Raw genomic sequence first — 41,144 nt, 5'->3', positions numbered from 1 at the left:
CCTGCCACGAGCGCATCGTGGCGGCTCTGCCCGGATTGCAGTCACGTTGAACATGGCTTGAGGCCCCCCCGGGTCCGAATTTGGGACGGTCGTCCCGTTTCCGCCTTGCTCGGCGGGCCCCCACGCTTGAAAAACTTCAACAAAAAATGGGCAGGGCCGCGATGTGTGCGGCGCGAAAAGCGAATCCTGCGCGCATCCCGCCCCCATTGAGGGAGGGATGGCACCTCCCTCAAAGCTAACCCCTGAACTTCAGGCCGAGATTTGCGGCCACCTGGAGCGCGGCCTCTTCCGTCGCGCAGTGGCAGGCCTCGTTGGCGTGAACGAGCACACGCTTTCGCGCTGGATTCATCGCGGTGCGGGAGAGGAACGGGGCCGCTTCCACGAGTTTTTCCTCGCGGTGAGCGCTGCGGAAGCGCGCTTCATGCAGTCCGCCACGGAAATGCTGATGGCGGCTGCCGCGCACAACCCGAAGCACGTGCAGTGGCTCCTGTCGCGGCGCTTCCCGGAGTTGTACGGGAGGCGGGACAACGTCTCGGAGGTGGCGCCCGAGGACAAGGCCGCCGACGAGCGCGCGCTGCGCGAGTTGCTGATGGACCGGCTGGGCCGCCTGCTGCCGGACGCTCCCGAAGCGACGGCGGGGGCCAGCAGCAGCGGGGGCGACGATGCGCCGTGAGCGCCTGCCCTTCGCGGGGATGCTGGAGCAACTCGCCCCAGACGAGTCCCCAGCAGCCTTCATGGTGCGCCAGGCCGGCACCCGCCAGGGCCTCGCGCGCCTCTTCGGGCGGATGACCCATCCCGAGGTGGAAACGCTCGTCCACGACCTGGACTTCTGGGCGCGGCGAGAACAGGTGCCCCCGGCGTCGTTCTCCACCTGCTTCATCATGGCTGGCAGGGGCTTCGGGAAGACGTGGAGCGGGGCCCGGTGGGTGATTCAGAAGGCCCGGGAAGCGAAGTCCATCGGTGCCCTCATCGGACCCACTGCGGCTGACGTGCGCGACACGATGATCCGTGGCACCAGCGGCATCCTGGCCTTGTCGCCGCCCTGGTTCATGCCCGTCTACGAGCCCAGCAAGCGCCGGGTGACGTGGCCCAACGGTGTCTATGCCATCTGCTACTCGGCGGATAAGCCAGACCGGCTGCGCGGCCCAAACTGCGGCTGGGCTTGGGGCGACGAGCCCGCCTCGTGGAAGCATGAGATGGCGGCCTTGGACCAGCTCCCCATGGTGCTGCGCATCGGCACCGTCGCGCACCCGCCTCAGTTGCTGCTTACCGGGACACCCAGGCCGTTGCGGAAGCTGGAGGAGCTGCTCTTCGCGGATGCGGAAGCGAAGACGCTGCGGCCGGGAGTGGTGCTGCGGACGGGCTCGTCGCTGGCCAACCGCGCCAACCTGGCGCCCAGCGCCGTCGCCACCATGCGCGCCCTCATGCACACGCGCTGGGGCCAGCAGGAGGTCCTGGGCCGGCTGCTGATGGACGTGCCAGGCGCCATCTTTGGCTCGGCGAAGTGGGGCAGGGTGGAAGCGGATGCCCACGAATACGCGCGCGGCCTGGACCGGCGCATCGTGTCCGTGGACCCAGCGCCCACCAGCGAGACGGGCTCGGACGAGACGGGCATTGTGGTCCAGGGCGTGAGAAGCAGTCCGCTTGTCGGGACGGATGGCGCGCCGCTCAAGCGCGTGTCGGTGCTCAAGGACGCAAGCTTCCGGGGCTCTCCGCGTGAGTGGGCCGCAGCCGCAATCCGAGAGTACCTGGCCTTCGGCTGTGACGCCCTGGTTGCGGAGGTGAACTCAGGCGGGGAGATGGTGGAGACGACCATCCAGACGGTGGCCTCGGAGATGGGCGTCCACGTCAACGTGAAGCCGGTGCGTGCTCGGGAGGCGAAGTCGAAGCGCGCCGAGCCGGTGAGCGCCCTGGCGGAGACCGGGCGCATCGAGCTGGTGGGCAGCTTCCCGAAGCTGGAGGCGCAGCTCGCCAAATTCAGCGGCATCAACGGCCGCCGCGATGACCGCGTCGATGCCCTTTTGTGGGGCACACATGAGCTGGTCTTCGCTGACTCTTTCTTCTGCCTGTGAGGCGTGTCTTGGGATTGTGGGACCGGATGAAGGCGGCGGTGGCGCGTCCTCCGCGACAGGGAACGGGGCTGGAGCTGGCGCGCTGGCAGCAGGCGCCGCCGCGCCGAGGCACCTCGCAACTACTGGCGGCGTACCGCGAAATGCCCTGGCTCCGGGCGATTGTGGACGTGGTCGCGGACTCTGTGGCCGGGGTGAACTGGCGTGTGTACCGGCGCGTCTCGCGGGAGGGCCAGCCGGTGAAGGACTACGCCCTTCGCAGCGCGACGCGCGAGGTCCGCGCCATGCGGTTGAAGTCCATGCTGGACGCGGGCGAAGTCCAGGAGGTGCCGGACCATCCAATTCTTCGGATGCTCGCGGACCCGAACGACTACCTGACGGGCCGCTCAGTCACAAAGCTGGTGCAGGTGTACTTGGACCTGGTCGGCGAGGCATTCTTGGTGCTGGAACGTGTGGCGGGCTTCCCGGTGGGATTCTGGCCGGTGCCTCCGAACCTCGTCACTCGGCTGCCTGCGATGGACGTCCCGCGTGAACTGCGGACCTTCACGGTCGCCGTGGGCGGCGTGATGCGGGAGATTCCAGCGGCGGATGTGCTCCATCTGCGAAACCTGGACCCGGAGGATCCGCTTGGGCGAGGAGTCGGTCCCGCCTTCGCGCTTGGGGACGAACTGGACACGGACGAGTTCGTGGCGCGGTTCCTCCGGGCGAGCTTCTGGAACAACATGCTTCCGCCAGCCATCGCATCCATCGAGGGGCTGACGGATGCGAACAGCGCAGGGGCGAAGGCCTTCAAGGAGTCGCTGGCCCGCGAGCATCAGGGGCCGGACAAGGCGGGCAAGCTGCTGCTCACCAGCGGCCGGGTCACGTTCGCGCGCCTGGACACCAGCTTCCGCGACATGCAGTTGGTGGAATTGCGGAAGTTCCTCATGGACTTCGTGAGGATGACGTTTCGAGTCCCGCCCGAAATCGTGGGCGACATCTCCAGCTCGAACAAGGCGACTGCCTTCGCGGCGCGGGAGAACCTCGCCGAGCAGGCGACGCTCCCGCGCATGGAGTTCCTCCGTACCGAGTACCAGATGCGGCTGATGCCTCTGTTCGGCGGCGCGGATGCCATTCTTGACTACGACAGCCCTGTGCCGGCGGACCGCGAGCACCAGTTACGCGTCATGAGCGCCATGCCGGAGGCCTTTAGCTATGACGAGTGGCGAGCATTGGCTGGATTCGAACCGGACTCTAACCGGCAGGGCTATCCGTTGCCCATGCCGGGACAAGTAGCTCCATAATCCCAAGCCAGCCCACACTAAAAATCGGATGGCATCTAATGGCTAGTTGGTCGGTAGGAATGAGGGCTGGTTTTCGACTTCGTAGGGTAGCTGAGTCTCTGCGATTCCGCAGCGATTCTTAACGCGTTTAGCTTTTTGTGTGCACTGGGCTGCGTTGTTGGCGTTGATATCTTTGCACGAGTTCGAGAGGTCGTCGACCTCCTGGTCGATTCGGTTTTTGTTGTCTGACATCTGCTTGACGCGATCGTCTGCTCCGCTGCCAACGATAAAGATAGAGACTACGCCTGTGATTGCTGTCGCGCCTGCTGAGCTTGCCCCGACAATGGTGGCCTTCTCTGAATTCCCGTCGCTGGCTGCCTTGGATCCAAGGAGGGCTGCGGTAACAATGCTGCCGGCGACGCCAACTATTGTTGTTGCAAGAAGTCCAAGGTTTTTCCTTCTTGTTGCAATCTTCGTGATCAGTAGTTGCTGGTATGCAGTGTTGAGGGTGACATTATCGCAATGGTTGAAGGCGTCCGAAACAAAAGCCTGTGCCTCGTCGACTGCCTTATTGCCTGTCGCGGGGGGAGCAGCAACCTCTTGTTTGGCGCGTGACGGTGGAGTTGTCTCTGTGGGAGGCATCGTCACTTGAGTGCCTTCAGGAGGAATATGCCCGAAGCATGCGCTGGTTAGCAGTGACGCAGTGAGGATCAGAGCGGTCGGTCTGGTCATTGCTCGATGAAATAAGAGCGACGTACGAAAGTCAATCAGGCCTAGTAATGGCGAGAAGCATGGATACATAATCTGCGTAAGTGATGTTTGCGGTGGGGTTGGATTGACCCTGTGTTGTGTTGGGGCGCCAATATACCAGTGGTATTGGCGAAGGGCTGCTTCCAGCGGGCTCGTTGTCTGGGGGGATTGGGCTTGCTCTTGGGGAGTTCTAATACTGCCCCCATTGAAAAGGTGAATGCCTGCACCTCTTTCAAGAACTCGTCGCCTTGTCGCTCAGCAGGATGCGCCGTCACCTGTTGAGGGCCAGCCAAAGGTCTTCACCTTCCGTGCGAACGACGCCGACTTCGACCGCTACAATGACCGGCTGTCCATCCAGGGCTGGCGGCTCGATGCATACGCCGCCAATCCCGTCGTCCTCTACATGCACGACGATAGCTCTGGCGGGCTGTTCGGCGCGGGCCGCACGGACGTCCTGCCCATCGGCAAGGGCCGCGCCTACGTGCAGGGCGACGCACTCTTGGTGGACATCGAGTTCGACCAAGACGATGAGTTTGCCCGACGCGTCGAGTCCAAGGTGGAGAAGGGCATCCTTAACGCGGTGAGCGTGCGCTACCGCATGCTGCGCTACCACGAGAATGAGCGCGGCGGTTACGACTGCGACGAGCAGGAGCTTCTCGAAATCTCCGTCGTCACGATTCCCGGCAACCAGCGCGCGGTGCGGCTGAAGAAGCACTCCGACGAGCGCGCCGCCCTCATTCGCGACATCGCGGACGCGGTGGTGAAGGCGCTGGGCCGCACGTCGCGGAAGAAGCGCAAGGCCACGCCGCCCGCCGCACCTCCCTCCCTTTCCGAGTCCGACACCCACGCCCTTGCCGCTCACACGGCGCGGGCCCTGTTTCAGCACCTCCAGGAGAAGGCATGACCCCCGAGCAGATGCAGGAGATGGCGAAGTCGCTGGGCCCGCTGGTGGCCGCGCAACTGGTGGAGCAGTCCAAGGGGCACCGCGACAGCTATGCGGCCCTGCTGGGCTCCAAGGCGGCCGAGACCGCGCCCGAGGAACCGCGCCGCTCGCCCATTACCGGCAAGCACATGACGGAGGGCACGGGCCTCAACCTCATCCGCTTCGTGAAGGCGAAGGCCGTCGCGCGCATGGAAGGGCGCAACGTGGTGGACGTGCTGAAGGGCTGGGGCGACGAGGTGGTGAGCAAGGCCCTCTCCCAGGGCAACTACTCGGGCATGGGCTCCCTGGTGCATCCCCAGTTCGCCTCCGAGTTCATCGAGCTGCTGCGCCACAAGGCCGTGGTGCGACAGGCCGGCGCCCGCGTCATCCCCATCGGGGCCTCGCTCACCTTCGACCGGCAGTCCAGCACGGGCACGGCCTTCTACGGCGGCGAGACGAGCACCATCCAGGAGTCGGAGCCGGGCACGGACACGGTGTCCCTGTCCGAGAAGAAGCTCACGGCGCTGACGGCAGTGCCCAACGACCTCATCCGCAACGCGTCCATCAACGCCGAGGAGTTCATCCGCAACGACCTGCTGAACGTCATGGCTCTGCGGGAGGACATGGCCTTCCTGCGAGGCAGCGGCACGCAGCTGGAGCCGCGCGGCATCCGCAACCAGGTGGACGCGGCCCACGTCTACGCGGAGACGGTGGCCACGGCGGGCGCGCCCACGTTGGGCGAGATGAAGAAGGAGCTGAACAAGGCGAAGAAGAAGCTGAAGAAGGCCAACGTGCCCATGGTGCAGCCGGTGTGGCTGATGTCCCCCAACGCGGAGACGGCCATTCTCGATGCTCCGGGTCCTGGCGGAGAGGGCACCAACGCCCTGGAGCGGGAGATGGTGGAGCGCGGCACGCTGCGCAACGTGCCCTTCTTCGTCACCAACCAGATTCCGGAGACGCTGGGCTCGGGCAAGAACTGCTCGGAGCTGTATCTCGTAGACATGGCCGAGGTTCTCATCGGCGAGTCCATGGCGCTGGAAATCGAAGTCTTCCCCAACGGAGCCTTCACGCGCGGCGGGCATCTGGTGTCCGGCATCTCCACGGACCAGACGGTGCTGCGTGCCATCACCAAGCATGACTTGGCCATGCGCCACCGGCAGTCCGGCGTCGTGGTGAAGGACCTGAGCTGGGGCAGCAACTGACGGGGCGACGCCCCACGAAAGGACACTATGAGCGCACCGCACATCAGTCAGATTGGCACCTTCATCGCCGCTCGCCTGGGCACGCCGCCCGCCGCGACGCCTGCCGGAACTCGCCAGGGGCAGGGCTATGATCGGCTCGTCCTGGGGGAGAGCTGCGTCCTCGTTGCGGCCACGGGAGCGGTAACGGGCAGCCCCACCGCGCAGGGCTACGAGGTGAAACTCCAGCACTCCAGCGACAATGGAGCGGATGACGCCTGGACGGACTTCGTGCCGGCCGGACCGGGTTCGGCCTCCGTGCAACTGGCTGCGGCGAACACCTTCGCGGAGAAGGACGTGGACCTCGGCGCGGCGAAGCGGTTCATCCGCGTTGCGGAGGCCACGACGCTGACGGGCGGGACTTCGCCCAGCCTCCAGGCGTGCGCCTTCATCGTCTTCGGCGGCGCCATGACGCTGCCGGTGTGACGCCATGGCGCATCCTGCTGACCTGTGCCTGGCTGCCACCGTGGCGGATGACCTGGGCGTAGCGGTGACGCCGCGTCTGGAGTCGCTCGTCACGGCGGCGAGCCGGGCCGTTGCTGGCTACTGCGGCCGGGTCTTCGAGCACGGCCAGGGGCTCGTGGAATACCCGGCTGGCTACGGGCGCCCATTGCTGCTGCTGGAGCGCCCGCCCGTTGTCCTGGTGGTGGGCGTCTGGGAGGGCGGTGCCTTCGTTCCGGCTGAGGAGTACGAGAGCCTTGGGAAGCTGGCGGACGCCGGCATGCTGTACCGCAGGCGCGGAGCTTGGCGGGAGACGGCGCGCTCGGGAGGGCTGGTGGTGGAGGTGGTAGACAGCTTCCAGGGCAGCGAGGAGGGCATCCGCGTCGTCTACGACGGAGGCTTCGTGACGCCGGGGCAGCGGGCCCTGGATGCGTCGCGCGTGGTGACGTTGCCGGAGGACGTGCAGGAGGCCACCGTTCTCACGGCAGTGCAGCTGTACCGCTCGCGCGGTGTGGACGCGATGGTCGCCAGCGAGTCCATCGGGGATTGGTCGGTGAGCTACTTTGCCGCGAAGGCTGAGGGCAAGAGTCCTATCCCTGGTGTCGCGCAGGCGTTGCTCGCGCCCTACGTCATTCACCGGGTGATCTGATGGCCTCACCTTCGGACACCTTCCGTCAGTTGATCACCTATGCCGTTCTGACGGGACGAGACGCCTACGGCAAGCCGACGCTCGGGCCCCAATTGACGACGCGGGCGCGCGTGCAGCCATTCCGGCGTCTCATCCGCGACGCCAATGGTAACGAGCACCTAGCTGCGCATGTTGTCTACACGGACGCGCCAGTCACCCTACAGCACCGTGTCTGGTTGCCGGGTGAGGACGTCGCGGACTTCAACCGTGCGCGGCGCCCCGTAGCCGTGGACGAGTCAGTGGACGGATCGGGTGCGGTGCGTTTCCGTAAGGTGTGGTTCTGATGCGTGACATCGCTTTGGAACTCGCGGATGTATTGGAGGCAGCAGGCATAGGGTTGATGCGCGCTCCAGCTACAAGTGCAAACCTTTTCACGGCTCCGATGCCTGAGGCCGACGGCGAAGTGCCGGACCGGGCCGTGGCCCTGTTGGCGACAGGCGGCGCGGGACCACAGGCGTACATGGGGCTGCGCCGCGCGGCGTACATTGCGCCAGGCTGTCAGGTGCGAGTGCGTTCAGCACGGGAGGACTTCGAGGGCGGGCAGCGACTCGCTCAGGCTGTCTTTAGTGCCCTCCACCTGGAGGCACTCGCCTCTTGCTCTGTTGTACGCGCGGAGGGAAGCGCACCGGCCTATTTGGGGACAGATGGCGCAGACCGGCATTGTTGGGTGTTTAATGTGATAATTGGATTCTTCGTCATGGTTAATATTTAAGCATTTGTGGATTGGATTTACATGGCCCTCAAGTTTCAGTCTCATCTGCGTCCTCGTCGTTGTCTTCGGCACCTGTGGCCGCTGCTTTGTGAATACGGACGAATTGAACTGCAGCACTCCTTTCTGGAGACTCGGATGCTCTTGATGTGGAGGAGTGATCGATATCAGCCCCGTGCGTCATTTTAAGGAAATAGATTAGTTCGTCCGGGTCAAAGACGCTCTTGATGGATTTATAGGCATTCAGGTTGAGTTCTGATTTTCTTAGTATTCCGGACATGATCAGAAATGCTGTTGGCATATAGGCCTGAATAAACTCGGTGGCTCTTTTGTGGTCTGCCTTGAAGTGTTCTCGCAGGTGTAGCGTTGGCTCTTCGGGATTTCCGTAGGTCTTCCAGAAGAAGAAGAGCGAGCCCGTATGGTTTGGGTATTTTATCCAAAGTTTATCGCCCTTGGCCTCGTTGCTTATTCGTTCTGCGACAATCTTGCCGGATTCGGATAGTCCGGCGTCATCAAGAATTCGATCTTCCAGAGGCGTTTCGCTGTTGTGGCTTATCCATCGAAAGCATTCGACCGCAAATATGATTGGCTCTGCGGTTCGCAATACTTTTTGGGCTGCGATCTTTCGTCGGTTGCCATTGGGGGATTTCTTTAGGAGGTTGTAGACAAGAATCCCGGCTTGCGAGGCAGTGGAGAGCGGATGGTGGGCTGTGTTTTGGCTGGCCAACACGGATCCACATTGGGCGACCGCCTCTGCGATATTTAGGGCTTCGACTTCGTCCAGTTCGTCTACGACTGAGTTTAGCTTGTCAATTAGGCGGTCGGCTCCTCGGGCGCCCAGTTCAAGCATGGACTTGCTTATGGTGTCGGCCGGCTGTTTTCCTGCAATTTTTATGATATTTGATATGAATCTGTCTGACACGTCTCCACTTGGAATTGCGTATGAGAAGTATCGATGAAAGTACTGCCGAGAGCATATCCGCTGCTCTTTTTCCCAGGCATCTTGCCTGCTGTCTCCCCAGAAGATGTTGCCGAAAACCGATTGAAGTTGGGGGAAAATTCTTTCCAAGAGGCCACGCCTTATCTTTTCGCGACCTGCTTCGTTTATTGATGGGAGTGCATTGTTGATGATCTCAAGCAGGCGCTTCTTGTGTGCGTCTTCCCTGGAGCGCCGCTCTGAACTGTCGAGGAAAGAGCTTTCGTTTTCTAGGATTGCTGAATAGAGGCCTGGAAGGAAGATGCGGATGCCTTCGATTAATATTTGATCGATCGGATGTACTTCGCCTTTAAGTATAGGGAGGGCGAAGGACAGTGTGTTCTTGAATAAGTTTGCTTTGCGGGGGGTTGTAATGTGGGGCTCAAGTCCTTCACGAAAAGCGATATGGAAGGATTGGATATCTTCGTCCTTGATGTCTTCTATTCCTGCCAATTCAATTGCTTCATTGATCCCCGAGAAAATGATATCCCTCAGTGAGAGCTTGTCTGCTGGTGGGAGTCGAAGTGGGACTTGAATTATCTTGTCGAGGAAGTCGCGGCCGGCTTGTGCTCCGCCTTGGGCGTATCTTTCTCCAAGCGAAGCCGAGACGATGGCTTCATCGAATGCGAGAAGGTATGTTGTTCTTTCAAACCCGGCCGAGAGCTTGACGAGTCTGAAGATTGACTGGATTTCGCTGCGATCGAGGCGATCGATGTCGTCGATGAAGACGACAATCCGTTTCCCTTCTTCACGAAGGATTGACTCCAGTCTGCTTCTTAGCGCCGGTAGTTCCACTGTGGACAGTTGCTGGCCTAGTTGCTTGGCTGCTTCTCCGGGATTTGACTGTATTGATGTGTCCTTGTCTAGCGTCAGTGTTGTTGATGCGAACGATAATATCCAGCTGTACTTGCTTATGATTTCTCCTGCGGCCTCTTTCCGGGTGCTGAGTGACTTGCCGAGAGCCGTTGAGAGGTTGGAGAAAAAGCCTCGAAGAAGCTTTTCCTCATTTTCGAAATACCAGGGGTTGAATTTGACGCAGATTACATCGCCTCTTGTTGAGAGGCGTTCTTCGATCAGTTGGAGCGTCGATGTTTTTCCGTCACCCCAGACGCCGTTTAGTCCAATGACCAGCGGGCTTGGATCGAGCCTTTCGGCAATGGTGTCCGCTATTCGCTGGGCGAAGGGAGAACGATTTAGTTTGTCTTCTTTGTGACTTGTAATTGGGTGATCAGGTGAGTAGGGGTGTGAGGTTGGCATTTGTGGTCAGTCTCGTAGGTTCAGTGTCCGCTCGTACACCCCCATTATAACGGGAAGTTAAAGCTGCCTTGTTGCTTGGGGCTCACTGATGCGCCAGTTGCGGAGAGCACCCCCATAGAAGTAGTAGATGCCCGTCCGACTCAGAGTTGATGTGGTGAGGCTGGAGCGCCTGCGCCGCTCTCCCGCCAAAGTGCTGCGTGCGCTGGATGCGCCCTGCCGGGACATTGCCCGCCTCGCGCTGGATTACTCCCTCTTCCTCGTGCCAGTGGGCGAGGGCCACCTGCGCGATAGCGCCTTCTTGAGCGGCCCCCTCCACAACCTGAGCCAGCGCCTCTCCACGACGTGGACGGCAGGCTACGTGCACCCGGCCGCCGGCCCCATTCATGAAGGCTGGCACTGGGGCGCGCAGCTTTTCAATCCGCCGCCGCACTTTCTTCGCAAGTCCTTCCGTCGCGCTCGGGGCAGCGCTCGTCGCCGCGTTGCTGCCGTCCTGAAGGACTTCCTGGCGCAGCGCTTTCCCTCCCACTGACTGGAACCACCACCATGCCCGAACCCCGAGAGGCCTTCTTCGACAAGCTCTACATCCGCGCCACCGACACCGCGCCCGTGGAAGCGGACGCGCTGGACGGCGTGCTGGAGGCGCCCGTCAACCGCGCGAAGGACACCGTGGACGCCAACTACTTCGGCGGTGACGGGTACAAGCGCACAAAGGGCACCTGGAAGTCCTTCTCCATTCCGCTCTCCGGCCACGTCTTCAAGGGCAGCGCGCCCCAACAAGTGCTGCGTGACGCCTTCGAGACCGACGCCACCGTCTTCTTCACCATCGTGGAGGACGAGACGGCCCCCATGGGCACGCAAGGCTTCCGCTACCCGGTGAAGGTGACGTCCTACGAGGAGGGCCGCAGTTCCACGGACGTCGTCACCTTCTCAGCCACCCTTGCCGGCCAGGGCGCGCCCATCGCGGTGTAGCCGCCTGCTTTCCCACTTCACACCCGAGGCCTCACCATGACCGCACCCACCACGCTCCGAAAGCCCCTCGGCACCCGCCGCAAGCTGCACAAGCGCGTCGCGCTGGACGGCGCCGACTACGACATCTGCCAACCGCCCCTGGGCGAGAAGCTTGAGTTGCTCGCCGCCGCGAAGGCCGCCAAGGAACTGGGGCCGGACCGGAAGCCCGTGGATGAGTTCGCGGGGATGGCGATGATCGCCCGCATCGCCGTCCTCTGCCTCTACCACCCGGACACCGCCATCCGCGTCTTCGACGAGTCGGAGGTCGGCCAGGTGAAGCGCGAGCCCTGGCTGGAGGAGATTCAGGACGACCTGGCCCGGGCCTTCGCTGGACCGACGCTGGAGGAAGCGAAGGGAAACTCCGGCACCACCCCGAGCTGAGGGCGCTGCACGCGGTGGTGAAGCTGACGGGCCAGTCGCCCGAGGAAGTGCGTAGCTGGGCATGGGAGGACGTCGTCCACCTCCTGGCCCACTGCGCCCTGGAGGCCGAGGAGGTGCGCGGAATGCGCGCTCCGGGCCCCGCCTCTCATACCGGCCCGATGACGACGACAACGGTTTTCAGGAAGCGTCCAAAGGGGTGAGGCATGGCCGGAGGCCTGCGCGTAGGCGACCTGTATGTGGCGGTGACGGCCTCTGTGGGCGAGGCGCTGTCCAACCTCGGCAAGGTGGTGGATGCCGTCGAGAAGGCCGCCAAGCAGGTGAAGGAGAAATCCAAGGGCCTGGGTGAGATTGGCGCGGCGGTGGCGGCGGGGATTGCCGGTGCCGTTGCGGCGGCGTCCAAGTCCAACGCAGCCATGGAACGCGAAACGGAGCGGATGACAGCACTCCTCTACACGCTGGCGGCGGACGTGGGCGACGCCTTCCTGCCGGTGGTGCAGCACGTCACGGACGGCGTCGAGCGCGTGGTCGCGAGCTTCCAGTCCCTGTCTCCCGAGGTGAAGGCCGCCGCCTCGGACGTGCTGGTGTGGGTCGCTGGGGCGGGCCTCGCTGCTGGGGCGCTGGGGAAAGTGGCGGGCGTGGTGGAGGCCGTGGCCATTGGCGCTGGCGGGCTGGTGAAGGTGCTGCGCCTGCTCAACAAGTCCGTGGCCCTGGCCTCCCTGGCGGCCTCCATGGACAAGGTGACGGCCTCCATGGGCGGCATGGTGGCGAGTACGCCATCCGTCACCGGCAGCCTGGGGCGCCTGGCCCTGTCCACCGGCAGCCTGCTGGTGCCGCTCGCTGCGGTGGCCGCCGCCGTAGCGGCCCTGGTGCTGTTGGCGGGCAGCGTCTACGCCGCCTGGGAGGACAGCAGCACGGGCCTCGCGGACTTCTTCCGGGACATCGGCGACCAGCTGGCCAAGTGGGCAGGCCGCATCGCGGACGGCTTCTCCCACGCCTTCCTGGCGCTGGGCGACTTCGTGAAGGGGGCGGCCCTGTCCGTCCTGGACCGCGTCGCGGCCCTGGTGCGTGGCGTCTCCCGTCTCCTTGAGCCCGTGGCACGACAGGCGGGCTTCCCGGAGCTGGCAGCCACCTTCCGGCAGGTGTCCACCGTCACGGGCCGGGAGTTGCTGGAGACGCTGGGGCAGGGCGCCCAGGTGCTTTGGGACGGTGCGCAGCAGACAGCGGTGGCGGTGGGTGACGCCGTGGCCGGCGCGGGACGCGAGCTGGAGGAGAGCGTCGCCTACGGTCTGCGTACCAGCGCGGTGGGCGCGAAGCGCCTCGGCGCGGACCTCGCCCGTGCCCTCAACCTGGAGGGCGTCACGTCGCAGATCCAGGCCCTCCTGGCGAAGCTAGCGGGTGGGGGCGGGGCACAGGGCAAGGCGCGCATCCGCAAGCCCACGGACAAGGCCGCCCTGGAGGCCGCCCAGAAGCAGGAGGCGGCGGAGCAGGCCGCCATGGCGAAGCTCCAGGCCCAGGCCAACGAGGAGTCGCGCAAGGAGTACCTGGCCAGCATCCGCGCGGAGGAGGCCGCTGGCGCCGCTGCCTTCCACGAGATGCGCCTGGAGGCGGAGAACCTCGCCGCTGAAGCGGAAGCCGCCATGGACGCCGCGAGGGAGTCGCTGGTGGACCGCTTCATCGGCGGCCTGGGCCAGCTGGGCGACCTCATCAACGCGGGCGTCCAGGGCATGGAGGCGGGTGGTGTCTACGGCGCCATCATCGCCGTGGTGGGCGAACTGCTCATGCAGTCCGAGGGCTTCAAGGGCGTCATCGAGTCCGTCAACACGCTCATCCAGAAGGTGGCCGACTCGCTGGGCACGCTGCTGGAGCCGCTCCAGCCCCTGCTCAACGCCGTGACGATGGTGGTGGATGGCGTCCTCTCTGCCCTCACGCCCGTCTTCGAGATGCTGGGGGAGGCGATTGAACCGCTGGTGCCGCCGCTGGTGGTGCTGGGCGACATCCTGAAGGGCCTGGCGCCCCTCTTCGAGGTGCTGGGCCGCACCTTCCTGCTGATTCAGCAGCCGCTCAGCATCCTGGGCGGGCCCATCATGAAGGCCCTTTTCACGGCGCTGAAGTTCGTTGGCAGCGTCGTCCTCACCATCGCGAAGGCCATCAGCGAAGTCTGGAATGCCGTCATCGGCGCGGTGCAAACCGTCATCCGTGCCATCTCCAGCCTCATCGACTGGACGGGCTTTGACGGGCTGAAGAAGTTCGCGCGCTCGCTCAACAAGCTGAAGGTGGACACCGACAGCATGGACGACTCCCTCCAGGTGCTGGAGGACACGACGTGGGACTCGGCGAAGGCACGTGCCGAGGAAACCGCGCAGGTGGAGGAGCACACGGAAGCGGTGGCCCGCGCCACGGCGGCTCTCACCAACGTGCCGGCCGCGTGGAAGGTGGCGCTGCGCCGCTTCGAGTCCGAGGACACGCAGGACGGCCCCACGGTGCCGCCCAAACCAAAGCCCACGCCCGAGGCGCCTGACGCCGGGGAGCTGGAGGAGGACGGCCCGTCCTCGCCCAACGGGCCGGTGCCGGGATGGCTCCTCGGCATGTTCCCGCCCGCCATTCAGCAGCTCCTCTCGGGGCAGGTGCCCGCGACGCCTGCGGTGCCGGGATGGCTCGGCAGCTACTTGCCTCCTGGCTTCAGCGGAGGAGGTCAGGTGCGTGCGCCGGAGACGGGCAACGTCTCTGCCATGGCCGCGCCCGTCACCTATAACATCACCGGCTACGACATCGACGCCGCCATGGAAGCCACGCGGCGGGACGAGTCGCTGCGCCAGCAGCGCGCGAGCATCCGCGTTGCTGGCAGCCGCGTGCGCCTCACGGCGCGCTTCTCCGACTCTTGAGGAATCCCATGCCGGCTGCTCTGGCTCTTTCTGGAATCCCCTTGCCCGTTTCAGCGGAGCGAGGCCTCACGTACACACCGACGCTGCTGGGCGAGCACCGCCGCGCCTTCTCCGGCTGGCTGCGCAGCAGCGAGCGGCGTGAAGTCTTCACCCTGGGGGGCAACACGGGCCCGCTGACGCAGGAAGAGGCCCGCGCGTACCGGGGGCTCCTCAAGGGCGAGGGCCAGGTGTGGAACTTCGAGGACGGGCTGCGTAGCCAGGCCTTCCTCTCGCCGAGCGGCATGGTGGGCAACGTGTGGGCGGTGGAAGCCACGGGGCGCTTCGGCGGGTGCATGCTCATAGAGGCGGGAGCGAGGGTCACCTTCTCCACGGGCCTCGGGGCGAAGTGGACGGTGGCGTACTGGTGGAAGCGCCAGGGGACAAAGGACAGGTGGCGCCACCACGTCCACCGCGCGGGCGTGGGCCTCAGCGTCAACGGCGTGCCGGGTGCCAGCCCCCACGCGGACGGCTTCCTCGCCGTGGATGGCACGGGCCAGCTTCCCTTGGGCGCGGTGACGCTCAGCAACGCAGCGGCAGCGGGCGAGTTGCTGGTGGACGAGCTGGTGGTGCTGCCGTGGGTGGCGCCCGCGTCGTGGGTGGCCCCCTGGTTCGCTGCCGGCGAGTCCTTCGGCGCGCCGTACCCGTACCACCGGGCCTCGGGCGCTGCCCTTTACGAGCCGCTTCCCGTGCTGGGCCGGGTGGGAACAGGACGCGCGGTGCAGTGGTGGGAGGGCGGCGTGCTCGTCCTCGGGCAGGAGTTCGACTTCGAGTTGCAGGAGCGCTGACGCATGAGGCCCCTCTCTTCCTTCCAGGCGGCCCTGCTGGGCAGCCCTTCCGGCTACTCCACCCACCCGCGCGTCTGGGTACGCGACGCGGCAGGGGAGTGGCGCGGCCTGCATGTCCTTCTGGGCTTCGACTGGGTGCTGGGCGTGCGAGTCAACGACAAGCTGGACGCGCCCGTGGCCGAAGCGGAGGTGTCGCTGGTGCGCAGCGGCGCCGCTGGAGCACGTCTCTCCCTTTCGCCCCTGGTGGTGCAGTCCCTCGCCAACACGTCCAACGCGGGCACTTTCGCGCCGCTGCTGGTGGAGGGCGCCTACTTCCGCGTGGAGCTGGGCCTCGCGCCGCTCGCCACCGCGCCGAAAGAGGCGGACTACTTCGAGGTCTTCCGGGGCCGCATCGACGAGGTGGACGCAGGGCCCGATGAGCTGCGCGTCGTGGGCCGGGACTTGGGCGGGCTGCTGCAGGACACCTTCATCGAGGTGGAGCGCGAATACGGCAACGACACGGTGGGCGTGGCCGTGCAGTCCATCATCCAGGCGCTACTGGACGACAACGGCCTCGCCTCCTTCGCGCTCTTTACGCCCGTGGACCCCATGTCCCAGCGCGGCCGGTACTTGCAGCAGGTGGAGCCGGTACTGGACGCGGCACGCACCCTGGCGCAGCGGATTGGCTGGGACTGCCGCATGCGCTGGCAGCCTGCTGCAAGCGCCTACGCACTGACGCTCGCCGCGCCCAACCGACTCCAGACGGAGGAGGACTGGAGCTACGGTCCGGACGAGTACGGCAACCTCGATGGGATGACGCGGCAGTTGGCGGACATCCGCACGGACGTCGAAGTCGTCTACAGCGACAAATACGATTTGGACGCCTCGGGAACACCGAAGCGAAAGACGGTGGCGGCCAGCAACCCCACGGCTCGCGCGCAGGTGGGCCGCCGCTGGATGCAGGTGGCGGAGGAGTCCTCCAGCAACATCGACACGGAGCCCGAAGCGCAACGGCTCGCGGACGCGGCCATCGCGGATCTCTCCGTCTCTCCCCTCGCCGTCACCATGACGGTGGATCCGCACCCGGGCCTGGAGCTGGCGGACCTGGTGCTCGTGCTTCCGGATGGCGTGCGGTTGGACACGGCGCAGCGGCTTGCGGTGCAGGAGCTGGAGCACCAGTGCGCCACGGACGGCACGGCGCGCATGAAACTGGTGCTGCGCGGCCAGCCTTCTACCTCGCTGCGTGAGTGGCTGGAGCGTGACAGTCGACCGGGCATCGCTCCCAGCGCGGCCTTCACGGGCCCGGCCGCGCCGCAGGAGGTGAGGGCGGTGCCGACCGTCAACGGGTGCGTGGTGACGTGGACCCCTGCGACTACCGGCCCAGCCTGGGCCGAGTACGAGGTGCATGCGTCGCGAACGCCGGGCTTCCAGCCTTCCGAGGCCACCTTCCAGGGGCGGGCCTCGGCGACGCGCTTCCCGTTGTCCGAACTGCGCCCCGGCGCGACGTATTACTGCCGGGTCGTGGGCCGCGATGCCTCTGGCAACCTGGGCGCGCCATCCGCCGAGGTGTCCGTCACGACGGGCTATGTGACGCCCGCCACGCTGCAGCCCGCCGTAGCCTTCGGGGAATCGCCACCCAACCCCGACTTCGAGGCGCACTCCTTCGAGGAGCTGCCGCCAGACGCCTGGACTATGGGCGTGGGCCTCTGGGGTGCGCATGCCCAGGTGACGGCGGACGCGTACACGGGGGCTCGTGCCGTCCGCCTCATGGCGAGCGGGACGCGGCTTGACTCGCAGGCGATGATTGCCCGGCCGGGCGACAGGTACAGCGTGGATGCCCTCGCGAGGGCGTCACAGGTAGGGGCGGCCTTCTCTGTCCAACTCGTCTGGTACGGCGGCGCCTTCAACGTGTTGGGTACGGTGAGCACGACGAAAACGCTGCCGACGAGTGGCTGGGAGCGGACGACAGGCTTCCACAATGCGCCCACCGGGACGCGCTACGTCCAGGTGCGTCTGCTGGCCCATGCAACGCAAGGCTTGCCGTGGGTGTTCGTCGATTCGGTGCGCCTGGAGCGCATCGGCGGCCTCGTCGAGCCGTGGGCGGCCATCCGCACGGGGCAGATTAGCGACCTGGAGAATGGCTGGGTGGCGTGGGATGCGACCAACTGGCCCCTGGGCTTCTACAAGAACAGCGACAACGAGGTGTCCGCACGCGGCCTCATCCGCCCAGGGGCGGTGGGCTACGTGAACGCGTACCGCTTCCCAGTGGGCTACCGGGCCAGCTCCAACCGCATCCTGTCACTGCCGACGAGCCACGGCTTTGCCATGGGGCAGCTCAACGTGGACGGTGGCCTCCAAGTTTTTAGCCTGCCCACGGGGGCGGCCTGGGTGAGCCTCGACGGAGTGCGATTCCGCGCGGAAGGGTGACTCACGCCACACGTCGAAACCCGCCCCCATTCAGTGGGGGATGATTCCCAACCCTGAACTCTTCTCCCGCCTCGACTTGAAGCCCCTCTATCCGCCCTTCCAGGCGGTGATGGGGGAAGTCATCGCCCGTTGCCGAGCGCGAGGCGCGGACTACGTCGCCACGCGCGGCTACTCCACCTTCGCCGAGCAGCGCGTGCTGCACCTGCGCTACCTGAAGGGAGAGGGTGGGCGCGCGGCGCCGGAAGGACTCTCCGCGCACAACTACGGGCTGGCGAACGACTTCTGCCGCGATGCGGACGTGAACCGCCCGGGACTTCAGCCGCGCTGGGATGGTCCTGCCTACGCCATTCTTGGCGAGGAGACGCGCAGCGCGGGCCTCGCCTGGGGTGGCTCCTTCGGGGACGCGCCGCACTGCCAGTGGCCGAGCCTCGTGAGCGGCAGCCAATTGGAGCCCGTGCGCGGCCTCTTCCACTCGGAGCCAAAGGGCAGCACGGACGCGCAGCGGCTCGCCGCCGTCTGGCGCTTCCTCGACACGCTGCGCTCGATGCCGGAGTGGCGCGCCATGCACCCGGCGCTCGCGGCCTCCCTGGCGCGGCTCGGCTTCTGACTTCCCGCGCGGCACTTCGCCGCGCCTCACCCACGAAAGGCATGCCCATGTTGCGACGTCTCGCCGTCCTCTTCCTTTGCCTCGTCTTCCCCTCCGTCGCCTTTGCGCAGGCGAGCGGCACGCCCGACCCGGGCAACATGGAGGCCTTCGCGCGCCTCATCCTCGACGCGGTGACGGCCCGCAACTGGGCCCTCGTCGCGTCCCTGGCCGTCATCGCTCTCGTCTACGTGCTGCGCCGCTTCGTGGGCGCGTGGTGGCCGCTCTTGCGCACGGCGCGGGCGGGCGCGGTGCTGGCGCTGCTGCTGTCCGTCGCGGGTGCGGTGTCCAACGCGCTGCTGGCGGGCGAGTCCTTCACCGTGGCCCTGCTGCTGAAGGCGCTCACCATCGGCCTCGGGGCGGCGGGCGGCTTCACGGTGGTGAAGACGCTCCTCTTCGGTGACTCGGTGGCGGACGCGGCGCGCGAGGCGGGGGAGGTGGCGGCCGGGGAGATTGCCGGTAAGGCGGCGGCGGTGGCCGCGCTCGATGCACTCCAGCCGGGCGACAAGCGGTGAGGGGCCTGGTGCTAGCGCTGGCCCTGCTGATAGCAGGCGGGGCGCGTGCCGAAGGGGAGGTGCTGGATGTGGCCCGCGCCACCGTGACGCTTCAGGACGGGCGCACGGTGGTGGTGGCTGAGGGCTGCTGGCTGTCCACGGAGCGCTGCATCCTCACGGCTCGCGAGCTGCGCCGCCTCCAGGCGGAGAACGAGGTGCTCCGCCAGCAGCCGCGCCCCGTCCCTGTTCTGGCTGTAGTGCTGGCGGTGGTGCTCGGCGCGGGGGCAGGCTTCGCCCTCGCCCGGGTGCGATGATGGCTCTTTAGAGTCCGTCGTTATGGACTTTAAAAGTTAACTGCGCTCAAACTCCTCGGGAGGCGCCGCCGCGCCTTCTCTCCCGCCTCCCGAGGAGCCATGCCCGACACGACAACCGATGACCTGGCGCGCACCGAAGCCTCCGCGCGCCGCAGGCAGCTTCCGCCGACGCCTGAGAGGCCCCTGCTCCTCTTCACCATCGACGGCATCCGCTACGAAGCCGTCCGCGAGCTGGTGCTGATGGAGACGGGCGAGGTGCTGATGCTGGCCCAGCGCTTCACGGAGCGCGGCAACAAGCTGCCCAGCTATTGCTTCGTGCGGCGGCTGGCGAACCCCTCCACCTTCATGCAGCGCACGCGGCTGGGGGAGGAGATTCAGCTGGCCTTCCGTCTGCGCCACCCCGCCATCGCCACCGTGTTTCACCGCAAGGTGCACAAGGGCGCGCTGCACGCCGTCATGGAGTATGTGGACGGCCCTTCGCTGGAGACGCTGGTGAGTGCGGGGGTGGCGCGCGGCCGGCCTGTCTCCGAGGCCTTCGCCCTCTACGTCGGCGCGGAACTCGCGGAGGCCCTGCACCACGCGCACACGCTGACGGACGCGGACGGCAAGTCGCTGGGCATCATCCACCGCGACGTCAACCCCCGGCATGTCTACGTGGGCACGCAAGGCGAGGTGAAGCTGACGAACTTCGGTGCGGCCTACTCGCTGGTGGTGGGCCGCGAGGAGTCGCCCGCGAGCCTCGTCCGGGGCGACGTGGCGTATGCCTCGCCGGAGTACCTGACGCGGCAGCCCCTGACTCCGCGCTCCGATGTCTTCAGCCTGGGCGTGCTGCTGGTGGAACTCTTCACCGGCAAGCACCTCTTCGACGTCGAGGACGTGCCGGGTCCGCTCAAGGGGCTGGTCCACCTCCAGCCTGAAATCCTCCCTTCGCTGCCCCTCACGCAAATGCAGGTGCTGCTGGCGAGCTTCGGACCGGAGGACGTCGAGGAGGCCGTGGCCACACTATCTCCGGACGTGAAGGCGATGCTGCATGTCGCGTTGCGCGCCAAACCCGAGGAGCGATTTGCCACGGCGGCGGACATGCGCGACGCGATGCGAGTCGCCCTGGCGAGGCGGCACCCGGGCTACGGCCGGCAGGAAGCCGCAGCGGAATGGGCCCAGGTGCTGGCGGAGGGCAGCGTCCTTCGCGACGAGGTGGAGTTCGGCGAGGAGCGCTTCTTCCCCGAGGGTCTGGAGGCCCACGAGTTGGAGGGCTTGAAGCGGGAGTAGGGCTTCAGCGCGCCAGGGCCGAGGCGACGTGGAGGAGGGCCGCGAGGTCCTCCGCGTCCAGCTTGCGCGCGAGGTGGAGGAGGCGCCGCAGCTCCGGGGCGTCCTCTTCCTTGGGCTTGGGCTTCGTGGCCTTGCGCACGTCGCCCGTGGGCGTCAGGCCCATCAGCTTCTCGGGCGACACCCGCAGCTCCCGGCAGAGGCGGTAGAGGGAGGGGACGCTGGGAAGCATCTTCCCGCGCTCCAGGCGGTTGTAGACGGGGTGCACCAGCCCAACGCGCTCCGCGACTTCGGCCTGCGTAAGGCCCAGGTGCTGGCGGGCGGCGCGGGCCTCCGTGCCGATGGTGATGCCGAGTTCCTCATTCATGGCGGGCGCAGCGTAGCCGAGGGCACGCTACCGGGACTCGGGAAGCAACAGCAGCAGCGCCCGCACCTGGGGCTCCTCCAGGGTGCGCACACGCAGGAGGAGCTGGTGCCGCGCAGGCAAGTCGTCGGAAGGGGGCGTGTGGCCCATCAGTTCGTCCGGGGTGACGCCCAGCGCGCCGCACAGGCGTTGGAGCGTGGAGACTCGGGGAAGCATGCGGCCTCGCTCCATGCGGCTGTAGACGGCATGCGCGAGGCCCACGCGCTGGGCCATTTCGGCCTGGGTGAGGCCCAGGCGGGTGCGTGCCGCTCGCGCGGCGTCACCAATGGTGCTGGCGAGGGGATGGGCCGGCTGCGAGGAGGGGCGCGCCATGGCGGAAGCGTAACCGAAGGTTCGCTAAGAGTGAATGCTGGAGGTTGTGCGAAATACAATGGACTCCCTGAGTCCTTTCTGGAGAGTGCAGCCAGAGGGAGGGATTCCCGGGCTTCTCGCGCTTCTGGTAGGGTCCGCGCCCCGCTGGGAGGACGCCGCATGCGAGAGGCCTGGGAGCCCGAAAGAAGGTCGCCATGATGCGGGGGCCACCTCCGGCCGTGCTGTCTCCTGGGGCCCAGGTGCTGGGCTACACGGTGGAGCGCCAGCTGGGGCAGGGCGGCTTCGGCACGGTGTACCTCGCGCACTGCGAGGGCCAGCGCTTCGCTCTGAAGCTGCTGCACCTGCCGCGCGTAGGCGAGAGGGCGGAGCGCGAAGTTTCCATCCTCACTCGCCTGCATCACCCCAACGTGGTGCGGATTCTGGGCCATGGCTACTGGCCGGTGGCCCAGCCTCAATTCATCGTCATCGTTACGGAGTACGTGGAAGGGCGTCAGCTGGACGCGTGGGCCGACGCGGAGAACCCCACGGCGCGGCAGGTGACGCGCGTGCTGCTGGGCGTGGCACGGGCGCTCGCCGCTGCCCACGCGGATGGGGTGGTGCACCGGGACGTGAAGGAGGCCAACGTCATGGTGCGCGCCTCGGACGGCCTGGCCAAGCTGGTGGACTTCGGCATCGGCGACTACACGGGCGCGCGCGAGCTGACGGCGGACATTCTCCCGCCCGGGACGGTGGACTACCGCTCCCCGGAGGCGTGGCGCTTCCTGCGTGCTCACCTTGAGGCAAGGGACGCCCGTTACACAGCGGGGCCGGCGGACGACTTGTGGGCGCTGGGACTCGTCACCTACCGGCTGCTGACGGGGCGCTTCCCCTTTGACGGCGAGGACGGCGCCAGCTTGACGGAGGCGATTCTCTCCAGCCCTCCCACACCGCCGCACGAGGAGAACGAGCGGGTGCCTCGGGCGCTGAGCGACGTGTGCTTGCAGCTCCTGGAGAAGACGCCCGAGGCGCGCACGCCCAGCGCCCAGGCTCTCTGCGAGTTGCTGGAGCAGGCGCTGCGCGGTGCGGACGAGACGTGGGACGTGCCGCTCTGCGACGCCTACGACGAGGATTCCGCGACGACGGAAGGAGAGGACATCGACAGCTTCGAGCAGTGGCGGCACCAACCCCGACACCGCCCGCGTCGCGGCAAACGCATTCCCCAGAAACAGGTGCCAGCGGAGGACGCGGCTGCTGCGGATGAGACACCGCCGCCCGCGACGACCGTGCGTGTGACGCCTGCGCAGCGTGGGGCCTTCCGCGCCTGGGCGGCGCTCGCGGTGGTGCTCGTCCTGTCAGGGGCGGCGTGGGGCCTCGGGATGTCGCGCGTCGCAGGGCCAGTCCCCACCCGTCAGGAAGTAGCGCCCTCTGGCAAGTCGCCTCAAGCTGACCGCGCCGCAGCTCCCACCGGGCCGGAGGCCACTGCTGCGGCCGTCGCTCTCCCCGCGACGCTCCAGGAGGTTTCAGCCACCGTGACGACGCAGCCGAAAGAGACGCAGCCCCTTCAGCTCCCCTCGAAGCCCACGAAGAAGGGCATGAGCGTCATGGCCCGTGCTGTCGGAATGGCGGCGGCTTGCACAGCGCTCGGCTGCCCAGGGCCGCAGGTGCGTCCGGCACCACCTCCGGAGCCGTGCCCAAAGGGTGCTGTGAAGGCCATGGCGAAGCTGGGCATCGACATTGGAGACAGGCACGAAGCCGTTTTCACCCGTGACCGCCCGCAATTCATTTCTGTTCGGGAAGGCCCTGCCCAGGTGTTCTTGTACGGCGATTGGGAGGAAATGCCGCACGGGACAGTTCTGTCTGGTCGGCTAATCGTGCGAGACCGCGTTTACGGGCGACTCACCTCGGCGACTACGCCAAAGGGCGACAGTTTTCCTGTCTGCCTGGAGGTCTACGACGTGAAAGACGGGGAACGAGGAATGGCACGCGAGCCCGGAAACGACTCACCCTCCAATGGCCGTATCTTCACGAGCGAATACGTGAGGGCGGTGAGCGAGTTTGAGTAACAGCACCACCTGGGAGTAATCGCCGAGTGTCATCTTCTTCTTTCGTCGTGCTCCTGGGCCTGCTGTTCGTGGCCGAAACGGCCGTCGCTCAGTCAGAGGGTTCAGCGTCGGTGCCGGGCGCACGACGCATCGAATTGTCGCCGGACGATGTTCAAGTCGCCCCCGAGATCGCGATCAGTTCTGGACTCTCGACGGCTCTCTTCTTCGATTCCGACCTGATGCGCGACAGTGTCGAGTTGGAGGGGCGAGATCGCTTTGCACTGGTGGATGTGGGGCAAGCCACAATCCGACTGGTGCCTTCGTCGCGTGTAGCTCCAGGCGAGCGGTTTCGTCTGGTCGTGCGATTCAGGGATGGCGCAGCCCCCTTGAGTGCATTCTTCCTTTTGCGGATCCATCCGGCAAAGGCCGAGTCTCTCATTGAGGTCTATCGCGGAAAGCGGACGATTGAGACGTACCAGCAGGAAGCCCGCGAGGCGCATGCGGAATTGCTTCGCTGCCAAAATGAGAACGCAAGACTGATGGCCGAGCACGATGCTCCGGGAGGGCTGGCGGGCCTGATCTCCACCGGAGGAATGGACGAGCGTGGTGTGGCCGGGCAAGTCGTGACCCTTGAGTTCTCCCAAGTCTCTGGGAGTGACCTGACGGCCTCTTACATCACGAGCTATCGCTCCACTACGGGCGTAGCGGTGGACATCAAGTTGGACGTGAAGGCCGGGGCTCAGCCATGGCTCGCGAAGGGCGCAACGCTCAAAGGCAAGGCTGGCGTGGAGTTGAAGGTGATCCGCGTATGGCAGCGAATGCCAATTCCAGGAGGAAACGTCGGTCGGGTTGTTGTGGAAGCCGAGGCCTCACCAGAAACAACCCGAGGGCCCTTCTCACTCAAGCTCTGGGAGGAAGATGGGTCGCGTACTGTCGTGTTTGGCAACGTGATGTTCCCCTAAGGGAGCCCGTTGCTGAGTCCTCGCCGTTGCCTGCTGCGCAGTAACGCAGCGGTAACGCAGTCGAGTGGACTGGTCTGGACGCGCCTGGACGCAGCAGGGTACGGTATCCACAGGGCAGGTGGGGCGTAACCCCTCGGAAGTATTGGCGGTAGGGCACGGGAATCGAACTCGCCAGGGACTGCTCTCGCAGCCCCTCACCGGTTTTGAAGACCGGGCCGGCCACCAGGTCCGGAGGCCCTACCGCTTCCGATTACCGCCGCTCCGCCCCAGTCCGTCAACCACGGTCACGGCTTGCGCGCGGACACCACGGCGTACTCATCGCAGTTGAACAGCGCGGGCCACTGGAGCTGCTCCGGTGTCATCCGCATCGCCTTGTGCACGTCCGCGCGCACCTGGTGCAGGGACGTGCTCCCTGGATTGCGCTCCAGCTGCGTCATGCCCCGCAGCGCCACCAGCGCCGTGTTCACCGCCGGGTACACATCCTCCGCGATGGACTCCACCTTCACGTCCTGGAACCCCGCCCGCCGCAGCTCCTCCCGGTAGCGCTCCGTCGACCAGACGTTCTCCTCCGGGAAGGCAATCAGCCCCCGCCAGTAGCGGTAGCGCAGCCGCGCTCGGAGTCCTGCTCCAGCCTCACGGTCCGTCTTCTGCGCCATGTCCGCCATCACCAGCCGGCCTCCCGGCTTCAGCACCCGGAAGGCCTCGCGCAGGAAGTCCTGCCGCATCCGGAAGTGCATCGCGGACTCCAGCGCGAACACCCCGTCGAACGCTCCCTCCGGTCCCGGCAGCGCCGTCGCGCTCCCCACCTCCAGCCGGACCACGCCCTCCAGCCCCGTCAGCTTCACGCGCTCCCGGCCCACCTTCACCTGGTTCGGCGTGATGTTCACCCCGACGATGCTCGCGGGCTTGAACTCCTCCGCCCACAGCAGGTCCTGGTCCGCGTACCCGAAGCCGCAGTCCAAGACGGCATCCCCGGGCCCCAGCTTCGCGGTCCTCGCCAGGAGGCGCGCCATCTCCGCCTGGGCGGACCGGAACAGCTCCCCCACGCGCTCCACGTTGGAGTCGTCCACCTTCTCCACGTGCTTCCAGTAGCCCAGGTTGATCCAGAAGGGCTCCCGGCCCGTCGTCACCCGGATGTCGCTCGGCGCCGGCATCCCCGCCACCCAGGCTCCTGTCTCGTTCGTATAGAAGCGCTCCGGGTCCGCCAGGAACGCACTCTTCAGCCGCGTCGCGACCTGCCTCACGTTGACCATCGCCAGCCTCCTGGGCCGTCCACCCGATGGCCGGAACCCTAGCCCGTGTCACGGCGATTCCAGGCTTGGCCTGCATGACGGTTTTCACTGGTGAATGAAGCGGGGCCGCTCGCCCGGTGTCCCAGGGGGCGCCTTGCCCGGCGCGTCATCCGGGCTCCATGATGTGCGCCCTTCCGCCATGCGCCGAACCTTCCGTTCCGTCCCCCTGGCACCGGGCTTCCCGCCGGCGCTCGTCCTGCTGCTGTGTCTGTGTCTGTCCTTGATCGCCCGGGCAGCACCGGCGGCGACGAACGCCAGGCCGTTCCGCGTCGGGCCTCCCGCCGCGTGGGTGAAGCCGCTTCCCATTCCTCCAGACCCCGGCCCGACTCCCGAGGGCGAGGAGGAGACCAGCGTCTCCCAGCTGCTGATCGAGGAACAGGTGCGCGTGTCCGGCCCATCGCGCGTGCACTACCTGCACTCGGCCCAGAAGGTCCTCTCGCCGCGGGGCATCGACCGCGTCACGGACATCCAGTTCCGCTTCGATCCGACGTACCAGAAGCTCACCGTCCACGGCATCTGGCGCATCCGCGACGGCCGCCGCGAGGACGTCTTCCAGCCCGCCGAGGCCCGGGTCATCCAGCAGGAGACCGAGCTCCAGAACCGGCTCTACAACGGCAACCTCTCCGTGGTGCCCTTCCTCCACGACGTGCGGGTGGGCGACACCGTGGAGGTCGCGTACTCCTTCGAAGGCGCCAACCCCGTCTTTGGCGGCCGCTTCTCCGACGTCGTCGGCGTGGGCCATTCCTATCCCGTGGTCCACTTCGCCTACCGGCTGCTGTGGCCGGAAGGGCGGGGTCGCACGCTCTTCATCCGGGACTTCGCCGCGCCGGGCCTGTCGCGCTCGGAGTCGATGCTGAACGGCGAGCGTGAAATCATCCTGGAGCGCCACCACGTGCCCGCGGTCCGCCACGAGGACAACGTCCCCGGCTGGCAGCCCGTCTACCCGTGGATCCAGTTCAGCGAATACAAGGACTGGAACGACGTCGCGCGCTGGGCCTCCACGCTGTTCCAGGTGCCCGCCCGCTCGAAGTCGCTGGAACAGGAGGTCCGCCGGCTGTCGAAGGAGCCGACCCCTGAGGCGCGCTTCCTCGCCGCGCTTCGCTTCGTCCAGGACGAGGTGCGCTACCTGGGCATCGAGATGGGCCCCAACTCCCACCAGCCCCATCCGCCCGACGAGGTCCTCCAGCGCCGCTTCGGCGACTGCAAGGACAAGTCGCTCCTCTTGGTATCGCTCCTCAAGGGGCTGGGCATCGACGCGCAGCCGGCGCTCGTGAGCACGGACCTCACGCAGCTGCTGGACGGCTTGCGTCCCACCGCCACCGCGTTCAACCACGTCATCGTCCACGCCACCGTGGCCGGCCGCGAGCTGTGGGTGGACCCCACGGCGACGCTGGAGCGCGGCGGGCTGGAAAGCTACGAACCGCCCTCCTACGGCCGGGCCCTCCTTGTCGCCCCCGCCACCACGGCGCTCTCCGTCATCCCCACGCCCACGCTGACGGAGCCCTCCCTCTTCGTGGACGAGACCTACGTCGCGATGGGCCGCGACGGGGCCGCGACACTCGACGTCGTCACCACGCGCACGGGGGCGGACGCCAACTCCATGCGCCGCGCGCTCGCGGGCACGTCCCTGTCCGAGGTGTCCCGCCTCTACTTCAACTACTACGCGAAGACGGACGCGGACATCTCCATCGCGAAGCCCATGTCGGTGGACGACGACACCGTGACGAACGTGCTCGTCACGCAAGAGCACTACCGCATCGAGGACTTCTGGACCTCGGACGGTCGCCGGGAGTTCCGCGCGCATGGCCTCCGCCAGCACCTCGCCGTGCCGAACTACTCCCACCGCGCCTTCCCGCTGGAGGTGGAGCACCCCGTCTTCGCCCGCCACCGCATCACGCTGAAGGCCGGCGAGCTGCCCCCTGTCAAAACGGAGTACGAGGTCGTGGACGGTCCGGCCTTCCGCTTCGTGGCCGACACCCGCGCCGAAGGCAAGACGCTGCTGCTCGACTACAGCTACCGCAGCACCGCGGACTCGGTCCCGCCCGAGCGCATCGCCGAGTACGTGAAGGCCGTGCGCGCCACCGAGGCCCAGCGCGGCTACGCCATCCAACTCAGGAGCCGGGCCGCCCGCCACCAGGCCTCGTCCGTTCCGTCCGGCGAGGCGGGTGCCATCCTCCTGGGCGTCATCACGACGTGCCTCGTGCTGTGGTTCGTCATCGCGCAGGGCGGCCCGGTGGCGCTCTGGCGCAAGGGCCGCGCCTGGGGCCGGCGCCGCGCCTTCGCACGCAAGTTCGACGCGGACCACCGGGGCGACAGCGCCGGGTCCGCCATCCCCATCACCAGCCCTCAGGAGCTGCTCTCCACGCTGGGCCGGCTGCGCTGCGCCTGCGGAGCCACCAGCGAGGCCCCACGGGAGTCGCTCCGCCACGAGGCCGTCGTCCTGGGCGACCGCCACCTCACCCTGGTGCAGTGGCAGTGCCCCACCTGCGCCCGCGCCCGCCGCGCCTACTTCGAGGACAAGGGCTCTCGCGCCGCCTGAGACGCCTACTGGCAGATGCCCGGGCAGTCCGCGCTGCCCCCGGGCTGGCACGTGTCGGACGGATCATCCACGCAGGTGTTTCCGGACACGTTCCCCGCGCAGCCCCCGAAGAGGCCGCCGCAGCACTCGACGTACCCCTCCGGCACGTCACACGGCGTCGGGAAGGACTGGCACGTCTCGCTGTCCGAGCGCGCGAACACCACCACCTGCGGACACGTGCGCGGCTCCTCGTCGTCGTCGCCCAGACAGCCCGTCAGACCCAGCACCGCCATCAGCCCCAGCTTCGTCCATGCATGCATGGCGCGCATCAGGGCAGGGGAGAACGGCGCTAGTCCAGCCCCCGCTCCCACAGGTCGTCTTCATCCAGACCCATCAAGTGACCGACTTCGTGCATCACCGTGATGCCAATCTGTTCGATGAGTTCCTCGCGGGTGCGCGCGAAGCGCTCCAGGTTCTTCTGGTACAGCACGATGGAGGGCGGGAAGTGATCCGCCGCGTCCATCACGCTGCGCTCGCCCACGGGCGTGCCCCGGAACACCCCCAGGATGCACGGTGACAGTGGCGGCTGCTGACCCAGCAGGTCCTCATCCGACGGCAGGTCCTCCACCGCCAGCGTCACGTTGTCCATGTACTGCTTCACCTGGGAGGGCAGGGCGCGCATCGCGTCCTCCACCGCGCGGTCGAACGCCGCCTCCTCCAGCGCCACCGGCGGCGGCAGCTCCTCCGGGGCCAGCGCCTGCGCCCGGGAGAAGCGCTTCTTCGCCTCCTTCGCATCCTGGCGCCGCTCCGCGACCAGCCCCAGGTAGTGGTGCGCCCAGGCCTCGTCCGGCGCGTCCTTCAACACCCGCTCGAAGGCCTCCTGCGCGGGCGCGAAGCGGCACAACTCGAACAGCGCGATGCCCCGCTCCAGCTGCGCGTCCGTCGAGCGCGGCATGTGCGTCAGCGCCTGGTCCAGGATTTTCAGCGCGGACTCGCATTCCCCCAACTGGTTGAGGCCCATGCCCTCCAGGAGGAGGAACTCGTAGACGAGCTCCACGTCATCGGCCCGCTGCGCCAGCTTCCGCCCGCGGCCGCACCACTCCAGCCCTTCCTCCACCGCCTCGCGGTCCTCGCCGGTGCGGCACACGAGGAATTCCGCCGCGCCGAAGAGGATCTCCAGGTCTTCCGGGGCCATCTTGAGGGCGGCGCCATAGGCCTTGCCCGCGTCCTCCAGGCGTCCCACCTCCACCAGCGCGGCGGCCCGGTAGTGCAGGGCTTCTGGTGAGTCCGGAACGTCCCGGAGCAGGGCGTCGGCGCTGGTGAGCGCGGCCTCGAAGTCCCTCGCCTCGAAGGCGTCCGCGACTCCCTCCAGCCGCGCGTCCATGTCCCGCGCCTCCCCTTGCTTCGCCATGCGCTTCGCCATTCGGGCCGGCAGCTAAGAAGCCGTCCTTCGCGTTGTCAACGACCGGCGTCGCTGTTACCTTCCAGCGCCCCGTTTCGGCCCGAACCCCGTGAACATCCTGGTCGTCGACGACGATTACGAGCTGTGCACCATGCTCTCTCGCTACCTGGAGATGCATGGCTACACCGTGTTCTCGGCGTCGGACGCGCTCCAGGCCCTGGACATCATGGAGCGTCACCCCGTGGGGCTGGTCATCACCGACTACCTGATGCCCCACCTGGACGGCATCCACTTCACGGAGATGCTGAAGGCGGATCCCCGCTTCCAGCGCATCTCCGTCCTGATGATGACCGCCAGCACGGACGCCAACATCTCCGACCGGGGCCTGCGCAAGGGCGTCGCCATCACCCTGCAGAAGCCCCTGGACATGGGGCAGCTGCTCAACCTCGTGCGCTTCGCGGAGTAGGGCCTTCCCGGGCAGCCCGGGCCCCCCACCCGGGCGGGCCAGTAGGCGTCCTCAGGCCCACACGTCTGCCCCTTTCCGTTGACATCGTCGATGCGGCCCTTATGTTGGCGCTCGACATGGCCGAGTGCTAACGGCCACCCCCATTTGTAGAAATTCCCCAAGTATTATCGGAGGTTACGATGGCAGCGAAGGAAATCTTCTTCCATCAGTCCGCGCGCGATTCCATCCTGCGCGGCGTTCGGATCCTCGCGGATGCGGTCGCGGTGACGCTCGGTCCCAAGGGCCGCAACGTGGTCATCGAGAAGAGCTTCGGCTCGCCCACCATCACCAAGGACGGCGTCACCGTCGCCAAGGAGATCGATCTCGAGAACCGCTTCGAGAACATGGGCGCGCAGATGGTGAAGGAGGTCGCGTCGAAGACCTCCGACAAGGCCGGCGACGGCACCACGACGGCGACCGTGCTCGCGCGCGCCATCTATGAGGAGGGCCTGAAGCTGGTGGCCGCCGGCCACAACCCCATGGACCTCAAGCGCGGCATCGACAAGGCCGTGGAGGTGGTGGTCGCGGAGCTGAAGAAGATGTCCAAGACGACCACGGACAAGCAGGCCATCGCGCAGGTGGGCACCATCTCCGCCAACGGGGATGAGACCATCGGCCAGACCATCGCGGACGCGATGGAGAAGGTCGGCAAGGAGGGCGTCATCACCGTCGAGGAGGCCAAGGGCCTGGAGACGACGCTCGACGTGGTGGAGGGCATGCAGTTCGACCGTGGCTACGTGTCGCCGTACTTCGTCACGAACCGCGATCGCATGGAGGTCGTCATGGACGACCCCTACATCCTCATCAGCGAGAAGAAGGTCTCGTCGATGCAGGACATGATTCCGTTGCTGGAGCAGGTGGCGCGCTCGGGCAAGCCGCTGCTCATCATCGCGGACGACATCGAGGGCGAGGCCCTGGCCACCCTGGTGGTGAACAAGATCCGCGGCGTGCTGAACGTGGCCGCGGTGAAGGCGCCGGGCTTCGGCGACCGCCGCAAGGAGATGCTCAAGGACATCGCCACGCTGACGGGCGGCATGGTGGTGAGCGAGGAGCTGGGTCACAAGTACGAGAACCTGACCCTCACCGACCTGGGCCGCGCCAAGCGCATCACGGTGGACAAGGACAACACCACCATCGTGGACGGTGCCGGCCAGAAGGCGGACATCGAGGGCCGCATCAAGCTCATCCGCACGCAGATCGAGACGGTCACCAGCGACTACGACCGCGAGAAGCTCCAGGAGCGCATGGCGAAGCTCGTGGGCGGCGTGGCGGTCATCAACGTCGGCGCGGCGACCGAAGTGGAGATGAAGGAGAAGAAGGCCCGCGTGGAGGACGCGCTGCACGCGACCCGCGCGGCCGTCGAAGAGGGCATCGTCCCCGGCGGCGGCGTGGCCTACATCCGCAGCCTCAAGGCGCTGGACGGCCTGAAGCTGGGCGGCGAGCAGGACTTCGGCGTGGACATCATCCGCAAGGCGCTGCAGGAGCCCCTGCGCAAGATCTCCAGCAACGCCGGCGTCGAAGGCGCCGTCGTCATCAACAAGGTCAAGGACGGCACCGGCGCGTTCGGCTTCAACGCCCGCACGGAGACCTACGAGGACCTGGAGAAGGCCGGCGTCATCGACCCGACGAAGGTCGAGCGCACCGCGCTGCAGAACGCCGCCTCCGTGGCGTCCCTGCTGCTCACCACCGAGGCGATGATCGCCGAGCGCCCCAAGAAGAAGGCCAAGGGCGGCGCGGGCGGCGGCGCCATGCCGGAGTACGGCGGCGACGACATGGACTACTGAGCCGACTTGACGGCTCCGTAGCTTCGTAGGGTTTCCGGCCCCGGTGGGCTCCGCGAAAGCGGGGCGCCCGGGGCCGGAGTCTTTTTCAGGAAGCGGTCTTCTTGAAGGCCAGGCCCAGCTCGCGGCTGAGCGCCGTGGTGTCGGAGAGCAGCTTGGGCAGGCACGCGGCGGCCCCGGCGCGCAGCGACGCCAGCGCCGTGTCCATGGTGAGGTGCTCGGCCAGGACGACGAAGGGCGCGCCCTGGCTCAGGGCCCGGGCCAGCTCCAGCGCCTTCTTGCCGTAGGCCGGCGCGAAGTCCCAAGACACCACCACGCCCACGGGCGGATCCATGGTGGCCACCTCCGCGCCCGCGACGACGCGCGCCTCCAGGCCCAGCAGCGTCAGCGCCTCTGAAATCAGCCGCGCGGTGGCCGGGTTGTCCTCCAGCACGTCCACCCGGCGCACGCCAGCGCTGGGGGCGGGGACAGGCGGCGCGGCCGGCGTGTACAGCGCCTGCCGCAGCAGCGCGCGCACCTGTCGGATGTCGTCGAAGGGCTTGAGCAGGTAGTCCACCAGGCCCAGCTGCAGCGCCTGCTGCGTCGTCACCAGCGAGGGGTAGCCCGTCATCAGGATGACGCGCGACGCGGGGTCCAGCTTCCTCGCGTGCTGGGCCAGCTCCAGGCCGGAGATTCCGGGCAGGTTCTTGTCCGTGACGATGAGGTCCACGCGCGACGAGCGGAGGATTTCGAGCGCGGCCTCGCCCGTGGCCGCTTCAATGACTTCGCACTCCTTGTCCATCAGGTCCTTGAAGACCATCCGGATGATGCCCTCGTCGTCCACCACCAGCAGGCGCTTGCGCGGCGGGCGCGGCGCGTCCGTGGGCGGGAAGAGCACGCGGAACACCGTGGCCGGGGGCGGCACCTCGCGCAGCGTCGTGGGCGGCACCAGGGCAACCTGCGCGTGGTGCTCCTGCGCGATGCGACGACAGACGGCGAGCCCCAGGCCCGTGCCGCGTTTGCTGGCGGAGACGTAGGGCTCGAAGATGCGCGTCTTCAGCTCGTCCGGGATGCCCGGTCCCCAGTCGGAAACGTAGAGGGCCGCGGAGGCGCCATCGCGCGTGAGCGTCACCTTCACGCGGCCCCGGCCGGACATGGCGTCGCGGGCGTTGTTGAGCAGGTTGAGCGTGAGCTGCTCAATCAGCCGCGCGTTGCCCTGGATGGTGAGGTCCTCGGGGGCCTCCACCTCCAGCGAGATGCGCGCCGAGTCCGGGTTGACGCTGAACACCTTCGCCGCCGCCCAGATGGGCGCGGCCAGGGACAGCCGCTGCTGCGGGGCCGGCCGCTCGCTGGCCAGGCGGATGAAGTCGGAGACAATCTGCTCCATCCGCTCCACCTGCGCGAGCAGCAGCTTCAGCGGGCCGCTGGAGCCTCCTTCCTCGGCCAGCAGCTGGGCGTAGGCCTTCGCGCCCAGGAGGGGCTGACGCAGCTCATGGAGGACCTCCGCGGCGACCTGATGGGTATGGGCGTTGGCGCGTTGCAGCGCCACGGCCGCGACCCGTGCCTTCTCCAGGTCCCCCGCGTCCAGGGCCTGGAGCAGCTGCGCGAGCGGCGAGGGGGTCTCCATGCACGGGAGCATGGCGGAGGCAGGTGTTCACGCGCAACGCACCCCCAGCGGGATTCGGTTGACCGCGCTCGCGACCGAACGGATGCTCGCGCACGTCCTCCAGCCCGGCCTGACGGAACGTCGTTGCCCGCTCGCTTGCTGGAAACCCTCCCTGTCGCTGAGGTCCTCATGCCGCAGACGAACCCGTTCCACTCGCTGGTGCCCCGGAAGCTGACGGACTCCGAACTGGCCCGCTCCATCCGGCTCAACATCGAGGCGGAGCTGGACGCCATCAACCTCTACGCCGCGCACCTGGACGCGACGGACAACGAGGAGGCGAAGGCCATCCTGCGGCACGTCATGGACGAGGAGCGCGAGCACGCGGCCCTCTTCTGGCAGCTCATCGCGCGGTTGGATCCGGAGCAGGCCCAGCACGACCGCGAGGCGTCGCAGAAGTACCGCCTCATCACCACCGGCGCGTCTCACGAAGAGGTGGAGGCGGTGGGCGAGGGCGGCGGCGGCGGCGGCGTGCCCGCGGAAGTGGAGCTGCCCAAGCACCTCACCGTGGGCAGCCTGCGCAAGTAGCGCGCGTCCGGCGTTCAGCCCTGGCCCTGCGGGGGCGGGGGATTCTGACGGCGCTCGGCCGGGGTGGCTTCCAGGTCCTGCGCCGCCATGTAGACGACGTTCCGGGTGCCGCGCTTGCCCCGGTACATGGCCCGGTCGGACAGGTCCAGCAGGTGGTCCTTGTCCTGGGCATGCTCCGGGAAGCTGGCCACGCCGATGCAGGTGGTGAGCTTGAGCGCCAGCCCCTCGCGGCCCAGGAACTGATGGGTCTCCATGGTGCGGCGGATGCGCTCGGCGACCTTGAGGGCCCCGCCGGAGTCCGTGCCGCGCAGGAGCACCACGTACTCGTCGCCGCCGAAGCGCGCCACCACGTCCGGGTCGCGCACGCAGCCCTTGAGCACGCGCGCGGCCTCCACCAGCACCCGCGAGCCCACCAGGTGCCCGTGCGTGTCGTTGATGGCCTTGAAGCGGTCCAGGTCCAGGAACAGCAGGGAGAAGGGGCGCTCCGTCTGGAGGGCCTCGTTCACCTCGCGGTCCAGCACCAGGTGCAGGTAGCGCGTGTTGAACAGGCGGGTGAGATCATCGACGTAGGCCAGGTCCTCCACGGCGGCGAAGCGGCCCAGGTTGCGCAGGGCCAGCGCCCAGTTGCGCACGAGGAAGCCCACGGTCTCCGCGTGGTGCTCCGCGGGCGCGTTGTCGTGGAAGAGCACCGCGTGGCCCAGCACCAGCTCGCCGTCCACGGCGGGGAAGGAGAGGGTGCGCGGCCAGGGAACTTGAAGTCCGTCGAGCTCCACCTGCGTGCGCGTGCCCGAAAGCCGCTCGATGAGCAGCGGGACGAGCGCCTCGTGCAGGTCCACCGGCAGCCCGCGCATGCCGTGCGAGCGGAAGCCCGTGCCGCCAGGGTCCCGCTCCAGGAGCATCACCGCGGAGGCGTTGGCCATGGACTCCAGCGCGTCGGACGCGGCCGTGGACAGCCGCTCGCGGTCGAGCGTGGTGGCGATGCGCTGGCCCGCCTCCAGCAGCGCGACGTGCTGGCGCAGGGACGCGTTCTCACGCATCAGGTCGCGCGTGGTGAGCGCGCGGCGCAGCGCGTGCTCCAGGGCCTCCGGCGCCACGGGCTTGACCAGGTACTCCGCCGCGCCGCTCTTGATGGCGCGCACCGCGGGGGCCACCTTGTCCAGGCCGGTGATGACCAGCACCTCCACGCCGGGGTAGCGCTCGCGCACGTGGCGAAGCACCTCCATGCCGTCGCCGCCGGGGAGGATGAGGTCCGTCACCACCGCGTCGAACCGCGCCGCGGAGAGTGCGGCCTTCGCGTCCGCCACGGTGGGCACCGCCGTGACCAGGTGTCCCGCGGCCGTGAGGTAGTCGCCGTAGAGATTGCGGGCGATCTTTTCGTCGTCGACGAGGAGCAGTCGCGCCATGACTGTTCAGGGCTTAGCACCCAACGCTGGAAGGCTGCTAGGGTCCCGGGCCGTGCCCTTTGAAAGCGGACGGCGGCTCTGCCTGCTGGTGGAGGCCGGAGAGACGCGCTACGCGGTGGAGGCCACCTCCGTCATCGAGGTCGCGATGCCGGGCGCTCGCGGCGCGAGTCTGCGCGGCGTACTGGAAGTGAAGGACCTCGCCGCGTTGCTCGGCGGCCTGCCTGAGGAAGTGCCGGGCATGGTGGTGGTCCTGGACGTCAGCCCCACGCTCGCGGTGCGGGTGCGCGCCGTGGTGGAGGTCGCGGACGTCGCGAGGGATCCGTTCTTCCTGCTGCCTCCGGGACTGGCGGACTCGCTGGCGCCGCTGAGCCGGGGCGCGGTGCTGCACAAGGACCGGCTGTACCTGGAGCTCATCGTGGAGGCGCTGCCGCACCGGGCGGGCCCCCGGGCGACCCCGCCAGAGCCCCGGCCCGTGCACTATGCGGACGAGCCCCCTGAGCGGGCGCTGGTGCTGGAGTCCCAGGGGGTGCTGTTCGGCGTCCCGCTGGGTTGCGTCTCCCAGGTGGTACCCCGGGGCGAGGCGTTCAGCGTCCTCCCGGTGCAGAGCGGGCCGGTGGCGGGCGTCTATCCCCACGCGCAGGCGCTATGGCCCATCTGTTCGATTCCAGCGCTGCTGGGTGCGCCGGCCCAGGCGGAGGAGTTGTTCGTCCTCACGGAAATGGCGGGGCGGAACGTGGGGCTGGCGGCCAACCGGGTGCTGGGTGTGCTGCAGAAGTTCAAGCCGGCCGAGCTTCCCGGAACGTTCCGGGCGCCGGGGCTGCCGGATCCGGTGATGTTACTGGACCTGCAGCGCATGTTTTCTTGATCGGCCCAACGCGCGAATCCTAAGCTTCTCCGATTGACACAGGGCGTGCAGGCAGGCTTGCTCGCCCGAAATCTCAAACGAATTCAGGGGGGTATGCGCCCCCCGAGGCCGGAGCCGATGCCCAAGAATCTACTGATCGCCGACGACTCGCTCACCATCCGCAAGGTGATCGGGATGATCTTCGCGACGGAAGACTTCCAGGTGACCGCGGTGGACAACGGGCTGGACGCCATCTCCCGCACGCGCGAGCTGCGTCCGGACGTGGTGCTCGCCGACGTGATGATGCCGGGCAAGAGCGGCTACGAGGTCTGCGAGGCGCTCAAGGGCGACCCCTCCACGCAGGCCATCCCGGTGCTGCTGCTCGCCGGCACCTTCGAGGCGTTCGACGAGAACCGCGCGAAGGCCGCCCGGGCGGATGACCACATCACCAAGCCCTTCGAGAGCCAGATCCTCCTCGACAAGGTGAAGGCGCTGGTGGGCCAGAAGTCCAACACGATGCCCGCGTCCGCCGCGACGCGCATTCTGCCCCAGACCTCCGCCCCGAGCGCTCCGGTCAGCGCGCCGCCCGCCGCCGCCGTGCCGCCGGGTGCGCGTCCCGCGGGTGCGCCGCCTCCGGGCGCCATGCCGCCGGGTGCGCGTCCTCCTCCGGGTGCCGTGCCTCCGGGCGCGCGTCCTCCGGGCGCTGGTGTGCCTCCTCCTCCGGGTGCGGCGCGTCCGCTGCCGGGCGCTGTTCCTCCGGGCGCGCGTCCTCCGGGTGCGCCGCCTCCGGGCGCCATGCCGCCGGGTGCACGTCCTCCGCCGGGTGCGCCGCCTCCGGGCATGGGCGCGCGTCCTCCGGGTGCGCCGCCTCCGGGCGCCATGCCGCCGGGTGCGCGTCCTCCTCCGGGTGCCGTGCCTCCGGGCGCGCGTCCTCCGGGTGCGCCGCCTCCGGGCATGGCCGCGCGTCCTCCGGGCCCTGGCGCCCCGAACATCCCGGGCGGCTTCCCGCGTCCTCCGGGCGCCGCGCCGCTGCCGTCCGCGCCCCCGCCCGCCGCGGTGCCTCCGGCCGCCCGTGCCCGGGATCCGTTCGGGCTGGGCGCTCCGGCCGCCCCGCCCGCGGCGCAGGCCCGCACGGAGAGCATCCGCATCGAGGACTCGCTGCCCGAGCCCAGCGGCGCGGAGGAGATCTCCCTGGACATCGGCGGCCCCTCGCCGGCGACTCCTCCCTCGCGCGCCCGTCCGGCCGCGGATGGCGGAGAGGCGCTGCTGCGCGAGGCGCTGTCGAAGGCGTCCCGCGAGGTCATCGAGAAGATTGCCTGGGAGGTCGTTCCGCAGCTGGCGGAGACCATCATCCGGGAAGAGCTGGAGCGGCTCATCAAGGACCGCGAGACCCAGCATTGATTCGCAGTCCCCTCTGATTCCCCGCCGGCCCCGTCGGGGGCCGGCCGCTTGCAATGACTGACACGACTGAACTGTCCAAGGCCTACGAGCCCTCCGAAGTGGAGGCGCGGTGGTACAACCACTGGCTGGAGCGCGACTACTTCCGCGCCGAAGCCCCTTCCTCCAAGCCGCCGTTCAGCATCGTGCTGCCGCCGCCCAACGTGACGGGCAGCCTGCACATCGGCCACGCGCTCACCGCGACCATCCAGGACATCCTCACGCGCTGGAAGCGGATGAGCGGCTTCAACGCGCTCTGGCTGCCGGGCACGGACCACGCGGGCATCGCCACGCAGATGGTGGTGGAGAAGGAGCTCAAGAAGACGGAGGGCAAGAGCCGCCACGACCTGGGCCGCGAGGCGTTCCTCGAGCGCGTCTGGACGTGGAAGGGCAAGTTCGGCGCGCGCATCGGTGAGCAGCACCGCTACCTGGGCGCGTCCCTGGACTGGAGCCGCGAGCGCTTCACCATGGACGAGCAGTCCTCGGCCGCGGTGCGCGAGGTGTTCGTCCGGCTGTACGAAGAGGGCCTGATGTACCGGGCCCAGAAGCTGATCAACTGGTGCCCGTCCTGCCGCACGGCCCTCTCCGACCTGGAAGTGGAGCACGAGGAGAAGAACGGCTCGCTCTGGCACATCCGCTACCCGGTGAAGGGCACGGAGCGCTTCCTCACCGTGGCGACGACGCGCCCGGAGACGCTGCTGGGCGACACGGCCGTCGCCGTGCACCCGGAGGATCCGCGCTACCAGGACCTCATCGGCAAGAGCGTGGCGCTGCCGCTCACCGACCGTGAGATTCCGGTCATCGCGGACGGCGAGCTGGTGAACATGGAGTTCGGCACCGGCGTGGTGAAGGTCACGCCCGCGCACGACTTCAACGACTACCAGACGGGCCTGCGCCACAAGCTGCCGATGCTGTCCATCCTGGACGAAGCGGCGCGGATGACGAAGGACACCGGCAAGTACGCGGGCCTGGAGAGCCGGGAGGCGCGCACGCAGGTGCTGGCGGACCTGACGGAGCTGGGCCTGCTGGAGAAGGAGGAGCCGCACAAGCTGAACGTGGGCACCTGCCAGCGCTGCACCACGGTGGTGGAGCCGCGCCTGTCGCCGCAGTGGTTCATCAAGATCGAACCCCTGGCGAAGCCGGCCATCCAGGCCGTGGAGGAGGGCCGCACCAAGTTCGTCCCCGAGTCGTGGACGAACACGTACTTCCACTGGATGAACAACATCCACGACTGGTGCGTGAGCCGCCAGCTGTGGTGGGGCCACCAGATTCCGGCGTGGTACTGCGCGGCGTGCACCCCGGCGGAAGAGCGCTCGAAGGACACGGCGGACGTCATCGTGTCGCGCACGGCGCCGGAGTCCTGCCCGAAGTGCGGCGGCAAGGAGCTGACGCAGGATCCGGACGTGCTGGACACCTGGTTCTCGTCCGCGCTGTGGCCGTTCTCCACGCTGGGCTGGCCGAAGCAGACGGCGGATCTCCAGACCTTCTACCCGACGTCCGTGATGGAGACGGGCCACGACATCATCTTCTTCTGGGTCGCCCGGATGATGATGATGGGCCTGCACTTCATGAACGACGTGCCCTTCCGCACCGTGTACCTGCACGCGATGGTGCGCGACGAGAAGGGCGAGAAGATGTCCAAGACGAAGGGGAACGTCATCGATCCCCTGGACGTCATCCTCGGCGCGAAGGCGGAGTCGCTGCAGCCGTCCTTGCGCAACCGCTTCCCGCAGGGCATGCCCGCGCACGGCGCGGACGCGCTGCGCTTCACGTTGGCGTCGCTCACGCAGCAGGGCCGTGACATCAAGCTGTCGATGGACCGCCTGGGTGGCTACAAGGCGTTCTGCAACAAGCTGTGGAACGCCAGCCGCTTCGCCCTGATGAACATGGGCGACTTCAGCCTGGACAAGACGCCGCTGGAGGGCCGCAAGCTGACGCTGGCGGACCGGTGGATCCTCTCCCGCCTGCAGAAGGCCACCGAGGAGACGCGCGCGTCGCTGGAGGCGTTCGGCTTCGCGGAGGCCGCGTCCACGCTGTACCAGTTCCTGTGGGCGGAGTTCTGCGATTGGTACATCGAGCTGGCGAAGGGCTCGTTGTACGGCGACGACGCGGAGGCCAAGGACACCACGCGCGCGGTGCTGGTGACGTGCCTGGACCGCATCCTGCGGCTGATGCACCCGTTCATGCCGTTCATCACCGAGGAGATCTGGCAGAAGCTGCCGATGTCCCGGCCCACGGAGAGCATCTGCATCGCGGCCTACCCGGCGCCGGAGACGGCGTGGGTGGACGCGGCCTCGGAAGGCGAGATGGCGCCGGTCATCGCGGCCATCGAGGGCCTGCGCACGCTGCGCGGCGAGAGCAACCTGCCGCCGTCCGCCAAGGTGAAGGCGGTGGTGCAGAGCCCGGACGCGACGACGCGCGAGCTGTTGGAGCGTTGGCGCGCGTACCTGATGCCGCTCGCGGGCCTGTCCGAGGTGGTGGTGGGCCCCCCGGGCGCCAAGCCTCCGCAGGCGGCGGCGTTCGTGAGCGGCAACCTGGAAATCTACGTGCCCCTGGCGGGCCTGGTGGACCTGGACGCGGAGCGCGACCGCCTGAAGAAGGAGATCGTCCGCGCCGAGCAGGAACTCGCCGGTTTGCAGCGCAAGCTGGACAACCCGAACTTCGTGGCCCGTGCTCCGCCGGACGTGGTGGAGAAGGACAAGGCCCGGGTGGCGGAGCTCCAGGAGCGCACGGTCAAGCTGCAGGATCACCTCCAGCGCATCGCCCCGGAGCCCCCCATGTCCGAGACGCCGTCGCCGTTGCCGGGCAGCACCGAGTCCGAAGCCCCTGAAGCGTCCGAGTCCCTCGCGCCTGAGAGCGCCCAGGTGAAGGTGGCCACCGAGCCGCAGGCACCGAAGGACGAAGCGGTGAACCTGGGCCAGGAGCTGAAGGGCGAGATTGAAGCCGAAGAGGCTTCGCAGGCGCCCCAGGCCGCGGATCCGATGGTGGAGGAGGCCCTCAACAAGCTGCGCGAGGGCACCAAGGAAGGGCTGTCCCCGGCGGACCACCACGACCTGGGCGTCGCGTACATGAGCATGGGCCTCGTGGACGACGCGATGCGCGAGTTCGACCGGGCCAAGGAGGGCGGCGACGCCCGCGAGGCGCCGGAGGGCTCGGCGAAGCCGGTGAAGAAGGCTCCGACGAAGAAGGCCTCCGCGAAGAAGGCGGCGGTGAAGAAGGCCCCTGCGAAGAAGGCCTCCGCGAAGAAGGCGGCGGTGAAGAAGGCCTCCGCGAAGAAGGCGGCGAGCAAGAAGTCCGCCGCGAAGAAGGCCCCTGCGAAGAAGGCTTCCGCGAAGAAGGCAGCGGGCAAGAAGACGGCCGCGAAGAAGGCGGCGGTGAAGAAGGCTCCTGCGAAGAAGGCTTCGGCGAAGAAGGCGGCGGGGAAGAAGACCGCCGCGAAGAAGGCCGCGGCGAAGAAGACCACTCGGGGCAAGCCGGCTCGCAAGGCGCGCCGGTAGGAGGCGGAAGTGCAGCAGGATTATCTCGATCGGCTCATCGCGCTGT

At 67.5% G+C, this 41,144-nt stretch carries 38 protein-coding genes and 1 tRNA gene (1 of these 39 cut by a window edge); 29 read left to right on the top strand and 10 right to left on the bottom strand.

Features of this window, described 5'->3' with window-relative positions; all coding sequences use genetic code 11:
* Nucleotides 1-421: 421 nt before the first annotated feature.
* From D7X99_RS43690 to D7X99_RS14690, 3 genes are read left to right on the top strand one after another with little or no spacing between them, the layout of a single operon-like run.
* Nucleotides 422-673, top strand: coding sequence for a hypothetical protein (locus D7X99_RS43690; protein WP_233613383.1), 252 nt, complete (start codon nucleotides 422-424; stop codon nucleotides 671-673).
* Complete coding sequence (locus D7X99_RS14695; RefSeq protein WP_121778350.1) at nucleotides 663-2,072, top strand: terminase family protein; 1,410 nt, start codon at nucleotides 663-665, stop codon at nucleotides 2,070-2,072. Before D7X99_RS43690 ends, D7X99_RS14695 begins: the two co-directional genes overlap by 11 nt.
* A gap of 8 nt (nucleotides 2,073-2,080) precedes the next feature.
* Nucleotides 2,081-3,352, top strand: coding sequence for a phage portal protein (locus tag D7X99_RS14690; protein ID WP_121778360.1), 1,272 nt, complete (start codon nucleotides 2,081-2,083; stop codon nucleotides 3,350-3,352).
* A gap of 42 nt (nucleotides 3,353-3,394) precedes the next feature.
* On the opposite strand, the gene D7X99_RS42315 is transcribed toward D7X99_RS14690, so the two are convergent.
* Nucleotides 3,395-3,979: a hypothetical protein gene (locus D7X99_RS42315; RefSeq protein WP_147476154.1), complete on the bottom strand. Its 585-nt coding sequence runs from the start codon at nucleotides 3,977-3,979 to the stop codon at nucleotides 3,395-3,397.
* A 319-nt stretch (nucleotides 3,980-4,298) separates the two neighbouring features.
* On the opposite strand from D7X99_RS42315, the gene D7X99_RS14685 reads away from it, so the two are divergent.
* Genes D7X99_RS14685 through D7X99_RS44660 form a run of 6 tightly spaced genes read left to right on the top strand, consistent with a single transcriptional unit; the run spans nucleotide 4,299 to nucleotide 8,082 of the window.
* Nucleotides 4,299-4,985, top strand: coding sequence for an HK97 family phage prohead protease (locus D7X99_RS14685; protein WP_121778349.1), 687 nt, complete (start codon nucleotides 4,299-4,301; stop codon nucleotides 4,983-4,985).
* A complete protein-coding gene (locus D7X99_RS14680; RefSeq protein ID WP_121778348.1) occupies nucleotides 4,982-6,205 on the top strand; it encodes a phage major capsid protein in 1,224 nt (407 codons plus the stop codon). Before D7X99_RS14685 ends, D7X99_RS14680 begins: the two co-directional genes overlap by 4 nt.
* A gap of 27 nt (nucleotides 6,206-6,232) precedes the next feature.
* Nucleotides 6,233-6,667: a hypothetical protein gene (locus D7X99_RS14675; protein WP_121778347.1), complete on the top strand. Its 435-nt coding sequence runs from the start codon at nucleotides 6,233-6,235 to the stop codon at nucleotides 6,665-6,667.
* A gap of 4 nt (nucleotides 6,668-6,671) precedes the next feature.
* Entirely contained in the window at nucleotides 6,672-7,331 is a 660-nt protein-coding gene (locus D7X99_RS14670; RefSeq protein ID WP_121778346.1) for a hypothetical protein, read from the top strand.
* Entirely contained in the window at nucleotides 7,331-7,654 is a 324-nt protein-coding gene (locus D7X99_RS14665) for a hypothetical protein (protein ID WP_121778345.1), read from the top strand. Before D7X99_RS14670 ends, D7X99_RS14665 begins: the two co-directional genes overlap by 1 nt.
* Nucleotides 7,654-8,082 (top strand): minor capsid protein, encoded by a 429-nt coding sequence (locus D7X99_RS44660; RefSeq protein WP_368667763.1) that lies wholly within the window; start codon nucleotides 7,654-7,656, stop codon nucleotides 8,080-8,082. Before D7X99_RS14665 ends, D7X99_RS44660 begins: the two co-directional genes overlap by 1 nt.
* 28 nt (nucleotides 8,083-8,110) lie before the next feature.
* Here D7X99_RS44660 and D7X99_RS14660 read toward each other — a convergent pair whose 3' ends face one another.
* The gene (locus D7X99_RS14660; protein ID WP_121778359.1) at nucleotides 8,111-10,312 is read right to left on the bottom strand and encodes a P-loop NTPase fold protein; all 2,202 of its coding nucleotides are present in this window, start codon (nucleotides 10,310-10,312) and stop codon (nucleotides 8,111-8,113) included.
* A 127-nt stretch (nucleotides 10,313-10,439) separates the two neighbouring features.
* Between D7X99_RS14660 and D7X99_RS14655 the strand changes: the two genes are divergently transcribed.
* From D7X99_RS14655 to D7X99_RS14610, 10 genes are all read left to right on the top strand, one after another.
* On the top strand, nucleotides 10,440-10,841 hold the full coding sequence (locus D7X99_RS14655; protein WP_121778344.1) for a hypothetical protein: 402 nt from the start codon (nucleotides 10,440-10,442) through the stop codon (nucleotides 10,839-10,841).
* Between the two features lie 14 nt (nucleotides 10,842-10,855).
* Complete coding sequence (locus D7X99_RS14650; RefSeq protein WP_121778343.1) at nucleotides 10,856-11,281, top strand: phage tail tube protein; 426 nt, start codon at nucleotides 10,856-10,858, stop codon at nucleotides 11,279-11,281.
* A gap of 36 nt (nucleotides 11,282-11,317) precedes the next feature.
* Nucleotides 11,318-11,701 carry a phage tail protein gene (locus D7X99_RS14645; protein ID WP_121778342.1) on the top strand — a complete coding sequence of 128 codons (384 nt, stop codon included), beginning with the start codon at nucleotides 11,318-11,320 and terminating at the stop codon, nucleotides 11,699-11,701.
* A 203-nt stretch (nucleotides 11,702-11,904) separates the two neighbouring features.
* Nucleotides 11,905-14,583, top strand: a complete 2,679-nt coding sequence (locus D7X99_RS14640) for a hypothetical protein (protein WP_121778341.1) — start codon at nucleotides 11,905-11,907, stop codon at nucleotides 14,581-14,583.
* 41 nt (nucleotides 14,584-14,624) lie between these two features.
* Nucleotides 14,625-15,407: a hypothetical protein gene (locus tag D7X99_RS14635; protein WP_233613381.1), complete on the top strand. Its 783-nt coding sequence runs from the start codon at nucleotides 14,625-14,627 to the stop codon at nucleotides 15,405-15,407.
* A gap of 3 nt (nucleotides 15,408-15,410) precedes the next feature.
* The gene (locus D7X99_RS14630; protein ID WP_121778339.1) at nucleotides 15,411-17,813 is read left to right on the top strand and encodes a fibronectin type III domain-containing protein; all 2,403 of its coding nucleotides are present in this window, start codon (nucleotides 15,411-15,413) and stop codon (nucleotides 17,811-17,813) included.
* A gap of 40 nt (nucleotides 17,814-17,853) precedes the next feature.
* Entirely contained in the window at nucleotides 17,854-18,420 is a 567-nt protein-coding gene (locus D7X99_RS14625; protein ID WP_121778338.1) for a M15 family metallopeptidase, read from the top strand.
* Nucleotides 18,421-18,467: 47 nt separating this feature from the next.
* On the top strand, nucleotides 18,468-18,971 hold the full coding sequence (locus tag D7X99_RS14620; RefSeq protein ID WP_233613378.1) for a hypothetical protein: 504 nt from the start codon (nucleotides 18,468-18,470) through the stop codon (nucleotides 18,969-18,971).
* Between the two features lie 8 nt (nucleotides 18,972-18,979).
* Nucleotides 18,980-19,264, top strand: coding sequence for a hypothetical protein (locus D7X99_RS14615; RefSeq protein WP_233613375.1), 285 nt, complete (start codon nucleotides 18,980-18,982; stop codon nucleotides 19,262-19,264).
* A 99-nt stretch (nucleotides 19,265-19,363) separates the two neighbouring features.
* On the top strand, nucleotides 19,364-20,533 hold the full coding sequence (locus tag D7X99_RS14610; protein WP_121778337.1) for a serine/threonine-protein kinase: 1,170 nt from the start codon (nucleotides 19,364-19,366) through the stop codon (nucleotides 20,531-20,533).
* Between the two features lie 4 nt (nucleotides 20,534-20,537).
* Here D7X99_RS14610 and D7X99_RS14605 read toward each other — a convergent pair whose 3' ends face one another.
* Both D7X99_RS14605 and D7X99_RS14600 read right to left on the bottom strand, forming a co-directional pair.
* A complete protein-coding gene (locus tag D7X99_RS14605; protein WP_121778336.1) occupies nucleotides 20,538-20,897 on the bottom strand; it encodes a helix-turn-helix transcriptional regulator in 360 nt (119 codons plus the stop codon).
* Between the two features lie 27 nt (nucleotides 20,898-20,924).
* A complete protein-coding gene (locus D7X99_RS14600; protein ID WP_121778335.1) occupies nucleotides 20,925-21,266 on the bottom strand; it encodes a helix-turn-helix domain-containing protein in 342 nt (113 codons plus the stop codon).
* A 197-nt stretch (nucleotides 21,267-21,463) separates the two neighbouring features.
* On the opposite strand from D7X99_RS14600, the gene D7X99_RS14595 reads away from it, so the two are divergent.
* Nucleotides 21,464-23,308: a serine/threonine-protein kinase gene (locus D7X99_RS14595; protein WP_121778356.1), complete on the top strand. Its 1,845-nt coding sequence runs from the start codon at nucleotides 21,464-21,466 to the stop codon at nucleotides 23,306-23,308.
* A 26-nt stretch (nucleotides 23,309-23,334) separates the two neighbouring features.
* The gene (locus D7X99_RS14590; RefSeq protein WP_121778334.1) at nucleotides 23,335-24,249 is read left to right on the top strand and encodes a DUF2381 family protein; all 915 of its coding nucleotides are present in this window, start codon (nucleotides 23,335-23,337) and stop codon (nucleotides 24,247-24,249) included.
* A 143-nt stretch (nucleotides 24,250-24,392) separates the two neighbouring features.
* Here D7X99_RS14590 and D7X99_RS14585 read toward each other — a convergent pair.
* A tRNA-Sec gene (locus tag D7X99_RS14585) sits at nucleotides 24,393-24,491 on the bottom strand.
* Between the two features lie 42 nt (nucleotides 24,492-24,533).
* Complete coding sequence (locus D7X99_RS14580) at nucleotides 24,534-25,502, bottom strand: cyclopropane-fatty-acyl-phospholipid synthase family protein (RefSeq protein WP_121778333.1); 969 nt, start codon at nucleotides 25,500-25,502, stop codon at nucleotides 24,534-24,536.
* A 178-nt stretch (nucleotides 25,503-25,680) separates the two neighbouring features.
* On the opposite strand from D7X99_RS14580, the gene D7X99_RS14575 reads away from it, so the two are divergent.
* Nucleotides 25,681-28,080 (top strand): DUF3857 domain-containing protein, encoded by a 2,400-nt coding sequence (locus D7X99_RS14575; protein ID WP_158627010.1) that lies wholly within the window; start codon nucleotides 25,681-25,683, stop codon nucleotides 28,078-28,080.
* 5 nt (nucleotides 28,081-28,085) lie between these two features.
* On the opposite strand, the gene D7X99_RS14570 is transcribed toward D7X99_RS14575, so the two are convergent.
* Together D7X99_RS14570 and D7X99_RS14565 are read right to left on the bottom strand one after the other, a co-directional pair.
* Nucleotides 28,086-28,379 carry a hypothetical protein gene (locus tag D7X99_RS14570; protein ID WP_120576624.1) on the bottom strand — a complete coding sequence of 98 codons (294 nt, stop codon included), beginning with the start codon at nucleotides 28,377-28,379 and terminating at the stop codon, nucleotides 28,086-28,088.
* Between the two features lie 29 nt (nucleotides 28,380-28,408).
* A complete protein-coding gene (locus D7X99_RS14565; protein WP_169825497.1) occupies nucleotides 28,409-29,482 on the bottom strand; it encodes a metallopeptidase family protein in 1,074 nt (357 codons plus the stop codon).
* An 88-nt stretch (nucleotides 29,483-29,570) separates the two neighbouring features.
* Between D7X99_RS14565 and D7X99_RS14560 the strand changes: the two genes are divergently transcribed.
* Together D7X99_RS14560 and groL are read left to right on the top strand one after the other, a co-directional pair.
* Entirely contained in the window at nucleotides 29,571-29,927 is a 357-nt protein-coding gene (locus tag D7X99_RS14560) for a response regulator (protein ID WP_120576603.1), read from the top strand.
* A gap of 179 nt (nucleotides 29,928-30,106) precedes the next feature.
* Nucleotides 30,107-31,750 carry a chaperonin GroEL gene (gene groL, locus D7X99_RS14555; RefSeq protein WP_121753561.1) on the top strand — a complete coding sequence of 548 codons (1,644 nt, stop codon included), beginning with the start codon at nucleotides 30,107-30,109 and terminating at the stop codon, nucleotides 31,748-31,750.
* Nucleotides 31,751-31,835: 85 nt separating this feature from the next.
* Here the strand turns inward: groL and sinK are convergent, their stop codons facing one another.
* Complete coding sequence (gene sinK, locus D7X99_RS14550; RefSeq protein WP_158627009.1) at nucleotides 31,836-33,353, bottom strand: hybrid histidine protein kinase/response regulator SinK; 1,518 nt, start codon at nucleotides 33,351-33,353, stop codon at nucleotides 31,836-31,838.
* Between the two features lie 168 nt (nucleotides 33,354-33,521).
* Between sinK and D7X99_RS14545 the strand changes: the two genes are divergently transcribed.
* Nucleotides 33,522-33,917, top strand: a complete 396-nt coding sequence (locus D7X99_RS14545) for a demethoxyubiquinone hydroxylase family protein (RefSeq protein ID WP_121753559.1) — start codon at nucleotides 33,522-33,524, stop codon at nucleotides 33,915-33,917.
* Nucleotides 33,918-33,931: 14 nt separating this feature from the next.
* Here the strand turns inward: D7X99_RS14545 and D7X99_RS14540 are convergent, their stop codons facing one another.
* Nucleotides 33,932-35,320 (bottom strand): diguanylate cyclase, encoded by a 1,389-nt coding sequence (locus tag D7X99_RS14540; protein WP_120576607.1) that lies wholly within the window; start codon nucleotides 35,318-35,320, stop codon nucleotides 33,932-33,934.
* Nucleotides 35,321-35,372: 52 nt separating this feature from the next.
* On the opposite strand from D7X99_RS14540, the gene D7X99_RS14535 reads away from it, so the two are divergent.
* The 4 genes from D7X99_RS14535 to nadC all read left to right on the top strand — a co-directional run.
* Complete coding sequence (locus D7X99_RS14535) at nucleotides 35,373-36,185, top strand: chemotaxis protein CheW (RefSeq protein WP_169825495.1); 813 nt, start codon at nucleotides 35,373-35,375, stop codon at nucleotides 36,183-36,185.
* Between the two features lie 117 nt (nucleotides 36,186-36,302).
* Nucleotides 36,303-37,565, top strand: coding sequence for a PleD family two-component system response regulator (locus tag D7X99_RS14530; RefSeq protein WP_121778330.1), 1,263 nt, complete (start codon nucleotides 36,303-36,305; stop codon nucleotides 37,563-37,565).
* 53 nt (nucleotides 37,566-37,618) lie between these two features.
* The gene (locus D7X99_RS14525; protein ID WP_121778329.1) at nucleotides 37,619-41,098 is read left to right on the top strand and encodes a valine--tRNA ligase; all 3,480 of its coding nucleotides are present in this window, start codon (nucleotides 37,619-37,621) and stop codon (nucleotides 41,096-41,098) included.
* A gap of 9 nt (nucleotides 41,099-41,107) precedes the next feature.
* Nucleotides 41,108-41,144, top strand: partial view of a carboxylating nicotinate-nucleotide diphosphorylase gene (nadC, locus tag D7X99_RS14520; RefSeq protein ID WP_169820991.1) — the 5' end (the start) only. It continues 842 nt past the right edge of the window; 37 of the gene's 879 nt are visible here — the first part of the coding sequence; the start codon lies at nucleotides 41,108-41,110; the stop codon falls past the right edge of the window.

The sequence above is a fragment of the Corallococcus sp. AB032C genome (assembly GCF_003668935.1).
GTDB lineage: Bacteria > Myxococcota > Myxococcia > Myxococcales > Myxococcaceae > Corallococcus > Corallococcus exiguus.
Note: the sequence above shows the minus strand (reverse complement) of the source record. Positions and strands in the feature narration are given on the sequence as shown.

Excerpts from the sequence above, each read along its gene's own strand:
- D7X99_RS14685 (WP_121778349.1), top strand. The coding sequence starts at position 4,299 with ATGCCTGCACCTCTTTCAAGAACTCGTCGCCTTGTCGCTCAGCAGGAT.
- D7X99_RS14660 (WP_121778359.1), bottom strand. The coding sequence starts at position 10,312 with ATGCCAACCTCACACCCCTACTCACCTGATCACCCAATTACAAGTCAC.
- D7X99_RS44660 (WP_368667763.1), top strand. The coding sequence starts at position 7,654 with ATGCGTGACATCGCTTTGGAACTCGCGGATGTATTGGAGGCAGCAGGC.
- D7X99_RS43690 (WP_233613383.1), top strand. The coding sequence starts at position 422 with ATGCAGTCCGCCACGGAAATGCTGATGGCGGCTGCCGCGCACAACCCG.
- sinK (WP_158627009.1), bottom strand. The coding sequence starts at position 33,353 with ATGGAGACCCCCTCGCCGCTCGCGCAGCTGCTCCAGGCCCTGGACGCG.
- D7X99_RS14645 (WP_121778342.1), top strand. The coding sequence starts at position 11,318 with ATGACCGCACCCACCACGCTCCGAAAGCCCCTCGGCACCCGCCGCAAG.
- D7X99_RS14575 (WP_158627010.1), top strand. The coding sequence starts at position 25,681 with ATGCGCCGAACCTTCCGTTCCGTCCCCCTGGCACCGGGCTTCCCGCCG.
- D7X99_RS14680 (WP_121778348.1), top strand. The coding sequence starts at position 4,982 with ATGACCCCCGAGCAGATGCAGGAGATGGCGAAGTCGCTGGGCCCGCTG.
- D7X99_RS14675 (WP_121778347.1), top strand. The coding sequence starts at position 6,233 with ATGAGCGCACCGCACATCAGTCAGATTGGCACCTTCATCGCCGCTCGC.
- D7X99_RS14625 (WP_121778338.1), top strand. The coding sequence starts at position 17,854 with ATGATTCCCAACCCTGAACTCTTCTCCCGCCTCGACTTGAAGCCCCTC.
- D7X99_RS14565 (WP_169825497.1), bottom strand. The coding sequence starts at position 29,482 with ATGGCGAAGCGCATGGCGAAGCAAGGGGAGGCGCGGGACATGGACGCG.
- D7X99_RS14540 (WP_120576607.1), bottom strand. The coding sequence starts at position 35,320 with ATGGCGCGACTGCTCCTCGTCGACGACGAAAAGATCGCCCGCAATCTC.
- D7X99_RS14665 (WP_121778345.1), top strand. The coding sequence starts at position 7,331 with ATGGCCTCACCTTCGGACACCTTCCGTCAGTTGATCACCTATGCCGTT.
- D7X99_RS14650 (WP_121778343.1), top strand. The coding sequence starts at position 10,856 with ATGCCCGAACCCCGAGAGGCCTTCTTCGACAAGCTCTACATCCGCGCC.
- D7X99_RS14695 (WP_121778350.1), top strand. The coding sequence starts at position 663 with ATGCGCCGTGAGCGCCTGCCCTTCGCGGGGATGCTGGAGCAACTCGCC.
- D7X99_RS14640 (WP_121778341.1), top strand. The coding sequence starts at position 11,905 with ATGGCCGGAGGCCTGCGCGTAGGCGACCTGTATGTGGCGGTGACGGCC.
- D7X99_RS14530 (WP_121778330.1), top strand. The coding sequence starts at position 36,303 with ATGCCCAAGAATCTACTGATCGCCGACGACTCGCTCACCATCCGCAAG.
- D7X99_RS14655 (WP_121778344.1), top strand. The coding sequence starts at position 10,440 with ATGCCCGTCCGACTCAGAGTTGATGTGGTGAGGCTGGAGCGCCTGCGC.
- D7X99_RS14670 (WP_121778346.1), top strand. The coding sequence starts at position 6,672 with ATGGCGCATCCTGCTGACCTGTGCCTGGCTGCCACCGTGGCGGATGAC.
- groL (WP_121753561.1), top strand. The coding sequence starts at position 30,107 with ATGGCAGCGAAGGAAATCTTCTTCCATCAGTCCGCGCGCGATTCCATC.
- D7X99_RS14570 (WP_120576624.1), bottom strand. The coding sequence starts at position 28,379 with ATGCATGCATGGACGAAGCTGGGGCTGATGGCGGTGCTGGGTCTGACG.
- D7X99_RS14630 (WP_121778339.1), top strand. The coding sequence starts at position 15,411 with ATGAGGCCCCTCTCTTCCTTCCAGGCGGCCCTGCTGGGCAGCCCTTCC.
- D7X99_RS14605 (WP_121778336.1), bottom strand. The coding sequence starts at position 20,897 with ATGAATGAGGAACTCGGCATCACCATCGGCACGGAGGCCCGCGCCGCC.
- D7X99_RS14620 (WP_233613378.1), top strand. The coding sequence starts at position 18,468 with ATGTTGCGACGTCTCGCCGTCCTCTTCCTTTGCCTCGTCTTCCCCTCC.
- D7X99_RS14525 (WP_121778329.1), top strand. The coding sequence starts at position 37,619 with ATGACTGACACGACTGAACTGTCCAAGGCCTACGAGCCCTCCGAAGTG.
- D7X99_RS14610 (WP_121778337.1), top strand. The coding sequence starts at position 19,364 with ATGCCCGACACGACAACCGATGACCTGGCGCGCACCGAAGCCTCCGCG.
- D7X99_RS14545 (WP_121753559.1), top strand. The coding sequence starts at position 33,522 with ATGCCGCAGACGAACCCGTTCCACTCGCTGGTGCCCCGGAAGCTGACG.
- D7X99_RS14595 (WP_121778356.1), top strand. The coding sequence starts at position 21,464 with ATGCGGGGGCCACCTCCGGCCGTGCTGTCTCCTGGGGCCCAGGTGCTG.
- D7X99_RS14580 (WP_121778333.1), bottom strand. The coding sequence starts at position 25,502 with ATGGTCAACGTGAGGCAGGTCGCGACGCGGCTGAAGAGTGCGTTCCTG.
- D7X99_RS14600 (WP_121778335.1), bottom strand. The coding sequence starts at position 21,266 with ATGGCGCGCCCCTCCTCGCAGCCGGCCCATCCCCTCGCCAGCACCATT.